The organism is Streptomyces sp. GbtcB6 (assembly GCF_019091475.1).
Taxonomy (GTDB): Bacteria; Actinomycetota; Actinomycetes; order Streptomycetales; family Streptomycetaceae; genus Streptomyces; species Streptomyces hyaluromycini.
The window spans coordinates 273,782-330,414 of sequence record NZ_JAGXJL010000003.1 but is presented as its reverse complement, the minus strand read 5'-3'; the positions used below and the strand labels follow the sequence as shown (position 1 = coordinate 330,414).

57 protein-coding genes (1 of these 57 cut by a window edge) are annotated in these 56,633 nt (G+C 70.7%); 44 read left to right on the top strand and 13 right to left on the bottom strand.

Going from position 1 to position 56,633, the window contains the following annotated elements; all coding sequences use genetic code 11:
* The 26 genes from KVT45_RS06840 to KVT45_RS06715 form a co-directional block, all read left to right on the top strand.
* Positions 1-107: the final stretch of a phage terminase small subunit P27 family gene (locus tag KVT45_RS06840; RefSeq protein ID WP_217545579.1), read on the top strand. Its footprint begins 373 nt before the window's first position; 107 of the gene's 480 nt are visible here — the last part of the coding sequence; its start codon lies beyond the left edge, outside the window; the stop codon is at positions 105-107.
* Positions 79-1,869 (top strand): terminase large subunit, encoded by a 1,791-nt coding sequence (locus KVT45_RS06835; protein WP_254646387.1) that lies wholly within the window; start codon positions 79-81, stop codon positions 1,867-1,869. The genes KVT45_RS06840 and KVT45_RS06835 overlap by 29 nt, the downstream gene beginning before the upstream one ends.
* A gap of 167 nt (positions 1,870-2,036) precedes the next feature.
* On the top strand, positions 2,037-2,258 hold the full coding sequence (locus tag KVT45_RS06830) for a hypothetical protein (protein WP_217545577.1): 222 nt from the start codon (positions 2,037-2,039) through the stop codon (positions 2,256-2,258).
* The gene (locus tag KVT45_RS06825) at positions 2,258-4,189 is read left to right on the top strand and encodes a phage portal protein (protein ID WP_217545576.1); all 1,932 of its coding nucleotides are present in this window, start codon (positions 2,258-2,260) and stop codon (positions 4,187-4,189) included. Before KVT45_RS06830 ends, KVT45_RS06825 begins: the two co-directional genes overlap by 1 nt.
* Positions 4,190-4,202: 13 nt before the next feature.
* On the top strand, positions 4,203-5,120 hold the full coding sequence (locus KVT45_RS06820) for an HK97 family phage prohead protease (protein WP_217545788.1): 918 nt from the start codon (positions 4,203-4,205) through the stop codon (positions 5,118-5,120).
* A gap of 6 nt (positions 5,121-5,126) precedes the next feature.
* Positions 5,127-6,452, top strand: a complete 1,326-nt coding sequence (locus tag KVT45_RS06815; protein ID WP_217545575.1) for a phage major capsid protein — start codon at positions 5,127-5,129, stop codon at positions 6,450-6,452.
* Between the two features lie 14 nt (positions 6,453-6,466).
* Complete coding sequence (locus tag KVT45_RS06810; protein ID WP_217545574.1) at positions 6,467-6,679, top strand: hypothetical protein; 213 nt, start codon at positions 6,467-6,469, stop codon at positions 6,677-6,679.
* Positions 6,680-6,795: 116 nt separating this feature from the next.
* Positions 6,796-7,089: a hypothetical protein gene (locus KVT45_RS06805; protein ID WP_217545573.1), complete on the top strand. Its 294-nt coding sequence runs from the start codon at positions 6,796-6,798 to the stop codon at positions 7,087-7,089.
* The gene (locus KVT45_RS06800) at positions 7,079-7,642 is read left to right on the top strand and encodes a mobile element protein (RefSeq protein ID WP_217545572.1); all 564 of its coding nucleotides are present in this window, start codon (positions 7,079-7,081) and stop codon (positions 7,640-7,642) included. Before KVT45_RS06805 ends, KVT45_RS06800 begins: the two co-directional genes overlap by 11 nt.
* A 5-nt stretch (positions 7,643-7,647) precedes the next feature.
* Complete coding sequence (locus tag KVT45_RS06795) at positions 7,648-7,986, top strand: hypothetical protein (protein WP_217545571.1); 339 nt, start codon at positions 7,648-7,650, stop codon at positions 7,984-7,986.
* On the top strand, positions 7,986-8,354 hold the full coding sequence (locus KVT45_RS06790) for a hypothetical protein (protein WP_217545570.1): 369 nt from the start codon (positions 7,986-7,988) through the stop codon (positions 8,352-8,354). The genes KVT45_RS06795 and KVT45_RS06790 overlap by 1 nt, the downstream gene beginning before the upstream one ends.
* The gene (locus tag KVT45_RS06785; RefSeq protein ID WP_217545569.1) at positions 8,354-8,566 is read left to right on the top strand and encodes a hypothetical protein; all 213 of its coding nucleotides are present in this window, start codon (positions 8,354-8,356) and stop codon (positions 8,564-8,566) included. The genes KVT45_RS06790 and KVT45_RS06785 overlap by 1 nt, the downstream gene beginning before the upstream one ends.
* Positions 8,563-8,991, top strand: coding sequence for a hypothetical protein (locus KVT45_RS06780; protein WP_217545568.1), 429 nt, complete (start codon positions 8,563-8,565; stop codon positions 8,989-8,991). The genes KVT45_RS06785 and KVT45_RS06780 overlap by 4 nt, the downstream gene beginning before the upstream one ends.
* A gap of 72 nt (positions 8,992-9,063) precedes the next feature.
* A complete protein-coding gene (locus KVT45_RS06775; protein ID WP_217545567.1) occupies positions 9,064-9,630 on the top strand; it encodes a hypothetical protein in 567 nt (188 codons plus the stop codon).
* Positions 9,631-9,721: 91 nt separating this feature from the next.
* Positions 9,722-10,057 (top strand): hypothetical protein, encoded by a 336-nt coding sequence (locus KVT45_RS06770; RefSeq protein ID WP_217545566.1) that lies wholly within the window; start codon positions 9,722-9,724, stop codon positions 10,055-10,057.
* Between the two features lie 29 nt (positions 10,058-10,086).
* Positions 10,087-10,473 carry a hypothetical protein gene (locus KVT45_RS06765; protein WP_217545565.1) on the top strand — a complete coding sequence of 129 codons (387 nt, stop codon included), beginning with the start codon at positions 10,087-10,089 and terminating at the stop codon, positions 10,471-10,473.
* Between the two features lie 15 nt (positions 10,474-10,488).
* On the top strand, positions 10,489-14,949 hold the full coding sequence (locus KVT45_RS06760) for a hypothetical protein (protein WP_217545564.1): 4,461 nt from the start codon (positions 10,489-10,491) through the stop codon (positions 14,947-14,949).
* Positions 14,950-15,933, top strand: a complete 984-nt coding sequence (locus KVT45_RS06755; protein WP_217545563.1) for a phage tail domain-containing protein — start codon at positions 14,950-14,952, stop codon at positions 15,931-15,933.
* A 3-nt stretch (positions 15,934-15,936) separates the two neighbouring features.
* Positions 15,937-17,091, top strand: coding sequence for a siphovirus ReqiPepy6 Gp37-like family protein (locus tag KVT45_RS06750; RefSeq protein ID WP_217545562.1), 1,155 nt, complete (start codon positions 15,937-15,939; stop codon positions 17,089-17,091).
* Positions 17,092-17,100: 9 nt separating this feature from the next.
* Complete coding sequence (locus KVT45_RS06745) at positions 17,101-18,042, top strand: hypothetical protein (protein WP_217545561.1); 942 nt, start codon at positions 17,101-17,103, stop codon at positions 18,040-18,042.
* Complete coding sequence (locus KVT45_RS06740) at positions 18,042-19,475, top strand: hypothetical protein (RefSeq protein WP_217545560.1); 1,434 nt, start codon at positions 18,042-18,044, stop codon at positions 19,473-19,475. Before KVT45_RS06745 ends, KVT45_RS06740 begins: the two co-directional genes overlap by 1 nt.
* A 12-nt stretch (positions 19,476-19,487) precedes the next feature.
* Positions 19,488-20,807, top strand: a complete 1,320-nt coding sequence (locus KVT45_RS06735; protein WP_217545559.1) for a hypothetical protein — start codon at positions 19,488-19,490, stop codon at positions 20,805-20,807.
* Between the two features lie 70 nt (positions 20,808-20,877).
* Complete coding sequence (locus tag KVT45_RS06730) at positions 20,878-21,222, top strand: hypothetical protein (RefSeq protein ID WP_217545558.1); 345 nt, start codon at positions 20,878-20,880, stop codon at positions 21,220-21,222.
* 106 nt (positions 21,223-21,328) lie between these two features.
* A complete protein-coding gene (locus tag KVT45_RS06725) occupies positions 21,329-22,201 on the top strand; it encodes a peptidoglycan-binding protein (RefSeq protein ID WP_217545557.1) in 873 nt (290 codons plus the stop codon).
* Between the two features lie 2 nt (positions 22,202-22,203).
* A complete protein-coding gene (locus KVT45_RS06720; RefSeq protein WP_217545556.1) occupies positions 22,204-22,428 on the top strand; it encodes a hypothetical protein in 225 nt (74 codons plus the stop codon).
* Positions 22,425-22,676, top strand: a complete 252-nt coding sequence (locus KVT45_RS06715) for a hypothetical protein (RefSeq protein WP_217545555.1) — start codon at positions 22,425-22,427, stop codon at positions 22,674-22,676. Before KVT45_RS06720 ends, KVT45_RS06715 begins: the two co-directional genes overlap by 4 nt.
* 44 nt (positions 22,677-22,720) lie before the next feature.
* On the opposite strand, the gene KVT45_RS06710 is transcribed toward KVT45_RS06715, so the two are convergent.
* Entirely contained in the window at positions 22,721-23,575 is an 855-nt protein-coding gene (locus tag KVT45_RS06710; RefSeq protein ID WP_217545554.1) for a helix-turn-helix transcriptional regulator, read from the bottom strand.
* Between the two features lie 13 nt (positions 23,576-23,588).
* The gene (locus KVT45_RS06705; RefSeq protein WP_217545553.1) at positions 23,589-24,332 is read right to left on the bottom strand and encodes a DUF6879 family protein; all 744 of its coding nucleotides are present in this window, start codon (positions 24,330-24,332) and stop codon (positions 23,589-23,591) included.
* 172 nt (positions 24,333-24,504) lie between these two features.
* On the opposite strand from KVT45_RS06705, the gene KVT45_RS06700 reads away from it, so the two are divergent.
* From KVT45_RS06700 to KVT45_RS06675, 6 genes are all read left to right on the top strand, one after another.
* Positions 24,505-24,732, top strand: a complete 228-nt coding sequence (locus KVT45_RS06700; protein ID WP_217545552.1) for a hypothetical protein — start codon at positions 24,505-24,507, stop codon at positions 24,730-24,732.
* Complete coding sequence (locus KVT45_RS06695) at positions 24,729-25,121, top strand: DUF6415 family natural product biosynthesis protein (protein WP_217545551.1); 393 nt, start codon at positions 24,729-24,731, stop codon at positions 25,119-25,121. The genes KVT45_RS06700 and KVT45_RS06695 overlap by 4 nt, the downstream gene beginning before the upstream one ends.
* The gene (locus tag KVT45_RS06690) at positions 25,118-25,906 is read left to right on the top strand and encodes a hypothetical protein (protein ID WP_217545550.1); all 789 of its coding nucleotides are present in this window, start codon (positions 25,118-25,120) and stop codon (positions 25,904-25,906) included. The genes KVT45_RS06695 and KVT45_RS06690 overlap by 4 nt, the downstream gene beginning before the upstream one ends.
* 75 nt (positions 25,907-25,981) lie before the next feature.
* Complete coding sequence (locus tag KVT45_RS06685) at positions 25,982-26,290, top strand: hypothetical protein (protein WP_217545549.1); 309 nt, start codon at positions 25,982-25,984, stop codon at positions 26,288-26,290.
* Entirely contained in the window at positions 26,283-27,248 is a 966-nt protein-coding gene (gene tgmB, locus KVT45_RS06680; RefSeq protein ID WP_217545548.1) for an ATP-grasp ribosomal peptide maturase, read from the top strand. The genes KVT45_RS06685 and tgmB overlap by 8 nt, the downstream gene beginning before the upstream one ends.
* Positions 27,248-28,381, top strand: a complete 1,134-nt coding sequence (locus KVT45_RS06675; protein ID WP_217545547.1) for a protein-L-isoaspartate(D-aspartate) O-methyltransferase — start codon at positions 27,248-27,250, stop codon at positions 28,379-28,381. The genes tgmB and KVT45_RS06675 overlap by 1 nt, the downstream gene beginning before the upstream one ends.
* Before the next feature lie 38 nt (positions 28,382-28,419).
* Here the strand turns inward: KVT45_RS06675 and KVT45_RS58035 are convergent, their stop codons facing one another.
* Complete coding sequence (locus KVT45_RS58035) at positions 28,420-28,605, bottom strand: helix-turn-helix transcriptional regulator (RefSeq protein ID WP_308310666.1); 186 nt, start codon at positions 28,603-28,605, stop codon at positions 28,420-28,422.
* Between the two features lie 477 nt (positions 28,606-29,082).
* A complete protein-coding gene (locus tag KVT45_RS06665; RefSeq protein WP_217545545.1) occupies positions 29,083-30,552 on the bottom strand; it encodes an MDR family MFS transporter in 1,470 nt (489 codons plus the stop codon).
* A 116-nt stretch (positions 30,553-30,668) separates the two neighbouring features.
* Between KVT45_RS06665 and KVT45_RS06660 the strand changes: the two genes are divergently transcribed.
* Positions 30,669-31,274, top strand: coding sequence for a TetR/AcrR family transcriptional regulator (locus KVT45_RS06660; RefSeq protein WP_217545544.1), 606 nt, complete (start codon positions 30,669-30,671; stop codon positions 31,272-31,274).
* Here KVT45_RS06660 and KVT45_RS06655 read toward each other — a convergent pair.
* Positions 31,271-32,326, bottom strand: a complete 1,056-nt coding sequence (locus KVT45_RS06655; protein ID WP_217545543.1) for a LacI family DNA-binding transcriptional regulator — start codon at positions 32,324-32,326, stop codon at positions 31,271-31,273. The two genes, KVT45_RS06660 and KVT45_RS06655, sit on opposite strands and share 4 nt — an antisense overlap.
* A 341-nt stretch (positions 32,327-32,667) precedes the next feature.
* Between KVT45_RS06655 and KVT45_RS06650 the strand changes: the two genes are divergently transcribed.
* The 5 genes from KVT45_RS06650 to KVT45_RS06630 all read left to right on the top strand — a co-directional run bounded on the left by KVT45_RS06650 (position 32,668) and on the right by KVT45_RS06630 (position 38,346).
* Positions 32,668-33,993, top strand: coding sequence for an ABC transporter substrate-binding protein (locus KVT45_RS06650; protein ID WP_217545542.1), 1,326 nt, complete (start codon positions 32,668-32,670; stop codon positions 33,991-33,993).
* 5 nt (positions 33,994-33,998) lie between these two features.
* Positions 33,999-35,009 carry a carbohydrate ABC transporter permease gene (locus KVT45_RS06645; RefSeq protein WP_217545787.1) on the top strand — a complete coding sequence of 337 codons (1,011 nt, stop codon included), beginning with the start codon at positions 33,999-34,001 and terminating at the stop codon, positions 35,007-35,009.
* Between the two features lie 10 nt (positions 35,010-35,019).
* On the top strand, positions 35,020-35,919 hold the full coding sequence (locus KVT45_RS06640; RefSeq protein ID WP_217545541.1) for a carbohydrate ABC transporter permease: 900 nt from the start codon (positions 35,020-35,022) through the stop codon (positions 35,917-35,919).
* Between the two features lie 111 nt (positions 35,920-36,030).
* Positions 36,031-37,464: a GH1 family beta-glucosidase gene (locus KVT45_RS06635; protein ID WP_217545540.1), complete on the top strand. Its 1,434-nt coding sequence runs from the start codon at positions 36,031-36,033 to the stop codon at positions 37,462-37,464.
* A 198-nt stretch (positions 37,465-37,662) separates the two neighbouring features.
* On the top strand, positions 37,663-38,346 hold the full coding sequence (locus tag KVT45_RS06630) for a hypothetical protein (RefSeq protein WP_217545539.1): 684 nt from the start codon (positions 37,663-37,665) through the stop codon (positions 38,344-38,346).
* 39 nt (positions 38,347-38,385) lie between these two features.
* On the opposite strand, the gene KVT45_RS06625 is transcribed toward KVT45_RS06630, so the two are convergent.
* The 5 genes from KVT45_RS06625 to KVT45_RS06605 form a co-directional block, all read right to left on the bottom strand.
* Entirely contained in the window at positions 38,386-42,585 is a 4,200-nt protein-coding gene (locus KVT45_RS06625; protein ID WP_217545538.1) for a trypsin-like peptidase domain-containing protein, read from the bottom strand.
* 25 nt (positions 42,586-42,610) lie between these two features.
* Positions 42,611-42,922 (bottom strand): trypco2 family protein, encoded by a 312-nt coding sequence (locus KVT45_RS06620; RefSeq protein ID WP_217545537.1) that lies wholly within the window; start codon positions 42,920-42,922, stop codon positions 42,611-42,613.
* 97 nt (positions 42,923-43,019) lie between these two features.
* Positions 43,020-44,486: a cellulose binding domain-containing protein gene (locus KVT45_RS06615; RefSeq protein ID WP_217545536.1), complete on the bottom strand. Its 1,467-nt coding sequence runs from the start codon at positions 44,484-44,486 to the stop codon at positions 43,020-43,022.
* A gap of 133 nt (positions 44,487-44,619) precedes the next feature.
* Positions 44,620-46,038 carry a HAMP domain-containing sensor histidine kinase gene (locus tag KVT45_RS06610; RefSeq protein WP_217545535.1) on the bottom strand — a complete coding sequence of 473 codons (1,419 nt, stop codon included), beginning with the start codon at positions 46,036-46,038 and terminating at the stop codon, positions 44,620-44,622.
* On the bottom strand, positions 46,035-46,745 hold the full coding sequence (locus KVT45_RS06605; protein WP_217545534.1) for a response regulator transcription factor: 711 nt from the start codon (positions 46,743-46,745) through the stop codon (positions 46,035-46,037). The genes KVT45_RS06610 and KVT45_RS06605 overlap by 4 nt, the downstream gene beginning before the upstream one ends.
* A gap of 98 nt (positions 46,746-46,843) precedes the next feature.
* On the opposite strand from KVT45_RS06605, the gene KVT45_RS06600 reads away from it, so the two are divergent.
* The gene (locus KVT45_RS06600; protein WP_217545533.1) at positions 46,844-47,368 is read left to right on the top strand and encodes a hypothetical protein; all 525 of its coding nucleotides are present in this window, start codon (positions 46,844-46,846) and stop codon (positions 47,366-47,368) included.
* Between the two features lie 171 nt (positions 47,369-47,539).
* Here KVT45_RS06600 and KVT45_RS06595 read toward each other — a convergent pair whose 3' ends face one another.
* Positions 47,540-48,409, bottom strand: coding sequence for a spermidine synthase (locus KVT45_RS06595; RefSeq protein ID WP_217545532.1), 870 nt, complete (start codon positions 48,407-48,409; stop codon positions 47,540-47,542).
* Positions 48,410-48,445: 36 nt separating this feature from the next.
* Complete coding sequence (locus KVT45_RS06590; protein WP_217545531.1) at positions 48,446-48,868, bottom strand: hypothetical protein; 423 nt, start codon at positions 48,866-48,868, stop codon at positions 48,446-48,448.
* 255 nt (positions 48,869-49,123) lie between these two features.
* Between KVT45_RS06590 and KVT45_RS06585 the strand changes: the two genes are divergently transcribed.
* Positions 49,124-50,548, top strand: a complete 1,425-nt coding sequence (locus KVT45_RS06585) for a hypothetical protein (RefSeq protein ID WP_217545530.1) — start codon at positions 49,124-49,126, stop codon at positions 50,546-50,548.
* A gap of 131 nt (positions 50,549-50,679) precedes the next feature.
* On the opposite strand, the gene KVT45_RS06580 is transcribed toward KVT45_RS06585, so the two are convergent.
* On the bottom strand, positions 50,680-51,276 hold the full coding sequence (locus KVT45_RS06580; protein ID WP_217545529.1) for a histidine phosphatase family protein: 597 nt from the start codon (positions 51,274-51,276) through the stop codon (positions 50,680-50,682).
* A gap of 222 nt (positions 51,277-51,498) precedes the next feature.
* Here KVT45_RS06580 and KVT45_RS06575 point away from each other — a divergent pair, with 222 nt between their 5' ends.
* From KVT45_RS06575 to KVT45_RS06560, 4 genes are read left to right on the top strand one after another with little or no spacing between them, the layout of a single operon-like run.
* A complete protein-coding gene (locus KVT45_RS06575; protein WP_217545528.1) occupies positions 51,499-52,452 on the top strand; it encodes a phosphatase PAP2 family protein in 954 nt (317 codons plus the stop codon).
* 1 nt (position 52,453) lies between these two features.
* On the top strand, positions 52,454-53,566 hold the full coding sequence (locus KVT45_RS06570; RefSeq protein ID WP_217545786.1) for a hypothetical protein: 1,113 nt from the start codon (positions 52,454-52,456) through the stop codon (positions 53,564-53,566).
* On the top strand, positions 53,557-55,146 hold the full coding sequence (locus KVT45_RS06565) for a hypothetical protein (RefSeq protein ID WP_217545527.1): 1,590 nt from the start codon (positions 53,557-53,559) through the stop codon (positions 55,144-55,146). Before KVT45_RS06570 ends, KVT45_RS06565 begins: the two co-directional genes overlap by 10 nt.
* On the top strand, positions 55,143-56,480 hold the full coding sequence (locus tag KVT45_RS06560) for an AAA family ATPase (RefSeq protein ID WP_217545526.1): 1,338 nt from the start codon (positions 55,143-55,145) through the stop codon (positions 56,478-56,480). Before KVT45_RS06565 ends, KVT45_RS06560 begins: the two co-directional genes overlap by 4 nt.
* The last annotated feature ends 153 nt before the right edge of the window (positions 56,481-56,633 follow it).

Below are 56,633 nucleotides of genomic sequence, written 5' to 3'. Positions count from 1 at the left end.
GCCGCGAGCTCCGCGCGTACGCCGCACAGTTCGGCCTGACGCCGAGCAGCGAGCAGGCCCTGGCGAGAGGGCCCGATGATGGCGAGGACGACAACCCCTTCGCGTAGCTCTCGCAAGCCCGCCAAGGCCCGAGCTGCGGCGCGCACGGACACGGCCGAGCTGCCGGATCAGGAGACCCTCGACAGGCTGAAGATCTCGGCCGAGGTCGCCTGGTACATGGCCTCTCGCGGGATCCCGCTGCCCGACTGCCCGCCGCTGTTCCAGACTCCGTCGCCCGGCGAGGCCCCGGGTGCGTTGTTCGATCCGGCGCGCGTGGACAAGGTCGTCAACGCGTTCTCCAAGCTGCGGCACACGAAGGGCCAGTGGGCCGGGCAGCCGCTGAAGCCGGACCCATGGCAGGTCGCGTACGTGATCGCCCCGGTGTTCGGTTGGGTGCACTGGGACGATGACGCCGGCGACTACGTGCGGGTCGTGTCCGAGCTGTACGTGGACGTGCCGCGCAAGAACGGCAAGAGCACGCTGTGCGGCGGCATCGCGATCTACATGACGTGCGCCGACGGGGAGCCCGGCGCCGAGGTCCTCGCCGCGGCCACCACGAAGGACCAGGCCCGGTTCGTCTTCGACCCGGTCCGGCAGCTCGCCGACAAGGCACCCGCGCTGAAGGGGCACGTCAAGCCGCTCAAAGACAAGATCGTCCACCCCAAGAGCGGCAGCTACTTCCAGGTCATCTCGAACGTCGCCGACGCCCAGCACGGCGCCAACCTGCACTGCTACGTCTGCGACGAGCTGCACATCCACAAGACGCCGGACATGCTCGAGACGCTGGAGTCCGGTACCGGCTCCCGCCGGCAGCCGCTCGGCGTGGTCATCACCACGGCGGACACGGGCAAGAAGGAGACGCCATACGACAACAAGCGCCGGCGGATCGAGCAGCTGGCCCGCCGGGTCCTGGTCGACCACAGCGTGTACGGCGTCATTTTCGCCGCGGAGAAGGACGCCGACCCACACGCCGAGGAGACCTGGCGCGCGGCCAACCCCGGGTTCGGTGTCTCCCCGACTCGCGCGTACCTGGCGAAGGCCTCGCGCAAGGCCGAGTCCTCGCCCGCCGACCTGGCCTCCTTCAAACGGCTGCACCTGGGCATCCGTACGCGTCAGGACGTCAAGTTCCTGCCGCTGGACGCCTGGAACCGCAACGCGGGCATGGTCGACGAGCAGGCCCTCGCCGGTCGTGACACCTGGGGCGGCCTGGACCTCGCCGCGACGTCCGACCTGTGCGCGCTGTGCTGGCTGTTCCCGAACGACGAGGACGGCACGCTGGACGCGCTGTGGCGGTTCTGGACGCCGGAGGACAACCTCGAGGCCCTGGACAAGCGGACCGCGAAGGCCGCCTCGAAGTGGGTCAAGGAAGGCTGGCTCACCGCCACCCCGGGCAACGTCGCCGACTACGACTGGATCAAGGCCGCGATCCGCAAGGATCGGGACACCTTCCGGGTCCGGTCGATCGGCTACGACCCGTGGAACGCCAGCCAGTTGACCAACGACCTGACCTCCGAGCGGGCCAACCTGGTCAAGGTCCGGCAGGGCTACCAGACCATGTCGCCCGTGCTGAAGGAGACGCAGCGGCTCATCCTGCAGGGCACGCCAGAGCGAACCGTGCTGCGGCACGGCGGCAATCCCATCGCCCGCTGGTGCGTCGACAACCTCGCCATCGCCATGGACCCGGCGGGCAACGTCAAGCCCGACAAGGCCAACAGCGGCGACAAGATCGACGGCGTGTCCGCCCTGCTCACCGCACTGGCCGAAGTGATCGCCAGGCCTCCGCGCCGGAAATCTCGGTACGCGGACGAGGACGAAATCATGGTCGTTTAGAGGGCCGGGCCGGGGTTCAACCCCTCCCGGGCGCACGGGTTCGCGCGGCCCGACCCAACGCGGGCGGTGTACAGCCGCCCGGTACGCCTGCCCTTATCAGGGGCTCTCTACCAACCTACCGCTGACGGCACAGCCACGTCGGCGGCCAGCCACGAAGGAGGCCGCGGATGTTCGCGTGGCGCCGTACGGCCGTACGGAAACGTGTCGTCGTCAACCTCGCCGACAAGGCGTTCAGCGGGATCTTGTGGGCCACGCGCGGCCCGCTCCTGGTGCTGCGGGACGCCGAGTTGCTCGAGGCCGGCCGCGCGCCGCAGCGGGTGGACGGCGAGGTCGTCATCGAGCGGGCGCGGGTGGAGTTCACCCAGGTCCTTGCGGGCGGTGGCGGCTGATGGCGTTCGTCGTCTCCTCCGGTGAGCTCGCCACCACCGGGGCCGGAGTGCTGCCGGCCTACGCGCCGATGACGCTGCGGGCGGCACCGTGGGAGTACGAGATGATCTGGCGCACCCAACCGCAGGTGCGCACGGTCATCGGGTTCATCGCGCGGAACATCGCCCAGCTCGGCGTGCACGTCTTCCGCCGGACCAGCGACACCGACCGTGAGCGGCTCACCGATCACCCGCTCGCGCAGGTCCTCGCCGAGCCGCTGCCCCGCATGACCCAGTACAGATTCATCGAGCGGATGGTCAGCGACCGGGCGCTGTACGACAACTACTACGGGATCAAGCTGAAGCTGAACGGGCGGCTGCGGATCCTGTCAGTGCCTCCAACGTTGATCCGCCCGTACGGCGGGAACTGGATCGCCCCGGAGTATTTCGAGACTGCGGGCGGGCGGCAGTTCGGGGTGGACGAGGTCATCCACATCCACGGGTACTCGCCCAACGATCTGACCTACGGTGAGTCGCCGATCGAGGCGATCCGGGACCTGATCCTGGAATCCGCCGAGGCATCCAAAGCCCGGGCCCAGATGTGGAAGGGCGGGTCCCGGATTACCGGTGTCCTCGTCCGGCCAGCTGACGCCCCCGACTGGGGGCCGAAGGACAAGGCCCGATTTCGCGAGATGTGGCGGTCGTTCTCGCAGGGCGGCGGCGCCGAGGGCGGTACGCCGATCCTCGAGGACGGCATGGACTACAAGGCCGTCGGCTTCAACCCCGAGCAGGCCCAGTACATCGAGGCCCGGAAGCTCACGCGCGAGGAAGTCGCGGCCATGTGGTACATCCCGCCGCCGCTGATCGGGATCCTCGACCACGCCACCTACAGCAACATCAAGGAACAGCACGCCCACCTGTACCAGGACACCCTCGGTCCCTGGACGGTGGACCTGCAGCAGGAGTTCGCCGTGCAGATCCTCCCGGACCTGCCGGACAACAAGGACGTGTACTGCGAGTTCAACGTCGAGGCCAAGATGCGCGGTGACTTCGAGTCGCAGGCCGCCGCAGCGTCGACCGCAACGGGCGGCCCCTGGATGACCCGCAACGAAATCCGGGCTCGGAACAACCTGCCGCGGGTCGACGGCGGGGACGAGCTGATCGTGCCGCTCAACGTCACCCAGGGCGGTCTCGCCAGCCCGAGAGACACGGCACCGAAGGCTGACGCCCTCCCAGAAGCACGAGCCCGGCAGGTGTCGGCCAAGGCCGGGCAGGCCTCGCAGACCACGCCGGACGACGAACTGCGCGAGGAGTTCGTCACCGCGCTGAAGAACCTGACCGAGGACGAGTTCGCCCGGCTGGCCGCGTCGGAGCCGAGCGACGCGGCGGCGATACGGGCCTGGTGGGAGTCGGACCGTGGGGTGCGGCAGGCCCGGTTCCTGAAGGTCATCGCGGACTACATGACCCGCTTCGGGACGGTGGGTGCACGCCGGGTGCTGGAGGAGTTCAACCCGGACGAAGACGGCTGGTCCGCGGACGTGATGGAGCCGTGGCTGCTGGCCGCCGCACTGCATCATGTCGAGCTGCACGACGCTGCAGGCGAGGAAACGACCGCCACAGCGGTTCAGGACGTGCCCGAGGACGGCGACATAGCCGCGGCCCTGGTGGTGGCCGGCGGTGTGTGGGCGGCGGCAGCGCTCACGCGCAGCCAGACCGCGGCGACGGAGGCCCTGTCGTTCGGCGGCCATGACGCGGCCGAGGCGTCCGGCCTCGGCTTCAAGATCTGGCACACGACCAGCACCGACCCACGTTCCCAGCACCTCGCGATCAACGGCGCGAAGGTCTCGCTGGACGCCACGTTCGCCAACGGGCTGCGCTGGCCCGGCGACAGCACAGGTGACGCCGACGAGACAGCGAACTGCCGCTGCACCCTCGACTACGCGAAGGAGGACTGACGCCGTGCGCACGATGGAAGTGACCGCGAAGGTCAAGGCGGCGGGCACCGCCGACGGGTTGGCCGAGGGCCAGTTCCGCGCCCTGGTCAGCGTGTTCGACAACGAGGACACCTACGGCGACGTCGTCCGTCCCGGCGCTTTCTCCCAGACCCTGGCGGACTGGGCGGCCAAGGGCGACAGCATCCCGGTCATCTGGTCCCACCAGTGGAGCGACCCATTCGCCCACATCGGCCGCGTCATCGAGGCCAAGGAGACCACCGACGGCCTTGAGGTCCTCGGCCAGATCGATGACCTCACGGGCGACGACGAGAACCCAACAGCAAAGCAGGTCTACCGCCTGCTCAAGGGCCGCCGCGTCACCCAGTTCTCCTTCGCCTACGACGTGCCCAACGGCGGCGGCGCCTGGGTGAAGGACGACAACCACCGGTGGGGCGGCTACTACGAGCTACGCCAGGTCGACCTGCATGAGGTCGGCCCGTGCCTGCTCGGCGTGAACCGCGAAACCGAGCTGCTCGCCGCGAAGGCCGCCCACATCGCGGCCGGCGCGAAGGCCGGCCGCGTCCTGTCCCAGACCAACTTCGACACCCTCACCTCGGCGTACGAGTCGATCGGTGAGGTCCTGGCCGCCGCTGCCCCCGAGCCGGATCCGGAGAAGGCCCGGGCGACGGCGACCCCGAAGAAGAACACCCCGGAGGAGACCGGCCAGCCCAGCTCTGCGGCGGCCAGCGGCACCACACCGCCCGCCCAGCCCCAGGAGCCCGCGCCCGCCCAGGACGCCCCCGAGGACACCACGAAGAGCAGTACCGAGGATGAGACCACCCCGGGCCCCCGCGAAGCATCCGCTGAGGATGCCGCCAAGGCCGGCGCCGTCTCCGCCCGTCTGCGCACCAGCCTCGAGCTCCTGGAGCTCGAGGCCTCGCTCACGGAATGAGGAGACATGCCCCAGACCATCAAGGAACTGTCGGAGGAGATGAAGGATCACCTCCTCAAGGCCCAGGCGATCGCCAAGGCCGCCGAGGAAGGGGATCGCGACTTCACCCCCGAGGAAGCCGCGCAGCTGCGCGAGCACATGTCCAAGGCGACCGCCGCGAAGGCCGCCATCGAGGAGCGCAAGGGCAACGACGAGCTGAAGGCCACCCTGGCGCAGCTCGGCGACGACATCGCCCTGAACGCCAAGACCGACAAGGACGGCAAGCGGCAGACCGCGTCCGGGTTCCACCTACCGGACAAGGCGAAGTCGCTCGGTGAGCAGTTCACCGAGTCGACCGAGTACAAGGCGCTGCTCGCCCAGGCGCCCAACGGACAGTTCGCGAAGAACCAGCGCGTCCAGTCCGAGATGGTCGGCTTCAAGAGCCTGGTCACCGGCGGCTCGGACACCTCCGGCGGCGCCCTGGTCACCAACGACTACCGCGGCCTGGCCGTCGGCCTGGACGTGTTCCAGCGGCCGCTTCGCCTGCGCGACGTCGTTACCCCGGGCACCACCACGTCCGACACGGTCGAGTACGTGCGCGTCACCTCCGTGACGAACGCTGCCGCGCCGGTCCCGGAGGCAACGTCCTCGGCGGCGCCGACCGCGCCGGGCGGCGCCGGCGCGCTGGTGAACAACGCGGGCGGCGGCTACAAGCCCGAGTCGGGCATGGCGCTGGCGAAGATCACGGCGGCGGTCAAGACGATCGCGCACTGGATGCCCGCCACCAAGCGGGCGCTCTCCGACGCGGCGCAGGTGCGCACGCTCATCGACGCCTTCCTCATGTACGGCCTGGAGGAGGAGCTCGAGGATCAGATGATCCAGGGCGACAACACCGGGGAGAACTTCGAGGGCCTCTCGAACGTGTCGGGCACCCAGTCCCAGGCCTGGGACACCGACCTGCTCACCACGGCGCGCAAGGCGAAGACCAAGGTCCGCACCGTCGGCCGGTCCATCGCCAACGCCTACCTGCTGCACCCTGTCGACGTGGAGTCGTTCGACCTCCTCCAGGACAACGAGCGCAGGTACTACTTCGGCGGCCCCGCCGGCGCTGGCACCGCTCAGACCCTGTGGGGGCTGCCGGTGGTCGAGACCGAGGCGGTGCCGCAGGGCACCGGTTATGTCGGTGACTTCCGCAAGGCCGTGCTGTGGGACCGCGAGCAGGCCACCGTCCAGGTCACCGACAGCCACCTGGACTTCTTCGTCCGGAACCTGGTCGCGATCCTCGCCGAGATGCGCGCGGCGTTCGGTGTCCTGCAGCCGTCCGCGTTCGTTGAGATCGACCTGACCGCCTGATCGGAGGCTGACCCATGGCGTACCTGAACCCCGCCGAAGGCAAGGCCCGCGAGGGCAAGCAGGCCGCGGCACAGGCCGACATGGCGGCCGTCACCACGACGGCCGCCGCCGGCGCCAACCCGACCAAGGCCGAGTTCGACAAGGTCGTCACCGACCTCACCGCGGCCCGGACGACGATCAACGGCCTGCTCGCCAAGTTGCGAACGGCCGGCCTGATCGCGCCGTGACCCTGTTCATCCACCGCAACGCCGGAGGGCGCTGCCCATGCGGAGCCGAGAACGCGACGTGTGGGCCGCCCTCCAGCGTGATGCCGGTGGACCAACTCATCGAGGAGGTAACCGCGGTGAGCGGACCCCTGAAGAAGTACCGCGTGCGGCGCGGTGACGTGGAAACCGTGATGAAGCTGTCCGCGGCCGACGCCGAGCGGCTCGGTGTCGGCGTGGACGACCTGGTCGACGGGGCATCCACCATCGGGCCAGTCGAGCCTGTGGCCGACGGTGGGGCCGACGACGGGAACGAACCCGACGGAGCCCAGGAGACGGCTGCGGACGGCGCGCAGGCGAAGCCTCCGGCGAAGAAGGCAGCGGCCAAGCGGCAGCCGGCCGCCGCGAACAAGGCCGCTGACGGTGGCAGCTGACGAGCTCCTCGCCGACCCGGCCGAGCTGGCCGTCAAGCTCGGCCGGAGCGAGGACGACCCGAAGCTCCTGTACGCGCTGCGCGCGGCCTCGAGGCGGTTCCGTGGGCAGGTCCGTCACCAGGTCACCCTCGTCACAGACGACGAGGAGACGCTGGACGGCAACGGCCGGGAGTCCCTGCTGCTGCCCGTATGGCCGGTCACGGCCGTCTCCGCGGTCGTACTGAACGACACCACTCTGGTGGAGGGCACCGACTACGAATGGTCGGAGGCCGGCATCCTGCGGCGGCTGGGCTGCCTGCACTGGCCCGACCGGCTGCGCTGCCTGCGCGTCGTCTACAGCCACGGATGGGACGGCCTGGACCAGATCCCGGGGGACATTCAAGAGGTCGTCCTGGAACGGGCCGAGGCCGGCGTCAACATCCCGGTCGGAGTCCAGTCTCAGACCGTCGGCGGACAGTCCGTGACGTTCGGCGCGCAGGCCGCGGCCGGGTCCACGGAGGCCTGGGTGAAGGCTGTGGAGAAGTACAAGGTCCGTACTTCGGGGGACGCATGATGTTCATGCAGGCCATCGTCCGCGTGCGGGCGCCGCTCGTGGAGGACCGCTACAAGAACAAGAAGCGGGACTGGGACAACGCTGAACGCACGGCAGTGGACGGAGTCAACGTTCAGCCAGCAGCCGTACCGGTGCGGTCGCAGGAGGACACCCAGGACCGGCAGATCACCGTCACGGCCTGGAACCTTCAGACTCCCGAGGGCGTCGTTCTGGATCTTCTGGAGACGGACCGGATCGAGTTCGACGGCATGACGCTGGAGGTCGACGGCAAGGTCGGCCGATGGCCCGACCCCTTCACCGGCGGTGTGCACCACATCGAGGCGCGTCTGAAGGAGGTCGACTAGTGGCCCGCGCGCGCTTCGAGTTCAACCGGGGCGCCTTCCGGGAGATCGCCTCCGGTCCGCTGATGGCCGCCTACCTGCTGGACCTGGCCCATGAGGGCCTGGCGATCGCCCAAGGCCTCGCGCCCACGTACATCGGCCCAACGTGGGGCGACGTGGACCGTGCGGGGGACTACAAGAAGTCGCTGGACGCGAAGCTGACCCGGAACTCCTTCGGCTACCGCAGTGAGATCGGCGCGAACGTGGCCTGGGCCCTTCAGGTGGAGTTCGGCTCAGGCCGCCCGTACACCACTCAAGAGCGGCCGCAGGAAGGGCACTCCCCGAAGTGGCGTGTCCTGGGCCGCACTCTGGACGCCATGAGGAGCAACTGATGCCCCGTGTGAAACTCGCCCACTGGCACGGAGGGAACCCGCCCGGAGCCGAGATCAGCGTCAGCGACCAGGAGCTGGCCGCGCTCCGCCGCGACGGCCGTGTCGCCGAGGTCCTCGCCCCGACGTCCGAGCAGCAGGGCCCCGCGGCCGAGCCCGAACCGTCCCCCGAGGCGGCACCCGACGTACCGGCGCCAAGGGCCCGTAAGCGGTGACCTCGCTGCCCGTCGTCGTCTTCCCGGACGCCGAGCTCGTCGCGGTCACCGTGCTGCGGGCCGCGCTGGACGCCGGCGTCACCGTTGGTACGGAGTGGCCGGAGGACCTGGCCGCCGAAGTGAAGACGGGCGTGGTGTCCGTGACCCGCGGCGGCGGCGCCACGGTCCAGCGGTTCGTCACCGAGGACGTCACCCTCGACATCGACGTCCTGGCCGCCGAGAAAGGCCAGGCACACGACCTCGCCCAGCTGGCCCGCGCACACCTGCAGGCCGCGGAGGGCACCAGCGTCGACGGCGCCCAGATCTACTCCGTCGCGGACATCTCGCTGGTGTGGATGCCGTATCAGCCCGACGCGGAGACCACCCCGATCCCCCGGTACGTGCTGGTCATGCAGATGCGCCTGCGCGCCCGGGCCGCCGTGTAACCCGCAGACCTCTCTGTTCCCATACCCGTCGGCCGCCGGTCGCACGGGTCCCTCGCATGCCTGGAGGCATCCGTGTCGCTCGATGCAGACAACGTAAGGGCAGCCCTCAACGGCGCCATCTACATGGCGCCCAAGGGCACCACCGCGCCGGCGGACCTGGCCACGCCATGGGACGCGGCCTGGATCGACCTCGGCTACATGTCCGACGACGGCGTCTCGATGGACTACTCGACGGACACCGAGGACGTCAACGCCTGGCAGTCCCTCTCTCCGGTGCGCCGGATCCTCACCAGCGTCGACATGACGCTGGGATTCACGGCCATCGAGCTGAAGGCGCGGACGATCACCGCGTTCTTCCCCGGGTCGACGATCAGCGAGGTCGTGGCCGACACCGTGTACCGGCTCGACATCCCCGCCGCGCCCGGGCCGCAGGAGTTCGCGTTCGGCCTGGAGTGGCTCGACGGCGCGATCATCAACCGGCTCGTCATCCCCCGCGGCGAGATCACCGACCGGGGCACCATCACCCTCGGCCGCTCCGCCGCCGTCGGCCTGGAGATGACCGTCTCGGCCTACGCCTCCTCGGCTCCGGAGATCGCGACCTGGCTGTCCAACGACCCGGCCTGGGACCTGGCCGCCTGATCGACCGGCTCCTTCTGACTCCCCTGGCAGGCGTGCATGCGGGTCGCGCCTGCCAGGGGCACAACCCGCCACCAACCGCCAGGAGAACACTGTGAGCACCAGCAACAAGAACGCGGGCACCGAGGTTGTGTCCCTGGACGCGCTCATCCAGCAGAAGCGCGACGCCCTGCCCGCCGACGTCGCCTACGAGGCGCTCGGTGTCACCTTCACCCTGCCGCCCATGCGGAAACTGCCGTGGTCGTTGCAGGAGAAGGTCGGCAACCTCAACGACACCTTCGCCGTGCTCCAGGAGACGCTCGGCGAGGAGAAGGTCAAGGAGATGTACGACGCCGGCTTCCAGCTCGGTGACCTCGAGGTCATCGCGCTCGACTGGCAGAAGCGGGCCGGCATGCAGCCGGGGGAATCGAAGGCCTCCGCCGCTTCCTGACGGAGCACGGGGAGGCAGTCGAGTGGGACATGGCCCGGTACTGGCCGGGCCGGTCCCTGCTGGAGCTGTACCGCGGCGAGATGTCCTGGCGGGAGCTGAGGGTCTTCCTGCGGTACGTGCCGTGGGACTCGGCCACCGCGCGGGCCGTCCGCAAGTCCCGGCCTGAGGACGATTTCTGGACCCCGGACCGGCAGCTCCTGGCGTCCATCGTCGACGCGCAGCGCGAGACCACTTTCACGATGGTCAAGCTGCACGGCGACCCGAAGAAGACCCGCCGGCTGAAGCCGCCTGAGCCGATTCCCCGGCCGGGCGTCCTCAAGCGGCGCAACGCGACCACGATCAAGTTCGGCGGCCGCCACGGCAGCGGCGCCGAGCAGCTGGCGAAGGTCTTCGGAGGCCGCGCCACCAACTCCTGACAGGAGGTAGGTGGCGTGGCTGGTACCGGTGGTGTGCTCGTCGGCCGCGGATACGTCAGCATCCGGCCCGAGTTCGAGGGGGACTGGGACCGCTCCGTCAACGCCCGCGCATCCAGCGCGGGCCGCAGCGGAGGGTCGGCGTTCAGCAAGGCGTTCGGCATCGGCCTCAAGGGCATCGGAGCCCTGGCCGGCGTTGCCATCGGCGCGAACCTCGCGTCCGCGACGGCCGGTGCCTCCGCGCTCGCCCCGGCCCTGGTCACCGCCGGGACCGCGGCTGGTGCTCTGAAAATCGGTCTGTCCGGCGTCGGCGACGCGATGAAGGCCGCGTTCGCCGACAGTTCCGCGGACGCCAACGCCGCGGCCTCGGCGACCAAGGCCGTGGAGACAGCGCAGCGGGGGCTCGCCAACGCACAGCGGTCGTTGGCGGACGCGCAGGTCGAGGCGGCGAAGCGAGTCAAGGATGCGCAGCAGTCCGTGGCGGACGCCGAGCGGGAGCTGACCGCTGCCCAGCGCGATGCACGTGACGCGCAGAAGGACCTCAACAGCGCGCGTGAGGAGGCCTCACGCGCGCTCGAGGACATGAACATCCAGCTCGCCAAGTCGAGGCTGGATGAAAAGCAGGCGACCCTCGACCTGGCGGAGGCCGAGGCCAACCTCAAGGCAGCGCAGGCCAAGCCAGGCACGAACGCGAAGGACCTCGAAGAACTCCAGATCCGCTACGACAAAGCCAAGCTCGCCCTCCAGCAGCAGCAGATCGAGACGAAACGGCTCGCCGAGGACACCACGAAGGCCAATAAGGCCGGCGTCGACGGCAGCGACCAGGTCCTCGCGGCGAAGAAGAAGATCAGCGACGCCAACCAGACCGTTGCCGACAAGGAGCGGGCGCTCGCCGAGGCGCAGGCCGGTGTCGACCAGGCGCGCGTCGACGGGCAGCGGCAGATCGCCGACGCCCAGCAGGCCGTGGCGGACGCCGCGGCCGCCGTAGCCGATGCCCAGGCGGCGGCCGCCGCGCAGGCCTCCGCGTTCGACAAGGCCATGGCCAAGCTCGCGCCCAACGCCAAGTCGTTCGTCTCGGCAGTGTTGGGGCTGGGACCGGCCTGGACGTCGATGAAACTCGACGTCCAGAACCGCCTGTTCGAGGGCCTCGACTCCACGGTCACGCAGCTGGGTCAGGCCACGATCCCGGTCCTGCAACGGCAGCTGACGGCCACGGCAGGCGTCTGGAACGCAATCGCCAAGAACGCGGCCGGCGCCGTCACCGAGATGGCCAAGAGCGGCGCCCTCAACAAGATCCTCAAGGGCGCCACCGACAACCTGGCCCTGTTCGAGAACACCCCGAAGCAGATCATCACGGCGTTCGGGCAGCTGACCGTGGCAGCACAGCCCGCGTTCAACCAGCTTCTCACCCAGTTCGCCGGCGCCATCACGCAGTTCACCGACGGGATCGCCGCGTCGTTCCAGTCGGGCGGCCTCGAGACCGCGATCAACACCGCGTTCGGGATCCTGGCCCAGTTCGGGACCCTGCTCGGCAACGTCCTCGGCACCGTCCTGTCGATCGTGAAGGCCGCCAGCGACGCCGGCGGCCAGATCGTCGGCGTGATGGGCGCCGTGTTCGGCGAGCTCAACACGATCCTCGCCGCGCCCGCGATGCAGGCCCAGCTGCGCACCCTGTTCTCCTCGGTGGCGCAAATCGTCAGCGCGATCGTCCCGGCCATCGGGACCGTCGTCCAGGCCGCTGTGCCCCTGGTCACGGCGATCATTCAGCCTGTCGCGCAGCTCGCCACCGTGCTGGGACCGGTCCTGCAGCAGCTCGTCGGGGCGCTCGGCGCCGCGCTGCTGCCGATCGTCCAGGCGCTCGGCCCGGTCCTCGTCACGGTCGGCTCCGCGCTGGTGCAGCTCGTCACCTCGGTCACGCCGCTGCTGCAGCCGATCGCGACCCTGGTCACGTCCGTGCTCACCGCGCTGGCGCCGGCGCTGACGCCGATCGTCAACGCCCTCACCAGCGTGGTCGGTGTCCTCGTCGGTCCGCTGACGCAGGTGGTCGTCGCCCTCACCCCCGTCCTCACCCAGGTCGGCACGGCCATCGCCGCGGTGTTCCAGATGATGGCGCCGCTGTGGCAGCAGTTCGCCGGCGTCCTCGGCCAGGTCGCGGGCCTGGTCGCGAACGTGTTCACGGCGGCACTGACCCAACTCATGGGAGCAGTGCAGCCGCTGATCCCGGTCGGCATGCAGCTGGTGCGCACGGTCTTCAGCGCGCTCACCCCGGTCCTGCCGATCGTCGCTGGCGCGTTCGGCGAGATCGCCACAGCCGGGTCTCTGCTCCTGCCGCTGCTCGCGCAGCTGGTCGGCACGCTCGCCGCGCAGCTCGTCCCGGTCATCGGGATCGTCACCCAGGTGTTGGGCCAGGTCGCCGGGCTCCTCGCCGGGGCGCTGGCGCAGATCCTGCCGCCGCTGTCGGCCGCGTTCCTCACCCTCGTCGTGGCCGTCTCGCCGCTGCTGCCGCTGATCGGGCAGCTCGTCGGGATGGTCGTGCAGATGGCGGCCGGTGTTCTCGTCCAGCTGATGCCGGCGGTGGTGCAGCTGGTGCAGGCAGGCCTGAACTTGGTGATCGCGCTGACTCCGCTGCTGCCGATCGTGGCGCAGCTCGTCGGCCTGGTCGTCCAGCTCGCCGTGGGCGTGCTCTCCCATCTGCTGCCGCCTCTGGTGTCCCTGGCCAGCTTCCTGATCGGTGGCCTGGCGACCGCACTGTCCACGGTGATCGGCTGGGTGGCGGACATCGTCGGCGTGTTCGCGGACGTCGTCGCCTGGGTGACGGTCCGTCTCGGGCCTGCCTTCAGCTGGCTCAGCGACAAGATCATCACGCCGGTGTGGGCCGTGATCAAATGGCAGATCAAAACGGCCTGGGCTCTGACCATTGGGCCGGTTCTGCTCGCGTTCAAGCTCGGGATCAGCGCTCTGGGCACCGTGCTCACCTGGCTCCGGGACAAGATCGTCAAACCGGTGATCGGTGACCTCGTCTCGATCATCAAGGTCGGCTACAACAAGGGCATCAAGCCCGTGTTCGACGCGCTGGGGTCAGCCCTTGATCTGATCGGTGACGGGTTCAAGGCGGCCGTGGACGCCAGCCGCACCCAGTGGGACAAGCTCAAGCAGATCGCGAAGACCCCGGTCGCCTTCGTGATCAACACCGTGTACAACTCGGGGATCGTCCCGCTCTGGAACAAGATCGCCAAGGCGTTCGGGGCACCAGCGCTCCCCGAGTTCCACCCCAAGGGCTTCGCGACCGGCGGCATCCTGCCCGGCTACACCCCGGGCAGGGATGTGCATCGGTTCGTCTCGCCGACCGGCGGCATGCTCGACCTCTCCGGCGGCGAGGCGATCATGAGGCCCGAGTTCACGCGCGGCGCCGGCACCGGGTTCGTGAACTACGTCAACCGGATCGCCCGCTCCTCCGGGGCGGCCGGTGTCCGCCAGGCACTCGCGCCCGTCCTCGGCGGCAACCCCCACACCACCGCCGTCGACCGGTCCCTGAAGTACGCGCACGGCGGGATCTACCCGCACCAGGCGTACGCGGACGGCGGCATCTTCGGGTGGATCAAGTCCGCCGGGTCGGCCGTCCTGGGCGCTGGGTCGAAGGCCTGGAACGCCGTGAAGAAGTCAGCGAGCTGGCTGGGCGACACGCTCCTGGCGTCCGCGAGGGCGGGCGTAAAGACGCTGGTCGACCCGCTGCTCAAGGACTTCCCCGGCATGGACACCTCGCTGGGGCAGCTGATCCGCAAGGTCTCTGACCGGATCGTCGACGCCTTGACGGGCTACTCCAAGAAGGCAGACGCGAAGGGCGCCGGCGGTGTGGGCGGGCCTCGGATCCAGGCCGGTCTGAAGTGGGCGCGCACCCAGAACGGTTTGCCGTACCAGTGGGGCGGCGATGGGAATCCGAGCTGGGACTGTTCCGGCCTGGTGTCCGCTGTCGAGTCCGTCATCCGTGGGGAGAAGCCCCACCGCAGGTGGGCGACCGCCGCGTTCCACGGGAAGACGGCGCCGCCCGGGTGGGTCCTGCACGGCGACTCCGCGTACCGGATCGGTGTGACCAACAAGGGGGTTGGGCACACCGCCGGGACGATCGGCGGGGTCAACATCGAGAGCCGCGGCGGCGACGGCGTGGTCATCGGCCGTGGCGCCCGCGGCTACCGGGACAAGCTGTTCACCGACTGGTATGGCTTCCAGCCCGGGAAGTACGACGCCGGCGGGTGGATGGAACCGGGGTGGGCCTACAACGGGCTCAAGACCCCCGAGGCGGTGTTCACCCCGGCCCAGTTCAGGGCCTTCGAGGGCGCGGCCAACGCCGGCATGGCGGCCGCGGAGGGCGGCTCAACGCAGTACGTCATCAACGCCCGTACGGCGGACTTCACCGTGGCCGACCTCGAGCGCGTCCAGCGCGTCCAGGAGGCCCGGGCACGAGTGGGGAGGCCGCGCTAGATGCCCTTGATCACAGCCCCGTACGTGGCTCCTCCGGACACAGGGGAGCCACCCGATAGCGGGACGATCGTCCCGCTCCCGGAGATCGGGTACGCCAGCGCCCAGTACACCGACCCGTCCGGGACGGTGTGGCCGCTCACCGACCGGGACTCCGCCGCCTGGTTCACCCTGGCCGACGGCGTCTCGGGCCTGGGGGCGGTGCCGTACGACCTGACCAGCGACCCGCACCCGCGCGGCGGCGCGCGGCTGCGTCACGCCCAGGCGCAGCCCCGCACCATCGTGTGGCCCTTGTTCGTGCAGGGCTCCACTCACATGGAGTTCCTGCAGCGGTGGCGGGCGCTGGCCACCGCCTTCACGCGGACCCTGCGGGAGACCGAGGGGCCGGGCGTGCTGGAGATCGCGCGGCCGGACGGCACCCGCCGCCAGATCAAGGTGTACTACCTCGAGGGGTTCGAGGGGCAGGGCAAGCGCGGCTACTACCGCGACGCGGACAGCGCGGTGATCTCCCTGTGGTGCGAGGACCCGTATTGGACCGACCCCGTGCCGCAGGTCGTCCACCGTGAGACCGGCGCGCTCAGCTCGTTCTTCAGCCCGTTCCCGACCGTCTCGTCCAGCCAGATCCTCGGCTCGACGACGGTGACCAACCCGAGCGACACCACCGTGTGGCCGACCTGGACCATCACCGGGCCCGCCTCCCTAGTGACGTTCACCCACAGCGGCACCGGCGAGTCGTTCACGCTCAACCCGAACGCGTCGGCGATCGGCCACGGCAACCTGCTCGCCGGTGAGCAGGTCGTCATCAGCACGGACCCGCCAGCCGTCACCTTCCAGAACGGCGACAACTGGATCGGCGGACTGAACTGGCCTTCGGCCACCTTGTGGGGGCTTGCTCCGGGAGACAACCCGCTGGCCTTCACGCTCGCCGGGTCCGGCGCGGCCTCCGCCGTGGACCTCACGTTCAACCCTCGCTACGAGACGGCCTGACCCATGGCCATCACCCTGCTCACCACCGACAAGAACATGACCGTCCAGGGCAACCCCCTCACCGGCTGGACGAATCTCGACGTCACCGTCAACTTCAACGCACCGGCGGCCGGCACGGTGACGCTGCCCGCCTACCCGGAGCTCATGGCCCAGCTGGTCCCCGGGCACCGCATCGTCGTGATCCGTGACGGCGCGATCTGGACAGCCGGGCCGATGGAGGAACCGACCAACTACCGGTGGTCCCTGGACGACCCGGGCGTTGGCGTCGTCGACGTCAATTTCAGCGACGACCTCGCCACGATCGCCGGGTACATCACCTGGCCCGAACCATCGCTGACCTGGGCCGGGCAGCACGGCAGCACTTACCGGTCGTTCACCGCGACCAACGCGGAAACGATCGTGCGCACGCTGATCAACGAGAACTGCGGGCCCGGCGCGATCACCGCGCGCCGCATCCCCAACCTCGTCCTCGACACGGTGGCCGGGGCCGGGACCAACACCGCGATCTCGACCAGGTTCGAGGCCCTCCTGGACGTGTGCCGTACGGTCGCGTCGGCAGGCGGCGCCATCGGCTTCCGCACCCGCCAGGACGGCAGCCAGATCAAATTCGGCTGCTACGCCCCCAGCGACAAGACCGCGACCGCCCGGTTCTCCACCGGCCTGGGCAACCTGCGCTCGGTCGCGTACTCGCAATCGGCACCGACCGTCACCCACGCCCTGGTCGCCGGGACCGAGACCACCGGCAGCAGCGTCCGCACGTACGTCGAAGTCGCCAACACCAGCTCGGCCAGCGCCTGGTGGCGGGTGGAGAAGTACGTCGACGGCGGCGCCGCCAACGACACCAACGGCGAGCTCACCGCCTCCGGCACCAGCGAGCTCACCGACGGCGCCGCCCCCGTACAGCTCGCCACGGTCACGGTCGACACCGACACCCTGCGCGCCGGCCGCGACTACGGCCTCGGCGACAAGGTGGCCATCGCCCTCCCGCACGGCCTGCAGCTGACCGACGTCGTCCGCTCGATCCACCTGCAAGCCACCCCCAGCGACGGCGAGCAGGTGTCCTCGGTCATCGGCTCCCAGGACGCCACCAGCGACCCCCGCATCGTGCGCCTGGTCCGCACGCTCAACCGCCGGCTCGGCCGGCTCGAGACACGCTAAGGAGCGGCAGTGGCACAGGACAGCTGGCCCTCACCATCACACAACGCCCGGGCCCTCACCGACGTCGAGTACGAACTGCTCGCCGCGCGCTTCAGCGACGACGGTGTCTACGGCAGCCCATCCGATACTCCGGTGGTCTCCGCCGGCGCAGGCCTGTCCGTCGACGTCCGCGCCGGGGTCTACGCCTCCGTACGCGGACACCTCTGGTACTCCGGAACAGCCGTCACCAACCTGACCATCGCCGCGAACCCCACGGCCTCCACCCGCTTCGACCGGGTGGTGCTGCGGCTGGACCGCTCCACCTGGAACGTCACCGCCGCGGTGAAGCAGGGCACCGCGGGCGCCGGAACCCCTGACCTCACCAGGGACACCGGCAGCACCGGTGTGTGGGAGATCCCCCTCGCCACCGTGACCGTGGCCGCGTCTGCCACCGGTGCGGGCGTGGCCGCCAAGGAGCTGTACGTCGGGTCCAGGGTCCGGCCGTGCACGTCGATATCCCTGCCCGATGCCCCAGGGCCCGGCGACCTCGTCTTCCAGGCGACCGACGAGAAGCTGATGATGTTCACGGGGTCCCTGTGGAAGACCGTGTACCAATACTCCGGGGTCATCAGCTGCGACGCGACCCTGACCGCCTGGGACATCAGCACGAGCTCCGTGCTGGAGGCGCGCAACGGCATCGTCAGCCTCCGCATGGGCTCGTTCAACCGGGCAGGCGGAAGCTTCAGCGCGGGGACCGAATCGCGGCTGCCCGTGCTGATTCCCGCCGCGTACCGCCACGCCTCCCGCGACCAGTTCGGGCTCGCCTACATCAGCGGCGGGAACATCGCCCGGTGCATCGTCTACTCGTCCGCCAGCGACCGAGCCGGACAGGTCTGGCTCACGAACAAGTCGGTCACGGTCGATACCGGTGATTTCGTCGCGCCGGTGTCCGGCATGAGCTGGGTGATCTGATGCGCTACCAGTTCGGCGCCGGCGCGGCCGACTTCGTCGTCACGCCGGCGGACGGCCTGTGGTCGGTGGCCCAGGGCGCGGTACTCACCTTCTGGGACTCCGCCCACGACGGCACCCAGTACACCGACCTCCTCAACTCCGGCGGCGAGTCGGTCTCGTCCATCACATCCGACACCTACGGCGCCGTACCGAGTTTCGCCGGCCCCGACGAGGTCACCGGAATGTGGGTCGACGCCGGCGGCAGCTCCCGCGCATGGATGTCCGCGCGAGGCGCGTACGCGCCGGCGTCCAGCTCCGCCGTAGAGGGCAAGGGACTCTACGTTCGACCCGGTTGGGGTTCGTTCTGGCGGGCCGCCCGGGCCGCGGCCGGCACCGGCAGCCGGGCCACCATCGCCGTGGTCGGCGGCTCGAGCACGGTGGGGTTCTTCGCGTCCGATCTGGTCACGAAGAACTGGCCGGCACTGCTTGCCGCGAGCCTGCAGACGGCATACGGCGATGGCGGCTCCGGCTACCGGTCGGCCCTGTTCTCGGCGAACGGGATCGCCGGATCCGACGCGACGGCCATCACGGCCTGGACGGCGACCGGCAGCCTGGTCGTCCAGTCCGGGACCTGGACGACAGGCGGCTACGCGGCCGGGCCCGGCTGGGGGTACACCTACGCCAGCACCAACGGCGCCTACCTGACATTCACGGTGCGCGGGACCAGCGCGGTCATCTACACGCTCGGCGCGGACGGCAGCCGTCCGTCGTGGGCATACTCCGTCGACGGCGGCTCCGAGACCACCGTGACCGACACGGCCACGACCGGGCTCGCCGTTCTGACCCGCACGATCACCGGCCTGTCCGCCGGCAGCCACACCATCAAGATCCGGCATGCCGGAACAACCGGGCAGTACCTGTCCGTCCTCGGCGTGGCCGGCACCAACGCCGGTGGCGTGGTCCTCAACAACTACGGTGCGAAGAATGCGATCGCCGCGGACTACAACGCCACGCTTCGCGCCGGCTGGAACGGCGGCCCCAACACGACGGCCGACCTGCTCATCTACACGGCCAGCCCCGAGGACGTCATCAACGGCATCTCGGCGGACGACTGGGCCGCCCAGGTCCGTCAGCACCTCGCCACCATGCGCGACGGCGGGACCCTCACCGGCGCCACCGACGTGGTCCTGGTCCTCCCGCACATCGGCACCGCCGACGCCCTGGGCTGGCGGTACCAGGACTTCGCCGACCGCGCGCTGTCCCTGGCCCTCGCCCACGAGGCCGCCCTCGTCAACTTGTGGGCGCTCGGCCGGAACTCCTGGAACTACTGGAACGGCCTCGGCTACTGGGCCAACACCGCCACCCCCGGGGCCGCAGGCACAGACGCCGTGCACATGTCCGACGCCGGCCACGCCTACGTGGCGTCCGTGATCAGCGCGCTGCTGCAGAGCTAAGGAAACCAGCACATGGCAACAACGCAGGTCGCCCAAGTGATCGCTGTGGCCCGCTCGCAGGTCACCTACAAGGAGGGGTACGTCGAGGGCGGCTGGACCAACATCGTTCGATACGCCCTCGAGGTCCCTGGGCTGAGCGGCTACCAGGGCCAGAGCTGGTGCATGACGTTCACGAGCTGGGTGGCGATGAGGGCAGGTGTGGCGTCCCTCTACCCGCGCGGCGTGGACTGCAGCGCCGGTGTTTCCTGGTTCACGTCCGCATACCGCTGGTCGTGGTTCCCGTGCCTGGGCGGCCAGGTGTTCTACGGGACATCGGGCCAGGACCACACCGGCATCGTCTACGCCTACGACGCCACGTTCATTTGGACCATCGAGGCCAACACCAACACGAACGGGTCGACGGAGGGCGACGGCGTCTACCTGCGGAAACGCAGGAGGAGCGACGCCATCGTCTACGGCTACGGCATGCCCAACTTTGCCGAGGGCGTCATCACCGCGGACCCGGCGCTCGCCAGCACCACCGGCTTCACCTACGCCGCGTCCAACTCCGGCCCCGGCGCAGGCACCCTGCTCCGCGCGGCACTGGCCGCCGGGAACGTGGTCACCGACGCGCTGTCCGTCGGCGGCCCGCTGACCGCAGGCGGAGTAGCCGTCCAGCAGGACAGCCTGACCCGCATCGCTCTGGACGTCACCGGCTACTCAGGGTCGGCCACCGCGCCGATCGTCAGGTTCCGCGATGCCGACGGCGGCAACGTGTTCCAGATCGACGGCGCGGGGCGGATCATCTCCTCGGTCAACCCGGGGATGTGGCGGCCAGCAGATCAGGGACTGCTCGCCTGGACGATGGACCCTGCCAGCTGCACGCCCGCCGGCAGCTCACTGAGCACTGGGGTCATCTACTTCACGAAGATCATCCTGAGGAACGCGGCCACCATCTCCAGCCTCTGTGCAGTGATCGGCACGGCAGGCAGCGGCCTCACCGCGAACCAGTGCCTGGCCGGCCTCTACACCTCGAGCGGCACGCGAGTCGGCGTCACCGCGGACATGTCGACTACATGGAACAGCGCCGGCGACAAGAACATGGCGCTGACCAGCTCGTACGCCGCTGCTGCAGGCACGTACTACATCGCCCTGTTGGTCAACGGCACGACCAGTCCGGTCTTCGCCGCCGGCTCCTCGCTGGGCGCCAACTTCACCCCGGGCAACGCCCACCTGGCCAGCGGAAACTACCGGTTCTGCCGGTCCGCGTCGGGACAGACGTCCCTGCCCGCCTCCTACACGATGACGTCGGCGACACCGGACGCGAACAACATCTGGACCGCGGCCGCATAGCCACCCCCTTCACGCATCGCCCGCAGCCCTGCGCCAGTCGGCCAGGGCTTTCCCATGTCCAGGAGTGTCCATGAGCACCCCTCTGCCGTCCGTCGGACGGATCGTCCACTACGTCAGCCACGGCACCCCCGTCCTCGAGGACGGCGGCCAGGCGTTCCCGTCGGCCTGCCGGGCCGCGATCGTCACCGAGGTGATCAGCGACCCGGACCACCCGGATCAGGTCGGACTCGCCGTCCTCAACCCGGCCGGCCTGCACCTCGACCGCGCGGTCCCGTACGACGGCGGGGGAGAGCGGCAGGGCGACGCGGACTGCCCGGACAAGGAAAGCCACGGCGCACCGTTCCGCTACTGCGCGTGCGGCTGGGTGGAGGCCTCGCACAGGGGCGGCACCTGGCACTGGCCCGAACGGGTCTGAACCCGCCGCCCCCAAACGCCCTGGTCCTGCAGATGAACACCAGGGTCATCCAAACCCCGCAGCCTCGTGCCCATTGGCCGGGGCCTTCGTCATTTCTGGAGTACCCATGGCAACACCCCTGTCCGCCGACGCCCTCGTCGCCGCGCTCAAGGCCGAGGGCCTCACCGTCGTCGAGCACGACGGCTGGCGCACCCACAACAGGGCCGGACACGGCGCCTGGGGCCCGGTGAACGGCGTGATCATCCATCACACCGTCACCTCCGGCACCAGCACCTCCGTGAGCATGTGCTTCAACGGCCGCTCCGACCTGCCCGGCCCGCTCTGCCACGGCGTCATCGCCAAGGACGGCACGGTCCACCTCGTCGGCAACGGCCGCGCCAACCACGCCGGCAGCGGCGACGGCGACGTCCTTGCCGCCGTCGTCGCCGAGAGCGCCACCCTGCCGGCACCGAACCAGAACGACACCGACGGCAACGTCCACTTCTACGGCTTCGAGTGCGTCAACCTCGGCGACGGCAAGGACCCCTGGCCCGACGTCCAGCTGGACGCCATGGTCCGGGCGTCGGCCGCGCTGTGCCGGGCGCACGGCTGGAGTGCGCGGTCGGTGATCGGCCACAAGGAGTGGACGAACACCAAGATCGACCCCAAGGGCTTCGCGATGGCCGACTTCCGGAACCGGGTCGCCGCCAGGCTGCAGACGAAGACCTCGCCCGGTACACCCGCCTACCAGCCCTTCCCCGGTGCCGCGTGGTTCAGGAAGAACCCGAAGTCGGCGATCGTCACCGCGATGGGCAGGCGACTGGTCGCCAACGGCTGCTCCGCGTACGCCGACGGCCCCGGCCCGCAGTGGACCGACGCCGACCGGGCGTCGTACGCGAAGTGGCAGCGCAAGCTCGGCTACACCGGCTCCTCGGCCGACGGCTGGCCGGGAGCGAAGTCCTGGGCCGCTCTCAAGGTCCCGTTCACCAAGGAGGTCTGAACATGCTGGAGTCCACGAAGCGCACCGTCCGTACGGTGCTCCAGAGCGCGATCGGCATCGCAGTCGTACTGCCGGCCGTCGTCGACGCCTCAGGCGTCCCCGAGGCGCTGCCCTGGGTCGCCGGAGCCCTCGCCGTCGCGGGCGGCTTCGCCCGAGTGATGGCCGTTCCCGGCGTCCAGGCCCTGCTCCCGAACTGGTTGCGCACGGACTCGGAGGCGCGCGAGTGACGACCCCGGACACCACCGTCGCGGTCGAGCTGGAGCGGCTACGCGGCACCGTGGAGGCGGGGTTCGCCCGGGTCGACGGCCAGCTGGCGCTTCTGGTCCAGCGCGGCGACCAGACGGACAAGACCCTCGACGACCATGAGAAGCGCCTGGACGCTCTGGAGCGAACGCGGTGGCCCCTGCCGACCATCGGTGCGCTGACGGGCGTTGGAGCGCTCGCGGTGGCGTTGTGGCAGGGTGCCGGCCGATGACGAATCGTTGCCCCCTCTCGCCTGCGGGCGGGAGGGGGCTTTCGTCATGCCCGGGGGTTCAGCGAGCGCTGGGCTCGGGTGATGAGGTTCTGGGCATCGGCGCCGTAGACCGCGGACTCGTCGAGGGTGTTCCAAACGCGCTGGTAGGTGGTCACGCTGTCTGCGTCGTCAAGCCAGATCTCAGCGTGCCAGTCCTCCGCGATGACGAGTCGGTCGTCGAGGATCCAGAAGCCGTTCGCCGTCGGGATTCGCAGCGAGGCCCCGAGCGGGATGATGCCGAGCTGCACAGTGTCCATGCCGATCATGCCTGCGAGCCGGTCCAGTTGTGCGGTCAGGGCGACGGGAGAGCACACCAACGCGTGGAGAGCGGCCTCCCAGACGAGGGCGTGGAAGACGTGCCCTCGCTGGTGAAGCCACTGCTGACGCAGTATCCGCGTCCGAACGGCCTCCTCGGTGTCGCGAACGGAGCCATAGAGCTCGGCGTACCGCAGGAAGATGGCGCGAGCGTAGTCGGCAGTCTGGAGCATGCCCGGGATGACCGACTCCTCCCAGGCGTAGATGATCTCGGAGCGGTCGACCTCGATGTTCCAAACGTCCTGGACGGGGCGATGGCCGGCGGCAAGCTGGCGGCGCCAGGATCGGATGTGCGACTCGAACCCGCGGAGCCGGGCCACCAACTCGTCACTGGCGTCTGGGTGGCCGACCGCCCTCGCCCACGCGCGCAGGTCGTCACTGGTCGCTGTCTGGCGGCCACCCTCCAGCTTGTAGATCTTGGAGTGCGGCCAACCGAGACGTTGGGCGAGCTGGGGGCCGGTGAGCCGTCCACCGGCGGCCCCGAGGCGGAGCTCCCTCAGGCGTATGCCGAGGGCCTCGCGGGCCTGCTGGTAGTCCGTGCTCACCGGCGGCCCGCGGTCAGCCGCGCAGCTGCGCGGCGAATTCGGCGGCCGGCACCGCTCCGTGCATGGCACGGTCGCGAATCTGGCAGTACCGCAGAACCTCAGTCGGCTCGGTGATGATCTCGACGTCGTGGAACACGTCCTGCTCGTCGATGTTCAGCCGGGCGACGAGGCGACTGTCGAAGATCCAGAAGTCGTCGGTGCCGAGGAGACGGGCATCGGCTTCGTTCCGGGGGAGGTAACGGATGTCCTCGCCGGCCGCCGTGTTGCGAGGCGAGTCGGCGAGGAGGAACAGCTGTCCTTCGGTCGGCGGCTCGTCGACGATCCGGACTCGGCCGATGGTCTTGTCGGCGAGGACCTGGTGGCGGATGTTCTTGGACCAGTCGTCGTCGTAGTCGAGGGTGATGCCGCCGGTCTCCATGAACTCTCGGTAGGTGGGGTCGTCGCGGTCGGAGGCATAGCCGCGGCGGGTCTCCAGCCTCCATGCGGTGTGCTCGAAGGTCTCGAAGAGTCGGCCGAATTCGTCCAGGCCGATAATGGTCGGCACTCGGTCCATCTCCTTCGGGGCGTGGTTGACGAGCAGTTCGCGCGGCACCACGACGGCCAGGTCCTCGGGGCCGAGGTGGAGCAGGCGGGCGAGGTCTTCGGGATCGGTGAGTGGCGTGCCCTGGACGATGACCTCGCCGGTGGCGACGTCTTCGTGAAGAGCGGGGCATCCGCCGTTCTTGCTGTCCGTGCCGGTGAACCGCAGCTGTCGCATGGTGCCGTCCCTCCCAGATCGGTTGTCCCCCTCAGCATCAGGGCGTTGCGTCGTCCGTTCTACAGCTCGCCGCCCGGCTTGGGAGACCAGATGAGAACACTCGGAAGTCCATAGAGAACATTCGAGAACATTCGTTGGCCCGCGTCAACAGGCCCTGCCTACCGTCCCGTTCATGACCCAGGCATCCGCCTCGCCCGACACCACCCCTGACGCAGCCGTCGACCCGTTCGCGGCCATGAACTCCCTGCGCTCGGCGCTCGACCAGGCGGGCATCGTCCTGCCGTCACTCGCCGTCGACCCGGGCGCACCAACACTCGGCCTCATCGACCTAGGCCGCGTGCGCGCGTCCGTGGCCCTGCGCCTGGCCGAAGCGATCCAGAAAGGAGACGCCGCCGCATGAGCATGACCGCCCCGAACCCCCCGGACATCCGAGCCATGCGCGTCAGCATCGGTTTGGTACTCGCGACGGACATCCCCAAAGCGGACCCGGGCGACCCCGATTCCCGGGACGCCCCCGAGCTGCATTTCACCGGCACCGAGCTGGACGCCCTCACGGTCAGGTACCGGGACCACGTCCGAACGCTCATCCCCGTAGTGGAGGCCAGGGCCCAGCTGCTGCCTGAACGCCATGCGAACCGGGTGGCGGCGCTGATGTGCGCCGGCCAGGCCCGGGTCCTGCTGCGCGCAGAACCCGCCGAGACGAACGCCCTCCGCGGCTCCATCGCGGTGCGGCTAGCCCGCTCGGTGCGGACGCTGTGCGCGCACTACGACCGGCTGGTGTCGCGATGAGCAGCACCTCCCCCTTGCCGACAACCCCCGCCTACGATCCAGCGGACCCGCACCGCAGCGGCGTTGCCCTCGTCACCCGCCAGCTCGACGAACTCGGGATCGGCGAGCACTGGGTGCAGACCGGCGAGCAGAGCGGTCTGCGGATCGTCGACCGGCACATCCCGCCCGGGCACGGCTGGTGCCGAGCCACCAGCGTCTATCAGGCCCTGTGGCCGGCGACCGCGGACCTGTGTGTCGAGGTCGACTGGTACGCCGACCAGGACATCCCCGCGGCCGAGCAGGAGGAGCACTGGGCCACCCGGCTGGCCGCGGTCACCTCTGGCCTCGAATCGCTGGGTTACGCGGTCCAGACGCCCGGGCCGCGCCGGGCGCCGGGCGTCGACCGGTACCAGCCGCTGATCGTGTCCCGCCTGCCAGTCGGAGCGTCCCCGGCGCCCTACCCGGCCGACGGCTGGGACCACCTGGACGTCCTGCCCGCCTACCGGTGGCCCGCGCGCAATCCGAGCAAACATCTCGCCAACGTGCTGGACGACCTCCGCATGACCAACTACGTCACCCGCACCCTAGACACCCATCTGTGGCCCCCGTACGCCACGGCAGCCTCGGTCGTCCTGTGGACCGGCCCCCCGAACGCCACCATGGACGACTGGGCCAGCGCCATCGCCCGCGTGCGCCGCGCCCTACGCGTCACCGGGTACCGCGTCCTAGACCACCGACGGCCCTGGAACCCGCTCGTCGACCACCAGCCATACCTGATCGCCTACCTCCGCGAGAAACCGCAATGACCTACCTGCCCCACCTGCCGAACGCACTTCGGACGGTGCGGGCCCGTTCGACACTCAAACGATGGGAGAACTTGCGTGACGACAGCTCTCGACCACCAGGCGTTCCCGCTGAATCCGGCGGATGGTCCGCTCCGGCTCAGCGATGAAGCACCGTCCGGGCCGGACACCCGACCCTGGGCTTTGAGGGGCGCCCGTACCCCGGACTCCACCACCGGGACCCGTGTCCCGGAGCACTTCTATGACCGTCGACGGCAAGTCAACCTCACCCCGGAGGGCGACCACCTGGTGCCCCTCGCGGCGAAGACGGCCACGCACGACCCGACCGTCCCGGACGGCAACATGGGAAACCCCCCGCCGCTGGACGAGGGGCCGAAGGATGCCTGAGCCAGTCCTGATCATCACTGGCGACGGCGACAGACCCACAGACAAGGTCGTGCTCGAGTTGGAGCGCCGCGGGGCCGAGGTGTTCCGTATGGACGCTGCCGATTTCCCGCAGCGGCTCACGCTGGCCGGCCGGATCAGTTCTGACCGGGGCTGGAGCGGGGATCTCACCACCGAGGAGCGGTCGATGGATCTCTCCCGGATCGGCACCGTCTACTACCGGCAACCGCGCGACTTCCGGTTCCCGGTCGGCATGTCCGTACCGGAGGAGCGGTTCGCTGCGGCACAGGCCCGTTCAGGTCTCGGCGGGATACTCTCCACGCTGGACTGCAGGTGGGTGAACCATCCGGTGGCCAGTGGCCGAGCCGAGTACAAACCGGTCCAGCTGAGGACGGCAGCAGCCTGCGGGCTCACCATCCCGAGGACTCTGATCACCAACCGGCCCGAGGAGTTACACGCGTTCGCTGCGGAAGTCGGCGGGCCCATCATCTGCAAGCCGGTCTCCTCGCCCGTGTACATCGAGAACAACGAATTGCGCACGGTCTACACCCGCCGGCTGAACCCCGGAGACCTGGAAGACCTGCGGGGTATCAGCGTCACCGCCCACCTGTTCCAGGCCTGGGTGGACAAGGCGTACGAGGTCCGGCTGACCGTGGTCGGCGATCGAATGCTGGCCGCCGCCATCAACGCCGGCAGCGAAGCGGGACACGAGGACTGGCGCAGCGACTACGGGAAGCTGTCCTACAGCACTACCGACGTACCGGACGACGTCGTCGCTGGCATGGGACGGATGATGAAGGAACTGCGCCTTCGCTACGGTGCAGCGGACTTCGTCGTCGGTCCGGACGGCCAGTGGACCTTCCTGGAAGTCAATCCGACCGGACAGTGGGATTGGATCCAGTACGAGACCGGCCTGCCCATCGTGGCGGCCATCGCCGACGAGCTGCTGGGAGTCTCCTGATGCAGTGGAAGCAATACGCCGAGGCCCTCGCCGCCGGCGTCTCCTACCCAGGGTCGCGCTGGTGGGATCCAGTCGTGCGCACGCGGCGCCACCTGCTGGTGCCCCGCTGGTTCGAGTCGGGGCCAGAGGGGTGGATCAGCGTCGACGGAGCCGCGGACGAGGAGGTATGGGCGCGCGCCACCTATGGGAACCGGACTCTGGTCACCCGGGTTGGGCCCCTGCACGCCGATCACGTCGAACCGGGCCAGGCGGTCATCGGACATCCCACGTCGTCCTCAACGCTGCCCGGCCTGGTCGTCACGATGCTCGGGCACGGCCGGCTCCAGCCAGGGCTGCGGTTGCTGGACGTGGCCACCGGATCCGGATACAGCGCGGCCCTGGCCTGCCTCGCTCTGGGCGACAGGCTGGTGACAACGCAGGATGTCGACCCGTACCTCTGCGAGGCTGCGGCCGGCCGACTGGAGAGCATCGGGTACCGGCCCGAGGTGGTCGCCGATGATGCCACCACGACCCTGCACGGGACATACGACCGGATCGTTTCCATGGTCGGCATGCCCCGGATCCCGAGGACTTGGCTGGACCACTTGGACCGGAACGGTCGGCTGGTCACCACGATCGCGGGAACCGGTCTGATCGTCACCGCCAACAAGACCGCCGACGGTGGCGCCGTCGGACGAGTGGAGTGGGACCGTGCCTCGTTCATGGCCACCCGGACCGGAGACGACTACGCATCTCCGCTCAACGACCTGTTCGATACCGCGGTGGAGTCGGACGGGGAGGAGGTCCGCACCAGCCCGTTCCCCATCCTGAACGTGGCGCAGGCGTGGGAGGTGTGGTCCATGCTCACCCTGACCGTGTCCGGCATCGACCACCGCTACGGCACCGACTCTGATGGCAACCCGGCCATGTGGATGCTCCACGCCGACGGCTCATGGGTGCGCGCGTCCACGAAGCTCGGCGAGCGTACGTCTGTGGTCCACCAGGGCGGGCCCCGCCGGCTGTACGACGCGCTGGAGGAGATCCGCTGGCGATGGTTGGAACGCGGCGAGCTTCCGGTGTACGGAGCGAAGGTCACCGTCACACCAGAGGGCGAGACCACGCTCATGCGCGACGGATGGACGGCGACCCTGTAGCCGCTCAGTTTCGGCGGGGCGGACGCAAGGACAGGCCGTCAACCGATCAGGTCACGCAGCTGCACGCCCATGGCCTGGGCGATGCGGATCAGGGTGTCCAATTTCGGAGAGGAGTACCCAGACTCGATCCGGCTGTACGTCGCAACGTCGATTCCGCTGCGGCCGCAGACATCGGGCTGACTGAGGTTCAGTCCCTCACGCACACGACGGATGTGAGCGCCCACCGCACGGCGGCGAGCGATAACCCATTCGTCGGGTGCAGTAGGGCGAGACACCCGACAACGCTCCCGGTGCCATGATCGCCAGAGAATAGGGTCGACCCTAATTTGCGTGATCTTGGAGCGGGGTGGGAATCGAACCGGAGCACCCCCCTCCACCACGTCCTTCCCGCACTCCTCCCCCAGGCGGGCGAGAAGGACCGCAGCGCCCCCGCATCACGCGGGGGCGCTGCCTTGTTCGGGCGTCGCGATCGCACGTGTTACCCGAAGACGATCGCGGATAGGCCGTTTTCTACTCACACCCAGCCCGCGTCGCGTTCTCTGTTCTCAGGCTGTTCCCACGGGAACAGAGAGTGGGATCGACCGACATTCAGCGCCATCGAGCGTCATCGAACGGCACACGTTTGTCCCGATATTCCGCATCGTCGCAGGTCACAGTATGTTCAAAAAACTGGTTCGAGTCCCGTCACTCACCCTGCACCGTCAGCCGGTGACCTCGTCGAGAGACGGGTCACCGGCTGATTTGCTTTCAGGGACCGCAGGCCTGACCGGCCCGGCCGGCTTCCCCCGCAGCGGGACCTCCTCGAGCGCGAGCGCCAGCAGGACGCCGACGGCAGACACGACGGCCGCCGTGAGGAAGATGTGCCGCACCCCGGTGACCACCGCCGCCGGCGACATCGCGGCCGCCGCCGGCACGGCCCGGGTGAACAGCGAGCCGAAGACCGCGACGCCCAGCGAGCCGCCCAGCGTCCGGAAGAGGTTGACGGACGCCATCGCCGCCCCCATGTCCCGCAGTTCGACGCTGTTCTGCGCGACGGTCCCGGCCATCTGCATCATGAACCCCATTCCGAGGCCGGCCAGCACCATCCAGCAGCCGGCCAGCAGCCGCGAGGTCCCCGTGTCCATCGTGGCCAGCGCCAGCGAGCCGGCCGTCAGCAGCACCGCGCCCAGCACCGGGAACACCTTGTAGCGGCCGGTGCGGGACATCACCTTGCCCGCGATGTTCGAGGCGATCACCACCGGGATCATCATCGGCAGCAGGAGCAGCCCGGAACTGGTCGCCGTCGCCCCCTGGACCGTCTGCTGGAACAGCGGCAGGTAGAGCGAGAAGCCGAACATCACCACACCGACGGCGAGCAACAGGCCGGTGGCGATCGGGAAGTTGCGGTGGCCCGTGAACACCCGGGGCGGCAGCAGCGGTTCGGGCGCCCGGCGTTCCAGGGCGACGAAGACCGGCAGTCCTGCGACGGTCATCGCGGCCAGGGTCAGGATCTGCCAGGACGTCCAGGCGTACGTCGTACCGGCCCAGGTGGCGGCCAGCACCAGCGCGCTGGTCGTGGCCGCGAGGACGGCGGTGCCCGCCCAGTCGACACGGGCCCTGGTGCGCGGGGCTGTCGCCGGGAGGCGGAGCATCAGCTGGATCCAGACCAGGGCGACCAGGCCGAGCGGGAGGTTGACGTAGAAGGCCCAGCGCCAGCCGAGGTGGCCGGTGACCAGGCCGCCGACCAGCGGGCCGCCGACCACGCCGACCGCCATCACGGATGCGGTCATCCCCTGGTAGCGGCCGCGCTCACGGGGCGGCACCAGGGTGCCGATCAGGGCCATGGCACCGGCGGCGAGACCGCCCGCCCCGATGCCCTGGAGCGCGCGGAACCCGATCAGCTGGACCATCGACTGCGCGGCCCCGGAGAGCAGCGAACCGAGCAGGAAGACCACGATCGAGGCCTGGAATATCTGTTTACGGCCGTAAATATCGCCTAGCTTTCCCCAGATCGGCGCGGCGATGGCGGTGGTGAGGGTGTACGCGGTCACCACCCAGGAGATGTGCTCAAGTCCGCCCAGATCGCGGACGATCGTCGGCATCGCGGTACCGGTGATGTTGTTGTCGAGCATGCCGAGCAGCATGGCGAGCATGACGCCAAGCAGTGTCCAGCGAACATTCGCGACTGGCATGAGAGGCCCCCCTTGTCGGGTGTCGGAGCGGGATGTGACCCAGAAAAGCACACCGACTAAATAAGTGCAACGACTCAACTTTTCTACCAAGGCAACCCAGGAGGTACGCTGACGCCATGACCGAGACGACACCTCTCGTCGGCCGCCGGGAGCGCAAGAAGGCCGCGACCCGCAAGGCGCTGGCGGACGCGGCACTGGAGATGTTCCTGGAGCGTGGCTACGACCAGGTCAGCATCAGGGACATCGCGGAGGCGGCCGACGTCTCCACGACGACCCTGTTCAAGCACTTCCCGAGCAAGGAGGCGCTGGTCTTCGACCTGGACGCGGACCGGGAGGCGGCCCTGGTCGGCGCCGTGCGCGAGCGGTCGCCGGGCACCTCCGTCCCGCAGGCGCTGCGCGCGCACATGCTCGGCGCGCGCAGCTTCCGCCCCGAGTACGCGGAGCAGCTCGCCGCCTTCAGGCGGCTGGTCAACAGCACCCCGGCGCTGATCGAGTACCACCGGCGCATGTGGATGAGGTACGAACGCGCCCTGGCCGAGGCCATCGCTACAGAACTCGGCGCACCGGCCGACGACCCCGCCTGCGCGGCGCTCGCGCACTTCGCACTGGAGGCCCGCACCCTGGCGGGCCCGTCATCCGACCCGGTGGCCGCCGTCAACACGGCCTTCGACCTGCTGGAAGGCGGCTGGGACGCGGTACGCCCCGGCGCCGGCCGGGACTAGGACGAGGCCCGCACCACCAGCTCCGTCGGCAGCACCGCGTGCCGCCGCTCCAGCCCCCGGGACGCGGCCGGGCGCCGGTCGGCGATCTCCGCGAGGAGGAGGTCGATCATCGCGCGGCCCATCTCCACTATGGGCTGACGGACGCTGGTGAGCGGCGGGTCCATGTGGCGGGCGATGGCCGAGTCGTCGTACCCGACCAGCGCCACGTCGTCGGGGATCCGGCGGCCCACCTCGCGCAGCACCTGGCGGGCGCCCGCCGCCATCACGTCCGAGCCGGCGAAGACGGCGTCGAGGGTGGGGTGCCGGTCCAGCAGCACGGACATCGCCCGCCGGCCGCCCTCCTCGGTGAAGTCGCCCGGCTCGATGAGGAGTTCGTCGGCCTGGTGGCCGGCGTCGCGCAGGGCGTCGCGGTAGCCGTCGACGCGGCGCTGGGCGCCGTACACGTCCAGGCGGCCGGTGATGTGCGCGATCGTCCGGCGGCCGGAGGCGAGCAGGTGCTCCACGGCCGAGCGGCCGCCGCCGTAGTTGTCGGAGTCGACGGAGGTCAGCGTCTCCGCCGCCGACCGGGGGCCGCTGATCACCGCCGGGATCTCCAGCTGGGCGAGGAGGTCCGGCAGCGGGTCGTCGGCGTGCACGGAGACCAGCAGGACACCGTCGACGCGGTGTGCGGCCAGGTACTGGGCGAGCCGCTGCCGCTCCCGGTCGCTGCCCGCGAAGATCAGCAGCAACTGCATCTCGGTGTCGGAGAGTTCGGCGCCGACACCGCGGAGCATGTCCGAGAAGTACGGCTCCGCGAAGAACCGGGTCTCCGGCTCGGGGACGACCAGGGCGATGGCGTCGGTGCGGTTGGCGGCGAGGGCGCGGGCGGCCGTGTTCGGGACGTAACCGAGCTCCGCGACGGCGGCCTCGACGGCGGCCCGGGTGGCGTCGCTGACCCGCGGCGACCCGTTGATCACCCGGGACACGGTGCCGCGTCCCACCCCGGCCCGGGCGGCCACCTCTTCGAGGGTGGGCCGACCACCGCTACGCCCCCGCGCTCCGTGGCTTGCCATGGGCTCCGCCCTCCTCGCCGACGTACAACTCGCTGGCCTGGAATCTAACAGTGCCGCCCGTCGGCACAGCCACGGCCGTTTTGTCATGACATATGCGGTTTTCACGGGCGCCAACCCGAGTTAGCTAACAGCCGGATAACTGAACGCGGTTCGCCGCGCCCGCTCCCTTGACACCCCGCTCCGAACCGACGACTCTTCAACACATCACTGGTGGGAGCGCTCCCACAGTACCTGACACATACACATCCCGCACGTTCCCCGCCCGAGCCGCAGCGAGAACTAACGGGCCCAACAATGCAGTTGGCCGGGGGGTCGGCACGTCAGGGCAACAGGAGGACGTAATGCGAGCACGTACCCGAACCGCCTCGCACAGGGCGGTGGTCCTGGCGGCCGTCTTGGCACTCGGAGGAGCGCTGCTGGCCGGCTGTGCCGACGACAGTGGTGGCAGCAGCGACGGCACCAGCGGCGGCGGCAAGGGCAAGACGACGATCACGCTCGGCCTGTTCGGCACCTTCGGCTTCAAGGAGGCCGGGCTCTACAAGGAGTACGAGAAGCTCCACCCGAACATCGTCATCAAGGACACCTCGGTCGAGCAGAACGCGAACTACTACCCGGCGCTGGTCAACCACCTGACCACCAACAGCGGCCTGATGGACGTCCAGGCCGTCGAGGTCAGCAACATCGCCGAGGTCACCAGCACGTTCGCCGACAAGCTGGAGGACCTGTCCAAGGTCAACGGCGTCTCGGAGAGCAACTGGCTGGACTCGAAGTGGAAGCAGGCCACGACCAGCGGCGGCCAGACCATCGGGCTCGGCACCGACGTCGGTCCGCTCGCCATCTGCTACCGCAAGGACCTCTTCCAGAAGGCCGGCCTGCCCACCGACCGCGACGCGGTGAGCAAGCTGTGGGCCGGCAGCTGGGACAAGTTCGTCCAGGTGGGCGAGCAGTACAAGAAGAAGGCGCCCTCCGGGACCACCTTCATGGACTCCCCCGGTGGTCTGCTGAACGCGATCCTGTCCAGTGAGAGCACCAAGTTCTACGACTCCTCCGGCAAGATCATCTACAAGACGAACCCGGCCGTGAAGACCGCGTTCGACACGACCGCGAAGGCCGCGCAGGAGGGGCTGGTCCAGGCGCAGACCCAGTTCCAGCCGTCCTGGAACAGCACGATCGCCAACAACAAGTTCGCGGCGATCTCCTGCCCGCCGTGGATGCTCGGCTACATCAAGGGCCAGTCCAAGGCGGACGCGGCCGGCAAGTGGGACGTCGCCCAGGCGCCGAAGGCCGGCAACTGGGGCGGTTCCTTCCTGACCGTGCCCAAGAGCGGCAAGAACGTCGCGGAGGCCGAGAAGCTGGTCGCCTGGCTGACCGCACCCGAACAGCAGGCCAAGCTCTTCAGCGTGCAGGGCTCCTTCCCGAGCGCGCCGTCGACGTACACCTCGGCGGCGGTGACCGGCGCCAAGAACGACATGACCGGTGACGCCCCGATCGGCACGATCTTCGCCGAGGCCGCCAAGAGCAGCCCGGTGCAGGTCATCGGCCCGAAGGACCAGATCATCCAGGACGGTCTGGCCAACAACGGCGTCATCCTCGTCACCAAGGGCAAGTCGCCCGCGGAGGCCTGGGCGACGGCCACCAAGACCATCGACAACAGTCTGGACAAGTGACCGGCATGGCCACCCGGCACGACACCGCCGCCCCCCTCGCTCAGGAGGGGGGCGCGGCCCCGGTCCGCCCGCCCGCCGCTCCCACGGAGGCGGAGCGGCGGTACCGCGCCCGTCTCTCGCGCCGCTGGCAGCGGGACATCAAGTGGAGCCCGTACGGCTTCATCTCGCCGTTCTTCGTGCTCTTCCTCGCCTTCGGGCTCTTCCCGCTCATCTACACGGGCTGGGCCTCGCTGCACACGGTGGAGCTGACCGCGCCCACCGACATGCAGTGGGCGGGGCTGCACAACTACACCCGGATCTTCGGCGACGACTTCTTCTGGAACGCGGCGAAGAACACCCTGACCATCGGGATCATCTCGACGGTCCCGCAGCTGCTGATGGCGATGGGGCTCGCCCACATCCTCAACTACAGGCTGCGCGCCTCGATCTTCTACCGGGTCGTGATGCTGGCGCCGTACGCCACCTCGATCGCCGCCGCCTCCCTCGTCTTCGTCCTGCTCTTCGGCCGTGACTACGGGATGATCAACTGGGCGCTGCACTTCGTCGGTGTCGGTCACATCGACTGGCAGAACGACAAGTGGCCCTCGCAGATCGCGGTGTCGTCGATCGTGATCTGGCGGTGGACCGGCTACAACGCGCTGATCTACCTGGCGGCGATGCAGGCGATCCCGCAGGACCTGTACGAGTCGGCGGCCCTGGACGGCGCCTCGCGCTGGCGGCAGTTCATCCATGTCACGCTGCCGCAGCTGCGGCCGACGATCCTGTTCACCTGTGTGGTGTCGACCATCGGCGCGAGCCAGCTGTTCGGCGAGCCGCTGATCTTCGACGCCAACAAGGGCGCGTCGGGCGGTGCGGAGCACCAGTTCCAGACGCTCGGCCTGTACCTGTACGAGCAGGGCTGGGTGAACCAGCACCTGGGCCGGGCCTCCGCCATCGCCTGGACGATGTTCCTGATCCTCATCGTGATCGGGATCGTCAACTACGTCATCTCGCGCCGGCTGCGCGCCAGTAGTTAGGAGACCGGCCGTGACGACGACCCTGACCAAACCCTCCCCGGCGGCCGAGCCCAAGCGGGCCCGCCGCTCGAAGTCGGCGCGCGCCGGCGGCACCATGCACGCGGGCCCGATCGCGTACACGATCCTCGTCCTGTTCTCCATCGGCTCGCTGTTCCCGCTGGTGTGGACGGCGATCGCCGCGTCCCGGAACAACAACCGGCTGGCCGAGACCCCGCCGCCGTTCTGGTTCGGCGGGAACCTCTTCCACAACCTGGACGTGGCGTGGAACGAGGCCAACCTCGGGCAGGCCTTCCTCAACACGACGATCGTGGCGGGCATCTCCGCCGTCACCATCGTCGTGCTCTCGACGATCGCCGGGTTCGCCTTCGCCAAGCTGCGCTTCCGGGGCCGCAACATCCTGATGCTGACGGTGATCGGCACGATGATGGTGCCGCCGCAGCTGAGCATCATCCCGCTGTACATGATGGTCGCCAAGCTGAACTGGGCTGACCAGCTGCAGGCGGTCATCTTCCCGTCCCTGGTGAGCGCGTTCGGCGTGTTCTTCATGCGGCAGTACCTGATCCAGGCGCTGCCGGACGAGCTGATCGAGGCGGCCCGGGTGGACGGCGCGAGCAGCTGGCGGGTGGTGTGGCACATCGTGTTCCCCGCGGCGCGCCCGGCCATGGCCGTGCTCGGCATGCTGATGTTCGTGCAGGCCTGGAACGACTTCCTGTGGCCGTTCCTGGTCCTCACCCAGACCGGCAACCCGACCGTGCAGGTCGCCCTGGCGGGCCTGGGCCGCGGTTACACCCCGGACCAGTCCCTGATCATGGCGGGCGCGCTGCTCGGCACGCTGCCGCTGCTGCTCGTCTTCGCGATCTTCGGCAAGCAGATCGTGGGCGGCATCATGCAGGGCGCCGTGAAGGGCTGACCGCCGTCAAGACGGGGGGCCGGGTCACCGCCGTCCCGGCCCCCTCCCTTCACCCTCCTCACCCACCCGACTCACCCGTCGGTCTCCACGACCTCCTATGGGAGCGCTTCCATGCCTGAACCCATGACCTCCGTGACCTTTCCTCCCGCCTTCCTCTGGGGCGCCGCGACCTCCGCGTACCAGATCGAGGGGGCGGTGCGGGAGGACGGCCGCACCCCCTCGATCTGGGACACCTTCAGTCATACGCCGGGCAAGACGGCCGGCGGCGAGACCGGTGACATCGCTGTCGACCACTACCACCGCTACCGCGACGACGTGGCCCTGATGGCGGACCTCGGCCTGAACGGCTACCGGTTCTCGGTCTCCTGGTCGCGCGTCCAGCCGACCGGCCGCGGCCCGGCGGTCCAGGTCGGTCTCGACTTCTACCGCCGTCTGGTGGACGAACTGCTGGCGAAGGGCATCAAGCCCGCCGTGACCCTCTACCACTGGGACCTGCCGCAGGAGCTGGAGGACGCGGGCGGCTGGCCGGAGCGCGACACGGCGTACCGGTTCGCCGAGTACGCGCAGATCCTCGGCGAGGCGCTCGGCGACCGGGTCGAGCAGTGGATCACCCTCAACGAGCCCTGGTGCAGCGCCTTCCTGGGCTACGGCTCCGGGGTGCACGCCCCCGGCCGTACCGACCCGGCGGCCACCCTGCGCGCCGCGCACCACCTCAACCTCGCGCACGGCCTGGGCACTTCGGCGCTGCGCTCGGTGATGCCGGCCCGCAACCAGGTCGCGATCAGCCTCAACTCCTCGGTGGTACGGCCGCTGTCGCAGGACCCGGGCGATCTGGTGGCGGTCCGGACCATCGACGACCTGGCCAACGGGGTCTTCCACGGTCCGATCCTGCACGGCTCCTACCCCCGGTCGCTGTTCGCGGCGACGGCGTCGGTGACGGACTGGTCGTACGTCCGGGACGGTGACCTCGCCGCCATCCACCAGCCGCTGGACGCCCTCGGCCTGAACTACTACACGCCCACCCTGGTGTCGGCCGCGTCCGGCACGGCCGCGGGCCCCCGGGCGGACGGCCACGGCGCCAGCACCCACTCCCCCTGGCCGGGCGCCGACGACGTCGCCTTCCACCAGACGCCGGGCGAGCGCACGGAGATGGGCTGGACGATCGACCCGACGGGCCTGCACGAGCTGATCATGCGGTACACCGCCGAGGCCCCGGGCCTTCCCCTCTACGTCACCGAGAACGGCGCGGCCTACGACGACAAGCCCGACCCCGACGGCAACGTCCACGACCCGGAGCGCATCGCCTACCTGCACGGCCATCTCTCGGCGGTGCGCCGCGCCATCACCGACGGCGCGGACGTGCGCGGCTACTACCTGTGGTCCCTGATGGACAACTTCGAGTGGGCGTACGGCTACGGGAAGCGGTTCGGCGCGGTGTACGTCGACTACGCGACCCTCGCCCGGACGCCGAAGTCGAGCGCCCTCTGGTACGCGGAGGCGGCCCGCACGGGCACGCTGCCGCCGGCCGGGTCGGCGGCCGCCTGACAGAGCCGCACTATGCCGTCGTCCGTCTGCGGCGCCGTCGTGGCTGGTCGCGCAGTTCCCCGCGCCCCTTTGGGGCGCGGAGTGGCGCCCTCGTCTCACAGGGATCGCTCAGCCTTCGGCAAGCGGTCTCTCAACTCCCCGGCGTCTCATGGCCGGTACGAGGTGACCGAGCGATCCTCGTGGACACCGGAGGGCGTCATGGGATTCATCGTGCTGGTGCTGCTGGCGCTGGTCATCGGCTCAGTGGTGGCTCTCGTCGGCCGGAACCGGCAGCAGGTCGCGGCCGGTGCCGGGGGGACGGCGCAGCAGGACCTCGCCGCCGACGCGGGGGCGGAGGCCACCCGCTGGGTGGACCGGCTCGGCGGCGGCATCGCGACCCTGACCGCGGGCGACGACCGGGCGGCCCGCCAGGCCCTGGCCGACGCGACGGAACGCCACCGCGCGGCCCAGGCCCAGCTGGCGACGGCGTACACCCCGGCGCAGTACGCCCTGGTCACCCAGACCGCCGTCGAGGGCCTGCACTACGTACGGGCGGCCCGCACCGCCCTGGGCCTCGACCCGGGCCCGGCCCTGCCCCCGACGGGCTCGGCCGCGGCGGGCCGGCAGGTGACGGTGGGCGGCCAGACGTACACGTCCTCGGACCGCCCGGGCGCCGGCACTCCCTACTACTACCCGGGCGGAACGGTCGCCGGCCGTACCGTCCCCGGCGGCTGGTACAGCACGCCCTGGTGGAAAACGGCCCTGGTCGCGGGCGCGGCAGGCGTCGGCGGCATGCTCCTGGCGGACGTCCTCCTCGACGGCTTCCACCACCACGGGCCCCCGATGGGCGGGCCGGGCGGGTTCGGAGGCTTCGGGGGGCCCGGCGGACCGGGCGGCTTCTGAGCCGGCAGCCACGCGAAGACCTCGCGGCCGCCGGGCTCCTCAGCCGGCCAGTCCGAGATGAGCGACGACCACGTCCCGTACCCGAAGGACGGCCGCAGGGTCGAGGACCGCGAGGACCGGGAGGGCACGCACCCAGGCTCCCAGGGTGAGCGCTTCGGCGAGGAGAGCACGGGCTCGGGGGAGGTCCGGGGCGGGAGCAGCCGGGACGAGACAGACGGCGAGGCGTGTGGAGACCGGCAGGGAGTGGCGGGGGGATTCAAGGAGCGGTACGACCATGGAGACGCCTGGCATTCCGGCGAGGTGGCCGGCCAGGCAGAGGAGACGAAGAGCACGCTCCTGATCCTGCATCGCGCCCCGGGCGCAATCCTCCGCCGCGTCGGGATCTCCCAGTGCGGCGAGGGCGACGATCGACACGGCACCTGGTCCACCGCCGGTGAGACCTCCCCGCTGCCTCACCAGCGCGTCCTTGAGCCGCTGTCGTGCGGCCGCCGGGTCGCTGTCGGCCTCCAGAAGAGCGTGCAGGGCGGCATCCTCGCCCTCGTGGAACAGGCTCCGAGACCCACCGCCGTCAAGAACCTCCTCAACCCGAGGGAGGCTGCCGCGCCCGTCCGGGCTCACCTCGACGAGGAGCCGAGAGGCACGCACGGCGTCCCCGGTGCTCTTGCGGAGCCGCACCTCGCCGAGTAGCCGGCATGCCGCCTCCGGAGCGTGAGGCCACAGGCCCGCAGCCGCATGGACGGCGGCTCTGTCACGGTAGTCGGACAGCAAACCGTCAGTCGTGGGCCACTGCCCGAGAAAGTCCTCGGTGCGTTCCCCGATCTCGGTGCGGGCCATTGCCTGGGCGACAGCCGCCACCATGCCTTCGGGCAATGGGTGGTAGGACAACCGGCGTGAGGGCACCGCTGCCTTCTCGCACAGACCTAGTGCCCGGACCCCGTCGCGTTCGGCCACGGCCAGTGACGCGACGGCGCAGCCCCAGACATATACGTCGCGGTCCTCTATTTCGGCGAGAACGCGTTCCGCGTCGTCCACTCGGTCGACCGCGGCCAGGGCTCCGGCAAGGAGAGCGAGACTCGCGGGATCGGCCTGGTTGGAGCTGTCCCCTCCCTGGCGCCGCCGGTTCACCTCGCCGACCAGATATCGTGCGTGGTCCGGTTGTCCGGCAGCGAAGTGAGCGGCGAGTTCCACCAGGGCATCAGTGCCGATCCCATTGCCCAGGGCATGCCGGGCGAGCAGGAACGACTCCAACTCCTCGACGGCATCTTCACCCGCCTTCAGCAGGAGTTGGACAACACTCTGCCGTCCACTTCTGTCGAGGCTCGACCTGCTACGGGATTTGGCGAGAGCTTCCCAGGCCGGTTTCGCTCTGCCATCGCGTGCCCACGCCTGCGCAATCATGGTCCAGGCATCGCCGAGCAGCAGTTCCTTCTGCTCTACGGCAGAGACGCCCGGATACCAAGAAGAACGCTCTCGTTCCCGATACCAAGGAGAGCGCTCTCGTCCCGGGCGCTGTGGCAAAGGCCCGTAGTCCAGGAGCCGCTCAGCGTCTTCCAGTCGGTTGTCGGCAATGAGTGCGTACACGTCGTCATAGGTCCCCACCCCCAGCCTGTAGCGCGCAGGCCCGTGAACTGCCCCGGCCAGTCGCTGCGCGTCCCTTGGGCGCACCTCCCGCAGAGCCTCGGCGGCGATCGCGAAGACGTGGGGGCGGTCGATTCCGTGCCGCCGGACCCAGTGGACCACCAAGTCGTAGAGGCGGTCGGCTTCGTCGGGCGAACCCAGGGCCGACCATGTCTGCCCGACGGTCACCAGAGAGCGGACGCGGTCCGGATCGAACTCGCACCGCTCGGCGATCTCTTCGGCCATGCGGCACAGTTCGTCCGCGTGAGCGGGGACACGGACCTGGCGAGCGGTCGCGGTCAGCGCCTTGACGAGTTCACTGTTCGCGGCCTTGAACCGCCAGGGCCAGCCGAAGGCCAGGCGTACGGCTTCGTGTTCCCTGCCGAGCCTCGCGAACACGCCCGCCGCAGCGCTCTGCACCGCGAGGACCGCCGTGGCAGCTCCCGTAGGGCGCGAGGAAAATCCCGGAATTCGGTCTGATGTGGTTCGCGCCACCGCCGTAGCCAGTGCCACCCCTTCCTCCGCCAACCGCACGGCTCGCAGGTCGTCCCGGTCCGCCAGTACCCCTGCCACTCCGGTCAGCGCCCGCGCGCGGCTGAGACGGTCGGGGACGCTTCGGGCCAGCCCGATCGCCTCGCGGGTCCGGCCGAGGCGAGCGAGGACGGCCGGGACGCCGGGATGGAGTGTCCGGTTACGCCGGGTGACGAGGTCACCCACGGCCGCGAGTACGACCCGTGTCGGCAGATCGTCCTCGCGCGCCGTCGTGCGGGCAGCCGCCACCTCCGAGAGGAACGCAGCGTCGCTTCCCGTCGCCTGGCGCAGCCGGTCGCGTCGGCGGACGTCAGTGGCGTGTGCGAGCAGACGGTCCGCGTCACGGAGCAGGGCGAGCCTCCGGCCGTAGGGCTGGAGAAGATAGTTCGGGGTGTCCGGCGGCCAGCCGCGGCCCGCGAAGTGCTCGGCCCAGGCGTGCAGCATTTCCAGGTACGGGGCCACGTCCGGCCCGAGTTCCTCCTGGGCGGCGGCGAACAGCGTCTCGTGGGTGAAAACACAGCCACGGCCGGACACGTACAGGTTCAGGTCGTCACTGTGGTCGTCCTCGCCGTCGGCCCCGTCACCGTGGTGTGCATCGCGTACCCGCACGGTGCGTCCGAAGGCACTGTCGAGCAGCCGTCGTAGCGCGTCGTTGGGCTCGCCGGTCAGGACCCGGAGGTCGTCGGTGGTGAGAGGTCCCCGGGCGGCGACGAGCAGGCCGACCAGGTCACGCGGCAGCCGGTCTCCGGTGAGCACCCGGCGCAGCTCGCCCTTGGCCTCGTGCTCATCGTGCTGTGCGGCTTCGTTGACGGACAGCCGCAGCTCGCGGCAACGGCGAAGCGGGTGGCTGCCTTTGACGTCGACGGGGAGACCCGGACTGGTACGGCTGGTGACCAGGACACGCACATTCGGCGGGGGCCGGTCGGGCAGCAGGGAGGCGATGCTCGTGCCGATGCCACCGCTGCGCAAGGACTGATCCTCGTCGAGACCGTCCACCACGAGGAGCAGTGTGCCACCGCCCCGTCCGACGCGCTCTGCGGCCTCCTCCAGCAGCAGCCGGCGCACTCCGTCACGGGCCGTGGGCGTGGCGACGACGGCCGGATCACGGCCGACGATCGCGGCGAGCTGGTCGATGACCGTCGCCGTGTAGACGGAGCTGTCCGACTGATCGGTGGAGCCCGCTGTGACGAAGAACCAGACCGGCACGATGCCCTGTGGCGGATGCAGGGCGAACCAGGCGGCGAGCGCGCTCTTTCCGGCCCAGGGCGGCCCCTGGACCCACAGATAGGGATCGGGGCCGGCGCAGAACGAGACGAGTTCGCCGAGCTCCGCTTCCCGGGCCTTCAGCTCAGCGGGCGCCATACCGGCGAGGTGGGCGCGGTAGACCTCCCGAGTCCACTCCGGCACGGCAGGGGGAATGGCGTCGGACAGCGCCTCGGGGTCCAGCGAGCAGCCCAGACACTTCGCCAGTTCTTCCGTCTCTACCGGATTCAGCCCCTCGGACCACCGGTCGACCCGGCCCGCCGCGATGCGCCCCGGACCGTCCGTGGGGTGGTGCCGGGTGACGACCGCGACAAGGTGGCCGTTGGCGAAGACGGCCGCGCCGGACATGCCCTCCCAGGCGTCGCGGTCCGGATCGGTGTCGTCGGCGGGAGGGGAGGCGACAGCGAGGTCGAGGGTGCCTTCGCGGCGGTTGGAGAGTACGGCGCAGGTCGCGTGCACGTGCTCCGCGTCCCGGAAACGTGAACCGTCGTCGTCCGTACGTAGTTTGAAACGCGGGAAACCCACCGCGGTGCAGCGCAGTACCGCGTCCTGCTCCCCCACTCGGCCGTACGAGACGGGCGGGGTCTCCGGCAGGTGTACCTCGTCGGTCAGAGTGAGGACCGCGACATCGATACCTGCGTGCCGCCAGCGCACGGTCGCCCTGACGACCTGTTCTCCCGGCCGGTCGGCCTGAAAGTACACCTTGATGGCCTTTGCACCCTCCACGGCCTCGACAAGATGCGCGGCCGTCAGCACCGTGCGCGCCGCGACAAGGTATCCACTGCCCCGGCGGCCCCGCTTGCCGGGAAGCCCGACACGGATTGCCACGACCCGCTCCGCCCTCAGCCCCCGGTCAGCGCTCGCCATCGACCTCGTCCCCCGCGATCATGGCGGGTTGCGGCGATCCCCCGCCCACGGGTGCGGCTTTGGGTATGAGTGTCAGCTTGACCCGCTGGGTCTGCGCTTGGGCGTACCTGCCGTTCGAGTCCAGGTCTACGACCCAAACCCGCACCTTGGCGCCGGCACCCGCCTCCCGAGTGACGGCGACGGTGGCCTCGACCTCGATGGGCCCGAGTTCGAACCGCACAGCCTGGCCGTCGCCGTCGACCGCGGCGGCGATCAGCTGCCGCCTCAGCTCACGAATCATGTCGTACAGCTCGATCATTCGTCCCCCTTGTTCTGCGGCGCCCCGATAAAGAAGTTTGTACGTCCCGGCCGGGAAGGGGAAGACCGGACGGGACGTATCGGACGGTGCTCGCGGGTCAGCCGATCGCGGCGAAGGCCTTCGAGAAGGCGTACTTGTCCTGGGTGATCGAGCTGCAGGTGGCGTCGGCGGTGGACTTGGCGCCGCCGGCGCACTGCTGGTCGCGGGTGGCCGACCACATCGAGAGCCAGCCGAGGCCCTTGGACTTGGCGAAGTCGACGAGCTGGCCGGCGTCGTCGACCTTGAAGACCTCGGAGGAGACGTCGTTGACGCCGATCATCGGGGTGACGCCGACCGCCTTCCAGGCGGCGGAGTCGGAGAGGCCGAGGACGCTCTTGATCTGGGCCTGGGTGGCGGTGGCGGCCTGGGTGGCGTAGGTGCCCATGTCGCCGTTGTACGAGGCGCCGTAGTCCATCGCCATGATGTTGACGGTGCTGATCTTCACGCCGTTGGCCTTGGCGTTGGAGACGAGGTTCACGCCGTCCTGGGTGAGGCCCTCCGGCATCACCGGGAGGGTGAAGGAGACGTCCAGGTTCGGGTGGCTGGCCTGCAGCTTGGCGATGGCCTTGGCGCGGTTGGTGTTCGCCGTGGTGTTGGGCAGCGCGCCGCCCTCCACGTCGAAGTCGACCTTGGTCAGGCTGTACGCGTCCACGACCTTGCCGTACGCCGCCGCCAGCGCGTCCGCCGAGGAGCAGGTGGTGGCGAGTTCGGAACCGGACGCGCCGCCGAAGGAGACCCGGACGTCACCGCCCTTGGCGCGCAGGGCGCCGATCTGGGACGCCACACCGTCGCTCGCCAGGTCCGTCACCCCGCCCCACTTGGGCGTGCAGCCGCCGCCGTCGGTGACGAAGGCGAGGTTGTAGTTCTTCACGCCGGTCGCGTTCGCCGCCGCGAGGAGGTCGAACGCCGGGTAGAGGGAGGTGTCGACGTACGGGGCGAAACCGGCGGAGGCGGTGGTGCCGGTGCCGCTGCTCTGGGTCGGGGAGGCGGTGGGGGTGGCCGTCGCGGTGGGGGTGGAGGTGGCGGACGCCGTGGCCGTCGGAGTCGCGGTCGGGGTGGCGGACTGCGTCGGGCGGCCGCTCGGCTCCGGGGTCGACGTACCGTCCGCCGAACAGCTCGCGTTGTCGACACGGCAGCCGGTCGGGTCCCCGCTGCCGTTGACCACGAAGCCGACGGTGTCCGACTCGCCGGCCGCGAGGCCGTCCGTGTCCCACTTCGGCGGCTTCACCGTGACGTGCTGCCCGCTCACGGTGTACTCGGCGTTCCACAGCGAACTGAGCTTCGCGCCGGCCGGCAGGTCGAACTCCAGCGTCCAGTCCTGCTCCCTGGCACCGCTGTTGTTCGTGACGACGTACTGCGCGGTGTACCCGGTCGACCAGTCGCTCGTCTTCGTGTACGCGGCGCCGACTCCGGCCGCCTGCGCGATCCCGGTGAACAGGATCGCCCCGCCACCGACCACGGCCGCGGCGACCAGACCGCCTATCACCTTGTTCCTGCCACTGACTCTGCGCCGGTGCGTACTCATGCCGTGCCTGCCTTCGCCTGCCGGAGGGGGGTGGGGTGCGGCAGCACGCTAGCGGCCAGGAATCGGACAAACGGCCGGATCGGGACGGCCGTTGAGGATCTTAGGGTGCGCTTAAGGAAGGCATCGGGAGCGATTAAAGGTCGAGACCAATTTTCCCGCTTCCCCTCCGGCCCGAATCCCCCGGCTGCCTGCGCGAACGGCGCCTGCGCACCGCTCCCCGGTGCCCCTTGCGCTCCGGCTTCCGGCCGTCCAGCTGGATCCAGACCCGCACCTCGGTCCCGCCGAGCACCGACGACCCGATCCGCACATCGCCACCGGTCGACTCGGCGAGCCGGCGCACGATGTCAAGGCCGAGCCCGGTCGACCCGGCCGCCCCGGAACCCCGCCCCCGGGCCATCGCCGCCTCCGGATCCCGGATGCCCTGTCCCGCGTCCGAGACCAGCACGATCACCGCGTCCTCCGCGTTGTGCACGTCGACCGCGAAGGCGGTGCCCTCCGCGGTGTGCCGGAAGACGTTGCCCAGCAGCGCGTCGAGCGCGGCGGCCAGGTCGGCGCGGGCGACGGGTATGCGCACCGGCCGGTCCGCACCGGCCACCCGCCACTTGCGGCCCTCGTCCTCCGCGAGCGCCGACCAGAACCCCATCCGCTCGCGCACCACCTCGGCCGCGTCGCAGCCGGCCCCCGGCCCGGCGGCCGCCGTCTGCGGCTTGGCCTCCCGGGCGGTCCGGATGATGGTGTCGACCTCGCGCTCCAACTGCGCGACGGCGGCCCGGGTCTGCTCGGCGGCGGCCCCGTCCCCGAGCGAGGCCGCGTTCAGCCGCAGCACGGTGAGCGGGGTACGCAGCCGATGAGACAGATCAGCCGCCAACTCCCTTTCATTCGCCAGCAGTTGTACGACCTGGTCGGCCATCGAGTTGAACGCGACCGCCGCCAGCCGCAGTTCGTTCGGCCCTTCCTCGGGCACCCGCGCCCCCAGCTTGCCCTCCCCCAGTTCGTGCGCGCCCTCGACCAGCCGCTGGGCGGGCTGCACCATCCGTACGCCCAGCCGGTCGGCGACCGCGACCGAGCCGACGATCAGCGCCAGGCCGACGGCGGCGAGCACCGCCCAGGCCGTGCCGACGCCGTTGGTCACCTCGGACTCGGGCACGTACACCTCGACGACCGCGATGGCACCGGAGCTCAGCGCGACGGGCTGCAGCAGGGTCGACCCGCCGGCCACCCCGGTCGTGGAGGCCCGCCCCAGCTTCCGTACGGTCGCGATGTCCCGGTCGGCGGCGCGCTGCCGCCCGATGTCGACGGCGGCCTGGCCACCGGCCGCCGGTATGTGCACGGCCATGCCCCGGTCGGCGCCGGCCGAGGCCACCACCCGCTCCAGCTTGTCCCGGTCGGTGGTGATGGACAGGGCCGGGGCGACGGCGGCGGCCTCCCGCTCGGCGTTGGAGAACGCGCGGTCGCGGGCCAGCTCCTTGACGACCAGGCCGAGCGGAACGGCGAAGGCGACCACGACCATCGCGGTGACCGCCAGACAGACCTTGACCAGAGCCCATCTCATCCGACCGGCCTCGCTTCCCCGCCGGGCGGCTCCAGCTTCACGCCGACCCCTCGCAGTGTGTGCAGATACCGCGGCCGGGCCGCCGTCTCCCCCAACTTCCGCCGCAGCCAGGACAGATGCACATCGATGGTCTGGTCGTCCCCGTACGACTGCTGCCACACCTCAGCCAGCAGCTCCTTGCGCGGCACCACGACCCCCGGCCGCCCGGCGAGGAAGGCCAGCAGATCGAACTCCCGGCGGGTGAGATCGAGCCGCACCCCGTCCAACTCGGCCTGCCGGCGCAGCGGGTCGACGGCCAGCCCGCCGACCCTCAGCACGCTCGACGGCGCCGCCTCGCCCCCGCCCGACCGCGCCCGGCGCAGCACGGCGGCCATCCGCGCCGACAGGTGCTCGACGGAGAACGGCTTGGTCAGATAGTCGTCCGCACCGGCGTTGAGCAGCCGGACGATCTCCGTCTCGTCGTCCCGGGCGGTGGCGATGATGACGGGCACGTCGGTGATGCCGCGCAGCATCTTCAGCGCCTCGGAGCCGTCCAGGTCCGGCAGTCCGAGGTCCAGCACGACCACGTCGAAACGGAAATGGGCGACCTCGCGCAGCGCCTCCAGTGCCGTGCCGACACTGCGCACGGTGTGCGAGGCTTCGGTGAGATGCCGGATGAGCGCCGAGCGTACGAACTGGTCGTCCTCGACCACGAGCACACTTGCCATGCGCCGCACCGTACGCCATGCCGCCGACGCCGGTCGGAGCCTGTGGATAACTCGGGTCGAGTGCGCACGGCGGTACCCCTGAGGCAGTATGGCCCGCGATGCGCAGAGGACTCGTACACGTACTGGCTTGGCTGCTCGCCACGGGCGCGGCGGTCACGCTGTCGTGGTGGGGTGTCCACACGGTGATCGCGGCCACGGCCTACGACCCGCCCCGCGCCCTGCCCGTCACGGCGGCGGACGACGACCCGACGACCCAGGGCTCCAAGCCGCTGACGTCGCCGACATCCCGCACCCCGAGCCCTTCGCACACGTCCGCACCGCGCCCGTCGGCGACTCCCACGCCCACGCCGTCCCGGACTCCGACGACGACTCCGAGCCCCTCGGCCACGGCGACCGCCACCGGCCAGGTCAAGGCCTACGACACGGACGGCGGCCGGGCGGTCTTCGACCTGGGCGACACCAGCGCGACGCTGGTGTCGGCGACACCGGGCACGGGCTGGTCGATGCAGGTCTGGAAGACGGAGACGTGGATCCGCATCGAGTTCAGCAAGAGCACGGACCGCGTGTCGGTGTTCTGCACCTGGCACGACGGCCCGCCGCAGGTGCAGGTGGAGACGTACTGAGGGTCGGCCGACGGCAGGGGGTTTCACTCACCGGCGCTGGCAGGGTGCCGCCCGCGCCCACCCGTGCCGCCCCAGCGGCACGACTGCCCGCGGCTGGATGAGACACGGCTGGGCAGCGCGCCCCAAAGGGGCGCGGGGAACTGCGCGACCAGCCCCCACCCACCCGCAGCTTCACCGAAACACCGAAGGCGGCGGCGAGGGCGAAGCCACAGCCACCGCGTCCGTCACGGCAACCGCCCCGCCGGTGAAGTCCCGCAAAGACCGCCCGTGTTCGACCCGCCCAGGGTGCGGATCGGATGCGCAACGCCGGGTCAGCTCCCCCACCGGCAGCTGCACGTCGGCCGCCACCAGCACCGCGTTGCCGAACCGCTTCCCCCGCCACACCCCCGCGTCCGCGACCACCGCGACCTCCGCGAACCGCGCCCCCGCCGTCGCGATCTGCCCCCTGAGGTGCGCGAGCGGCGGCCCGTCCGCGAGGTTGGCGGCGTACACACCGCCCGGCCGCAGCACCCTCCGCACCTCGTCCAGGAACTCCGTGGACGTCAGATGCGCCGGAGTGCGCGCCCCGCTGAACACATCCGCTATGACCAGGTCCGCCCACGCCTCCGGGACCTTGCCAAGACCCTCCCGGGCGTCCACGGACCGCACCCGTATCCGCGCACCGGGATCCAACGGCAACTCCCGCCGCACCAGTTGCACGAGGGCCGCGTCCCGCTCCACCACCTGCTGCGTGGACCGGGGCCGGGTCGCCGCGACGTACCGCGCCAGCGTGAACGCCCCGCCCCCCAGGTGCACGACCTGCACGGGCCTGCCCGGCGGTGCGACCAGGTCGATCACATGGCCGAGCCGGCGCTGGTACTCGAAGGAGAGGTACGCCGGGTCGTCGAGGTCGACGTGGGACTGCGGGGCGCCGTCGATGAGCAGCGTCCAGGCCCGGCCGCGGTCCGGGTCGGGGATGAGCTGGGCGAGGCCGCCGTCGACGGCCTCGACAACGGAGTCGGCGGCGGCCGCCCTGCGCCGCGGGTTTCTGGACTTGCCCATTCCGTCATTTTCCCAGGCGTCGGCCGTCCGGGAAATTCAGCGGCAGCTGTCCGCGGCCTCGATCAGCCGGGCCGCCTCCCCGAGCGCCCGGCGCAGCACCGCCGGGTCGGTCGCGAGGTCGGCCTCGCCGGGCGGCAGCAGCCAGTCGGAGCCCTCGACCGGCGGCTCGGGGCTGAGCCGCAGCCCGCGCCCGTCGGTCTCCGTGCAGGTGCTGCCCGGAACATCCCAGCCCGCCGCCGTACCAGCCGGCACCACGAAGCCGAGGGTGTCGCCCCCGTCGTCGTGGAGTACGGGCCCCACCGCGTCCCCGGCCCCCCGGCGCAGGATGTCGACCGCCTCCAGACCCTGCCGGGCCGGCACCGTCACAAGGTCGCACCCCGCATCGTCTGCCGCCGAAGTCAACGATGTCACCGAAGTCACCGGCGGCGTACAAGGATCGTTGCTCTGGCTGGTCTCCATCCCGGCCTCCACCACGCAGCCCTCTTGCAGTCCATGACGTCCAACGCGCCACCGCGTCAACGGCTACGGCGGAAGTCAGCCGCAAAGGATGGCAGTTCATGGCAGATCGTGGATGAGATATCCGGTTTGTAGCCAAACACAGCGTCACGGGTCCGACACAGCAGGTACGTTCTTGCCCGCCGGAATCAAGGGTCCACTCGGACAACTCACCACGAGTCCGGCATGGTTCGACGGTTCGCACGAGAGGACCCGGCCATGACGTCGTCAACCACGAGCTCGCCACAGCCCGATCGGCCGGTACGGCCGAACCTCGCCTTCCGGCAGGTGCGCGGCCGGCACTCGCCGGCCGAGTTCGCCGCGCTGGTACGGCGTGCCGCCCGCGAGATCGGCGAGCGGGTGAGCTGTGACGCGCGCTACATCGGCCGGGTCGAGGCAGGCGAGATCCGCTGCCCGAACTACGCGTACGAACGGGTGTTCCTGCACATGTTCCCCGGTCGCACGCTCGCCGACCTCGGCTTCGCGCCCCGCTCGTCCGTCCGCGGACGCGCCACGCGGCCGCCGGAGGACGAGTCCCTGGCCCTCGCCAGAGGTGAGACGCAAGGAGCCATCGAGCCGTATGACCCGCAGGACCCGTACGAGACGCACGACAACTACGAGGAGAGCGACGTGCTGCGTCGCCTATTCATGACCGGCGGGGGCGCCACAGTGGCCGCCGCCACGCTGGGCCCCCTGGGGTTCACGATCGACGCCGTGGCGGCGGACCGGCCGGTGCGCCGTGCCGGGTCCTCGCACGCGGCCGCCCTGGAGGATGCCGTACGCCGGATCCGGCTGCTGGACGACCGGCACGGCGCGGACGGGCTGTACCGGCGCGCGGCGGCTCCGCTGCGCGCGGCGTACGCGCTGCTGGACGCGGGCGCGACCCGGCAGACGACCGCGGAGCGGTTGCACTCGGGCGCCGGTGAACTGGCCATCTCGGTGGGCTGGCTGGCCCATGACTCCGGCCGCTTCGACGATGCCCGCTCGCACTACGCGGAGGCGCTGGCGACCGCGCGGATGACCGGGGACCCGGGGCTGGAGGCGCACGCCTTCTGCAACACGGCCTTCCTGGCGCGGGACTCCGGGCGGCCCCGGGAGGCGGTGCGGGCGGCGCAGGCCGCGCAACGCGTAGGGCGGCCCCTGGGCTCGGCCCGCCTCATGTCCCTGCTCGCGCTGCGCGAGGCGGGCGGCTGGGCCGGGCTCGCCGACCGCACCGGCACCGAGCAGGCGCTGGCCCGTGCGCAGGCCCTCTTCGAGCGAGGCCACTCGGACGCCGACCCCGAGTGGATGAGCTTCTACGGAGAGGCCGAGCTGGAGGGCCTGGAGGCGCAGTGCTGGTCCATGCTGGGCGACTGGCAACGGGCCGCACGGCACGCACGCCGGGCCGCCGACCTGCAGGACCCGCACTTCACCAGGAACATCGCGCTGTACACGGCGGAACTCGCCGACGACCTCGCGCGCGGGGGGCGCCCCGACGAGGCGGCGATGGCGGGCATGCGGGTCCTGGACCTGCTGGACCAGGTCCAGTCGTCCCGGATCCAGGGGATGCTGGCGGGCACGGCACGGGTATTGCTCCCGCACCGCCGGGCCAGTGGGGTCCAGGAGTTCCTGGACCGGCACGCGTCCACGCCGAGGGTCGTGTAGGGCCGGTTGTCGGCTGCGGGTGGGTGGGTGGTTGCTCGCGCAGTTCCCCGCGCCCCTTACGGGGCGCTGCAGTCGCGCCGGCTTCCTAGCGGCGCCCCGCCAGCGCCGGTAAGCGCCCCCACCCCCCACCGTCACCCCGCCAAGTGCCCCAGATCGTTCCAGCTCTCGATGGCAGGCTCTCCATAAGCCCACCCCAGTACCGACAACGACGTCGGGTTCAGCCGGATCCGTGCCGCGAAGTCCAGCGGCAGGCCCAGCCACCGCGCCCCGATCGACCGCAGGATGTGCCCGTGGGCGAACACCAGTACGTCCCGGTCGGCCGACCGCGCCCAGGACACCACCTCGTCCGCCCGCGCGGTCACCGCCGCCAGGGACTCGCCCCCGGGCACCCCGTCCCGCCAGATCAGCCAGCCCGGCCGGTCCGCCTGGATCTCCGCCGGGGTCAGGCCCTCGTACGCTCCGTAGTCCCACTCCATCAGCGTGTCCCACCGCTCGGCCCGCTCGCCGAACCCGGCGAGTTCGCACGTCTCACGCGCGCGTGCCAGCGGGCTGGTGCGTATCTCGGCGTCGGCGAGGCCGTCGAACGGCGGCCGGTGCAGGCGCTCGCCGAGCGCCTTGGCCCCCCGCCGGCCCTCCTCCAGGAGCGGTACGTCGGTCCTGCCGGTGTGCTTGCCGGACAGTGACCACTCCGTCTGGCCGTGCCGGGCCAGCAGGATGCGCGGTGCCATGGAGGGAGAACCTTTCGGGAGAAATTCGGAAGCGGGACACCTCCATCATCACCCACGCTGGGAACACGCCGGGAACGAACCGGGAACGGGCAACCCGGGGCGCGTCCCCGGCGTCTTTGAGGGCTGAGCGCCCCGCATGGGCGGCAATGCACGCAACGTAAAGTGTCACGATCGGCCCGCCGTGCGCCGCGCGGACAGAGACGAGAAGGGGGAGGCAGTCGGATGCCGCAGACCGAGAAACCAGGCACCGAGGTGGCTGCGCGAACCCGGCTGCGCTGGTGGACCGAGCTGCCGCTGATCCTGCTGGTGTACAGCTGCTACACGGCCGGCCGGCTGCTCGCGCGCGGGGACACGGCCACCGCCGTCGACCACGGCCTGGCGATCCTGCGCATCGAGAAGGCCCTGCACCTCAACGCCGAGCACCCGCTCAACCGCCTCTTCACGCGGGAGGCGTGGCTCGGCATACCGGCGGACTTCTGGTACGCCTCGCTGCACTACCTGGTCACCCCGGCGATCCTGGTCTTCCTGTTCCGCAAGCGCGCCGAGGTCTACCGGCGGGCCCGCACCTGGCTGATGACGTCCACGTTCATCGGCCTGATCGGCTTCACCCTGCTGCCCACCTGCCCGCCCCGGCTGCTGGACGCGAAGTACGGCTTCGTCGACACGATGGCCCAGTACAGCTCGTACGGCTGGTGGGGCGGCGACGCCAGCGCGCCGCGCGGGCTCGGCGGCATGACCAACCAGTACGCGGCGATGCCGAGCCTGCACTGCGGCTGGGCGCTGTGGTGCGGGGTGATGCTGTGGCGCCACGGCGGCAACCGCCTGACCAAGGTGCTCGGTGTGGCCTACCCGCTGCTGACCGCGATCGTGGTCATGGGCACCGCCAACCACTACTTCCTGGACGCGGTCGCGGGCGTGGCCGTGATGGGCGTGGGCTACCTGCTGGCACCGTACGTGATGCGGGTCGCGGAACTCGTCAGGGTGCGGATCACCCCGGGCGCCTCCCTCGTCGCAGCCCGCTCGGGCGGCGCAGGTTCCCCGATTGTCAGTGCCGGATGCCAGACTTCGGCGGGTGAGCGAATTCCATCGCAGCGCGAGTCCCGGCTCGCCTCCGGAGCCGAACCGGACGCCTCCCCCACCGACGCGGGGGACGGCGCTCCGGCACCGGCTCGCTGAGCTGCGCGGCCCCGCCGTCCCGGCCAAGGCCCTCGACGCGCGCGCCCTGGCGGCGCTCGCCTCGAACCCGGGGTGCAGGCGGCGGGCGATCCTGGACGGCGCCGGGGTGGACAAGACCGCGCTGGCGGGCGCCCTCGGCTCACCGTCGGCCTTCGGCCAGTCGCAGTTCGCGCTGACCCGGGGCAACGCCTTCGAGGCGAAGGTGAAGGCGGACGGCGGGGCCGAGTTGCTGCGGCTGGTGCGCACCCACCTCGATCCGGGCGCCGAGCCGGCCGAGCGGGCCGCCGTGCCGGACCTCTCCGCGATCGGGCCCGAGGGACGTACGGCCCGTACGGCGCTGGCGCTGCGCGAGGCCGTGGCGGCCGGCGGCTGGGCGCTGTTCGACCATCCCATGCTGGCCCTCGAGGTGGCGGGCTCCCCCGCGTTCCTGGAGCCGGACGCGGTGGTCGTGCACCCGGACGGCAGCTGGACGGTCGTGGAGATCAAGTCCTTCCCGATGCTGGACGGTTCCGCCGACCCGGCCAAGGTGGGCGCGGCCGCCCGGCAGGCCGCGGTGTACGTGCTGGCCCTGGAGCAGGTCGCGGCCCGGCTCACCCCGGCCCCGCGCGTCCGCCACGACGTGCTGCTGGTCTGCCCCAAGGACTTCGCCAACCTGCCCACCGCCGCGGCCGTGGACGTCCGCAAGCAGCGCGCGGTCACCGCCCGCCAGCTGGCCCGGCTCACCCGCATCCAGGCCATCGCCGACACCCTCCCGGAGGGCACCTGTTTCGCCCCGGACCTGCCGGCGGAGCAGCTGACGGCGGCCGTGGACGCCGTCCCCGCGGCCTACGCGCCCGACTGCCTGTCCGCCTGTGAACTGGCCTTCCACTGCCGGCAGCGCGCCCGCGCGGCCGACGAGGTGACCGCGCTGGGCCGCGCGGCCCGGGCCGAGCTGGGCGGGCTGTCCACCGTCGAGGACGTGCTGTCGGCGGCACGCGGCGAGAGCGGCGACCCGGCCGACCCGGCGGTGGCGGCCCTGCGCCGGGCAGCGGCCCTGCGCGCCGAAGCGCTGAGCACCAGTACCGGCGCCAGTGCCGGCGTCGGCGTCGACGTCCAGGGGGCCCTGTGTCCCTGATCACCACCCTCGCCCGCCTCGAAGCGGTGAGCACGGGCACCGCGCAGCCCGCCGCGACCGTCCGCCACCGGCACCTCTCGGACCACCCGCTGGTGTTCGTACCGCTCACCACCGCCGGTGAGGCCGGTGCCCCGCTCGGCGCCCTGGTCGGCACCGACCGGGACGCCCCGCGCCTGCTGGTCGTACCCCAGCCGCGCGACCGGGACCTGCGGTTCGCCTTCCTCGCCGAGCTCGCCGACGTCGTCCTGCCGTACCTGGACTCCTACGCGGACAGCGTCGAGGCCGCCGAGCGCACCGAGACCGACCCGGAGACCGGCAAGCGGGTCAAGGTCGAGGTCGAACTGTGCGCGGACGCACCCCAGTTGATCGTCCCGGGCCGCGCGGGCGTCGAGTTCGTACGGCTGCTGGGGCGGTCGATGCGGTTCCGGCGCACGGCGGAGCAGGACCCGGAGACGCCCTACCCGGCCCCGCCCCGGGTGCCGTTGCTCGGCCGCTGGCTCACCCACTTCGGCGAGCGCGCCCGGGTCCCCGGCTCCTCCCTGCTCCTCGCCATGACGGACCTGCTGTCCCGGCACTGGGCGACCGGCCAGTCCGGCATCGAGGACCAGCACCTGGGCGCGCTGCTCGCCTGGATCACCCCGCCGGAGGGCAGCACGGGCGCGGCGGCCGCGCTCACGGCCGAGCTGGCGCGGGACGGCGACGGGCAGTTGCTGTGCCCGCCGGCCGGCCCCGCCACCGACCCGGCCTTCGACAACAAGCTGCTGGCCCCCGCCTTCGAGCGCTACGACCGGGCCCGCACCGCCCTCGCCGCGGCCGAGGACGGCCTGCAGGCCGACGACCGGCTGGCGATCCTCACCGCGGCCGAGCGGGAGATCCGCGCACTGGTGGAGAGCCGTACCCGGCCCACCTGGGACGCGGTCTGGCAGGGCCTGGACCTGCTGCGCGGGCTGCCGGAGGGCGCCCGGGCCGAGGAGCGCTGGACGCGTGACCGCTGGTCGTTCACCGGTCACCGCGACCGGGTGCTGGCCGGCGAACCCCCGCAGCCGCGCCGCGACGACGCGGTGACCGCGGCCAACAAACTGGCCACGCGCGAGCGGGAGCAGGCCCGGCTCGACGCCCAGGAGGCCCTCGACGACCCGCTGGTGATGGCGGGGCGGCGGCTGTCCGGGGAGGCGTTCGCGGGCGAGGTCCTCGATGTCGTCATGGCGTACAGCGAGGGCAAGCGGCCCAGCCCGCGCCCGCTGGTGACCGTGGCCACGGAGGACCGACCGCAGCTGGGCCAGCGCGCCAAGGCGTACCGCTCGCTGGGCGGCAGGCCGCAGTCCATGGAGTTCGTCGGGTACGAGGCCGAGGGGGTCCTGGTGCTGCGCGTCCTGGACAAGATGGGCCGCGGCAAGGAACCCGAGGAGGGCTCCGTGCCGGAGAAGGGCGACCGGCTCGTCTTCACCCTGTTCGAACACGAGCAGCGCGGCGGCGCCAAGCTGCCCGACCCGGAGCAGACCCCGTGGACGCACGGCGGGCCGCCGGGCGAGACGGCACCGGAGGCGGCCGACAGCGTGACCGCGGAGGACATCCTGTGACGACCACGGACTTCGATCCCGCGACGGCCGCCGCACAGGCCACCGCCGCGATCCTCCACGACACCCTGCACGGCACCGACCGGGGCGTGGTCGTGGACTCCCCGCCGGGTGCCGGCAAGTCCACCCTGGTGGTCCGCGCCGCGCTGGAACTCGCGGACGCGGGCCGCCCGCTGATGGTGGTCGCGCAGACGAACGCCCAGGTCGACGACCTCGTCCTGCGGCTCGCCGAGAAGAACCCGGAACTCCCCGTCGGCCGCCTCCACAGCAGTGACGCCGACCCGTACGACAAGACGCTGGACGACCTGCCGAGCGTCCGCAAGTCGGCGAAGGCGGCCGACCTCAGGGAAGCGCAGGTCGTGCTGTCCACCGCCGCGAAGTGGGCGCACGTGAAGGTGGACGAGCCCTGGCGGCACGCGATCGTCGACGAGGCGTACCAGATGCGCTCGGACTCGCTGCTCGCCGTGGCCGGCCTGTTCGAACGGGCGCTGTTCGTGGGCGACCCCGGCCAGCTGGACCCGTTCGCGATCGTGGGCAGCGAGCAGTGGGCGGGCCTGTCGTACGACCCCTCGGCCTCCGCCGTCTCCACGCTCCTCGCCCACAACCCGGGCCTCCCCCAGCACCGCCTCCCGGTCTCCTGGCGCCTGCCCGCCTCCGCGGCCCCTCTCGTCTCCGGCGCGTTCTACCCGTACACCCCCTTCCGCAGCGGCACCGACCACGGCGACCGACGCCTCGCCTTCGCCGTCCCCTCCGACGGCTCCGGGCCCGACCGGGTGATCGACGAGGCGGCGGAGTCCGGCTGGGGCCTGCTGGAACTGCCCGCCCGGCACACCCCGCGCACCGACCCGGAGGCGGTCCGGGCGGTGGCGACGGTGGTACGACGCCTGCTCGACCGGGGCGGCTCGGCCCTCTCCGAACGCTCGCCCGACCCCGGGCCGCTCACCGCCGACCGCATCGCCGTCGGCACCGCCCACCGGGACCAGGCGGCGGCCGTCCGCGCGGCCCTGGCGGAGCTGGGCGTGCCGGACGTCACCGTCGACACGGCGAACCGCCTCCAGGGCCGTGAGTACGACGTGACGGTCGTCCTCCACCCGCTCTCCGGCCGCCCCGACGCCACCGCCTTCCACCTGGAGACGGGCCGCCTCTGCGTCCTAGCCTCCCGCCACCGCCAGGCCTGCATCATGATCTGCCGCGCCGGCGTGACCGACCTGCTGGACGACTACCCGTCGACAGAACCGGTCCAGCTGGGAACACTCGTGAAGTTCCCGGACGGCTGGGAGGCGAACCACGCGGTACTGGCCCACCTGGCCGAGCACCGGGTGACATGGCGCCCCTGACGAACACCACGCCCGGGCACCACCCACCCGCCGGACGGAGTCCGGCACGCCGCCGGAGGCGGCCGACGGTCACAGCCCCGGACGGCTGGGAGGCGAACCACGCGGTACTGGCCCACCTGGCCGAGCACCGGGTGACATGGCGCCCCTGACGAA

What these genes read in the sequence shown, in the direction of transcription:
- KVT45_RS06835 (WP_254646387.1), top strand. Translation starts at nt 79, where the DNA reads ATGGCGAGGACGACAACCCCTTCGCGTAGCTCTCGCAAGCCCGCCAAG.
- KVT45_RS06830 (WP_217545577.1), top strand. Translation starts at nt 2,037, where the DNA reads ATGTTCGCGTGGCGCCGTACGGCCGTACGGAAACGTGTCGTCGTCAAC.
- KVT45_RS06825 (WP_217545576.1), top strand. Translation starts at nt 2,258, where the DNA reads ATGGCGTTCGTCGTCTCCTCCGGTGAGCTCGCCACCACCGGGGCCGGA.
- KVT45_RS06820 (WP_217545788.1), top strand. Translation starts at nt 4,203, where the DNA reads ATGGAAGTGACCGCGAAGGTCAAGGCGGCGGGCACCGCCGACGGGTTG.
- KVT45_RS06815 (WP_217545575.1), top strand. Translation starts at nt 5,127, where the DNA reads ATGCCCCAGACCATCAAGGAACTGTCGGAGGAGATGAAGGATCACCTC.
- KVT45_RS06810 (WP_217545574.1), top strand. Translation starts at nt 6,467, where the DNA reads ATGGCGTACCTGAACCCCGCCGAAGGCAAGGCCCGCGAGGGCAAGCAG.
- KVT45_RS06795 (WP_217545571.1), top strand. Translation starts at nt 7,648, where the DNA reads ATGCAGGCCATCGTCCGCGTGCGGGCGCCGCTCGTGGAGGACCGCTAC.
- KVT45_RS06785 (WP_217545569.1), top strand. Translation starts at nt 8,354, where the DNA reads ATGCCCCGTGTGAAACTCGCCCACTGGCACGGAGGGAACCCGCCCGGA.
- KVT45_RS06765 (WP_217545565.1), top strand. Translation starts at nt 10,087, where the DNA reads ATGGCCCGGTACTGGCCGGGCCGGTCCCTGCTGGAGCTGTACCGCGGC.
- KVT45_RS06755 (WP_217545563.1), top strand. Translation starts at nt 14,950, where the DNA reads ATGCCCTTGATCACAGCCCCGTACGTGGCTCCTCCGGACACAGGGGAG.
- KVT45_RS06750 (WP_217545562.1), top strand. Translation starts at nt 15,937, where the DNA reads ATGGCCATCACCCTGCTCACCACCGACAAGAACATGACCGTCCAGGGC.
- KVT45_RS06740 (WP_217545560.1), top strand. Translation starts at nt 18,042, where the DNA reads ATGCGCTACCAGTTCGGCGCCGGCGCGGCCGACTTCGTCGTCACGCCG.
- KVT45_RS06735 (WP_217545559.1), top strand. Translation starts at nt 19,488, where the DNA reads ATGGCAACAACGCAGGTCGCCCAAGTGATCGCTGTGGCCCGCTCGCAG.
- KVT45_RS06730 (WP_217545558.1), top strand. Translation starts at nt 20,878, where the DNA reads ATGAGCACCCCTCTGCCGTCCGTCGGACGGATCGTCCACTACGTCAGC.
- KVT45_RS06725 (WP_217545557.1), top strand. Translation starts at nt 21,329, where the DNA reads ATGGCAACACCCCTGTCCGCCGACGCCCTCGTCGCCGCGCTCAAGGCC.
- KVT45_RS06720 (WP_217545556.1), top strand. Translation starts at nt 22,204, where the DNA reads ATGCTGGAGTCCACGAAGCGCACCGTCCGTACGGTGCTCCAGAGCGCG.
- KVT45_RS06705 (WP_217545553.1), bottom strand. Translation starts at nt 24,332, where the DNA reads ATGCGACAGCTGCGGTTCACCGGCACGGACAGCAAGAACGGCGGATGC.
- KVT45_RS06700 (WP_217545552.1), top strand. Translation starts at nt 24,505, where the DNA reads ATGACCCAGGCATCCGCCTCGCCCGACACCACCCCTGACGCAGCCGTC.
- KVT45_RS06695 (WP_217545551.1), top strand. Translation starts at nt 24,729, where the DNA reads ATGAGCATGACCGCCCCGAACCCCCCGGACATCCGAGCCATGCGCGTC.
- KVT45_RS06690 (WP_217545550.1), top strand. Translation starts at nt 25,118, where the DNA reads ATGAGCAGCACCTCCCCCTTGCCGACAACCCCCGCCTACGATCCAGCG.
- tgmB (WP_217545548.1), top strand. Translation starts at nt 26,283, where the DNA reads ATGCCTGAGCCAGTCCTGATCATCACTGGCGACGGCGACAGACCCACA.
- KVT45_RS06675 (WP_217545547.1), top strand. Translation starts at nt 27,248, where the DNA reads ATGCAGTGGAAGCAATACGCCGAGGCCCTCGCCGCCGGCGTCTCCTAC.
- KVT45_RS06665 (WP_217545545.1), bottom strand. Translation starts at nt 30,552, where the DNA reads ATGCCAGTCGCGAATGTTCGCTGGACACTGCTTGGCGTCATGCTCGCC.
- KVT45_RS06660 (WP_217545544.1), top strand. Translation starts at nt 30,669, where the DNA reads ATGACCGAGACGACACCTCTCGTCGGCCGCCGGGAGCGCAAGAAGGCC.
- KVT45_RS06655 (WP_217545543.1), bottom strand. Translation starts at nt 32,326, where the DNA reads ATGGCAAGCCACGGAGCGCGGGGGCGTAGCGGTGGTCGGCCCACCCTC.
- KVT45_RS06650 (WP_217545542.1), top strand. Translation starts at nt 32,668, where the DNA reads ATGCGAGCACGTACCCGAACCGCCTCGCACAGGGCGGTGGTCCTGGCG.
- KVT45_RS06645 (WP_217545787.1), top strand. Translation starts at nt 33,999, where the DNA reads ATGGCCACCCGGCACGACACCGCCGCCCCCCTCGCTCAGGAGGGGGGC.
- KVT45_RS06635 (WP_217545540.1), top strand. Translation starts at nt 36,031, where the DNA reads ATGCCTGAACCCATGACCTCCGTGACCTTTCCTCCCGCCTTCCTCTGG.
- KVT45_RS06630 (WP_217545539.1), top strand. Translation starts at nt 37,663, where the DNA reads ATGGGATTCATCGTGCTGGTGCTGCTGGCGCTGGTCATCGGCTCAGTG.
- KVT45_RS06620 (WP_217545537.1), bottom strand. Translation starts at nt 42,922, where the DNA reads ATGATCGAGCTGTACGACATGATTCGTGAGCTGAGGCGGCAGCTGATC.
- KVT45_RS06615 (WP_217545536.1), bottom strand. Translation starts at nt 44,486, where the DNA reads ATGAGTACGCACCGGCGCAGAGTCAGTGGCAGGAACAAGGTGATAGGC.
- KVT45_RS06610 (WP_217545535.1), bottom strand. Translation starts at nt 46,038, where the DNA reads ATGAGATGGGCTCTGGTCAAGGTCTGTCTGGCGGTCACCGCGATGGTC.
- KVT45_RS06605 (WP_217545534.1), bottom strand. Translation starts at nt 46,745, where the DNA reads ATGGCAAGTGTGCTCGTGGTCGAGGACGACCAGTTCGTACGCTCGGCG.
- KVT45_RS06600 (WP_217545533.1), top strand. Translation starts at nt 46,844, where the DNA reads ATGCGCAGAGGACTCGTACACGTACTGGCTTGGCTGCTCGCCACGGGC.
- KVT45_RS06595 (WP_217545532.1), bottom strand. Translation starts at nt 48,409, where the DNA reads ATGGGCAAGTCCAGAAACCCGCGGCGCAGGGCGGCCGCCGCCGACTCC.
- KVT45_RS06590 (WP_217545531.1), bottom strand. Translation starts at nt 48,868, where the DNA reads ATGGAGACCAGCCAGAGCAACGATCCTTGTACGCCGCCGGTGACTTCG.
- KVT45_RS06585 (WP_217545530.1), top strand. Translation starts at nt 49,124, where the DNA reads ATGACGTCGTCAACCACGAGCTCGCCACAGCCCGATCGGCCGGTACGG.
- KVT45_RS06580 (WP_217545529.1), bottom strand. Translation starts at nt 51,276, where the DNA reads ATGGCACCGCGCATCCTGCTGGCCCGGCACGGCCAGACGGAGTGGTCA.
- KVT45_RS06575 (WP_217545528.1), top strand. Translation starts at nt 51,499, where the DNA reads ATGCCGCAGACCGAGAAACCAGGCACCGAGGTGGCTGCGCGAACCCGG.